Annotated in this window: 55 protein-coding genes (1 of these 55 running past the window's edge); 48 read left to right on the plus strand and 7 right to left on the minus strand. The window is 63.5% G+C overall.

Translation table 11 applies throughout. The features are described from left to right. Positions 1-155 precede the first annotated feature (155 nt). From lafA (BN1121_RS05545) to BN1121_RS05595, 11 genes are all read left to right on the plus strand, one after another. Positions 156-1,010 (plus strand): lateral flagellin LafA, encoded by an 855-nt coding sequence (gene lafA, locus BN1121_RS05545; RefSeq protein WP_005355808.1) that lies wholly within the window; start codon positions 156-158, stop codon positions 1,008-1,010. A gap of 179 nt (positions 1,011-1,189) precedes the next feature. After that, complete coding sequence (lafA, locus tag BN1121_RS05550) at positions 1,190-2,065, plus strand: lateral flagellin LafA (protein WP_005355807.1); 876 nt, start codon at positions 1,190-1,192, stop codon at positions 2,063-2,065. Positions 2,066-2,165: 100 nt separating this feature from the next. Next, complete coding sequence (gene lafB, locus BN1121_RS05555) at positions 2,166-3,452, plus strand: lateral flagellar capping protein LafB (protein WP_005355805.1); 1,287 nt, start codon at positions 2,166-2,168, stop codon at positions 3,450-3,452. A gap of 10 nt (positions 3,453-3,462) precedes the next feature. Then, positions 3,463-3,855, plus strand: coding sequence for a lateral flagellar export chaperone LafC (gene lafC, locus BN1121_RS05560; RefSeq protein ID WP_005355803.1), 393 nt, complete (start codon positions 3,463-3,465; stop codon positions 3,853-3,855). Between the two features lie 59 nt (positions 3,856-3,914). After that, on the plus strand, positions 3,915-4,226 hold the full coding sequence (locus tag BN1121_RS05565) for a hypothetical protein (protein WP_005355801.1): 312 nt from the start codon (positions 3,915-3,917) through the stop codon (positions 4,224-4,226). Next, positions 4,223-5,317, plus strand: coding sequence for a flagellar hook-length control protein FliK (locus BN1121_RS20250; RefSeq protein WP_005355800.1), 1,095 nt, complete (start codon positions 4,223-4,225; stop codon positions 5,315-5,317). The genes BN1121_RS05565 and BN1121_RS20250 overlap by 4 nt, the downstream gene beginning before the upstream one ends. Before the next feature lie 42 nt (positions 5,318-5,359). After that, the gene (locus BN1121_RS05575; RefSeq protein WP_005355798.1) at positions 5,360-5,821 is read left to right on the plus strand and encodes a flagellar basal body-associated FliL family protein; all 462 of its coding nucleotides are present in this window, start codon (positions 5,360-5,362) and stop codon (positions 5,819-5,821) included. Positions 5,822-5,830: 9 nt separating this feature from the next. Beyond that, complete coding sequence (lafS, locus tag BN1121_RS05580; RefSeq protein WP_005355795.1) at positions 5,831-6,535, plus strand: lateral flagellar system RNA polymerase sigma factor LafS; 705 nt, start codon at positions 5,831-5,833, stop codon at positions 6,533-6,535. Between the two features lie 35 nt (positions 6,536-6,570). Further along, complete coding sequence (lafT, locus tag BN1121_RS05585) at positions 6,571-7,428, plus strand: lateral flagellar motor stator protein LafT (RefSeq protein WP_005355791.1); 858 nt, start codon at positions 6,571-6,573, stop codon at positions 7,426-7,428. Further along, positions 7,428-8,363 (plus strand): lateral flagellar motor protein LafU, encoded by a 936-nt coding sequence (lafU, locus tag BN1121_RS05590; protein WP_043597422.1) that lies wholly within the window; start codon positions 7,428-7,430, stop codon positions 8,361-8,363. The genes lafT and lafU overlap by 1 nt, the downstream gene beginning before the upstream one ends. A 5-nt stretch (positions 8,364-8,368) precedes the next feature. Beyond that, positions 8,369-8,794: a hypothetical protein gene (locus BN1121_RS05595; RefSeq protein ID WP_005352967.1), complete on the plus strand. Its 426-nt coding sequence runs from the start codon at positions 8,369-8,371 to the stop codon at positions 8,792-8,794. On the opposite strand, the gene BN1121_RS05600 is transcribed toward BN1121_RS05595, so the two are convergent. Next, positions 8,745-9,725, minus strand: a complete 981-nt coding sequence (locus BN1121_RS05600; RefSeq protein WP_005352953.1) for a lytic transglycosylase domain-containing protein — start codon at positions 9,723-9,725, stop codon at positions 8,745-8,747. The genes BN1121_RS05595 and BN1121_RS05600 overlap by 50 nt on opposite strands. 107 nt (positions 9,726-9,832) lie before the next feature. Between BN1121_RS05600 and BN1121_RS05605 the strand changes: the two genes are divergently transcribed. Both BN1121_RS05605 and BN1121_RS05610 read left to right on the plus strand, forming a co-directional pair. Further along, positions 9,833-10,126 (plus strand): hypothetical protein, encoded by a 294-nt coding sequence (locus BN1121_RS05605; RefSeq protein ID WP_005352951.1) that lies wholly within the window; start codon positions 9,833-9,835, stop codon positions 10,124-10,126. 249 nt (positions 10,127-10,375) lie between these two features. Further along, on the plus strand, positions 10,376-12,316 hold the full coding sequence (locus tag BN1121_RS05610; RefSeq protein WP_005352949.1) for an EAL domain-containing protein: 1,941 nt from the start codon (positions 10,376-10,378) through the stop codon (positions 12,314-12,316). On the opposite strand, the gene BN1121_RS05615 is transcribed toward BN1121_RS05610, so the two are convergent. Further along, entirely contained in the window at positions 12,272-13,231 is a 960-nt protein-coding gene (locus BN1121_RS05615) for a 1-aminocyclopropane-1-carboxylate deaminase/D-cysteine desulfhydrase (protein WP_082038228.1), read from the minus strand. The genes BN1121_RS05610 and BN1121_RS05615 overlap by 45 nt on opposite strands. Before the next feature lie 80 nt (positions 13,232-13,311). Between BN1121_RS05615 and BN1121_RS05620 the strand changes: the two genes are divergently transcribed. The 28 genes from BN1121_RS05620 (at position 13,312) to BN1121_RS19910 (ending at position 42,979) form a co-directional block, all read left to right on the plus strand. Then, a complete protein-coding gene (locus tag BN1121_RS05620; protein WP_005352948.1) occupies positions 13,312-14,172 on the plus strand; it encodes a hypothetical protein in 861 nt (286 codons plus the stop codon). Beyond that, complete coding sequence (locus BN1121_RS05625; RefSeq protein WP_005352946.1) at positions 14,169-14,762, plus strand: hypothetical protein; 594 nt, start codon at positions 14,169-14,171, stop codon at positions 14,760-14,762. Before BN1121_RS05620 ends, BN1121_RS05625 begins: the two co-directional genes overlap by 4 nt. Further along, positions 14,759-15,415: a hypothetical protein gene (locus BN1121_RS05630; RefSeq protein ID WP_005352944.1), complete on the plus strand. Its 657-nt coding sequence runs from the start codon at positions 14,759-14,761 to the stop codon at positions 15,413-15,415. Before BN1121_RS05625 ends, BN1121_RS05630 begins: the two co-directional genes overlap by 4 nt. After that, positions 15,408-15,716: a SctD/MshK family protein gene (locus BN1121_RS05635; RefSeq protein ID WP_005352942.1), complete on the plus strand. Its 309-nt coding sequence runs from the start codon at positions 15,408-15,410 to the stop codon at positions 15,714-15,716. Before BN1121_RS05630 ends, BN1121_RS05635 begins: the two co-directional genes overlap by 8 nt. A gap of 32 nt (positions 15,717-15,748) precedes the next feature. Further along, complete coding sequence (gene mshL / locus BN1121_RS05640) at positions 15,749-17,401, plus strand: pilus (MSHA type) biogenesis protein MshL (RefSeq protein ID WP_005352940.1); 1,653 nt, start codon at positions 15,749-15,751, stop codon at positions 17,399-17,401. 3 nt (positions 17,402-17,404) lie between these two features. Continuing rightward, positions 17,405-18,295 (plus strand): ExeA family protein, encoded by an 891-nt coding sequence (locus BN1121_RS05645; RefSeq protein WP_005352939.1) that lies wholly within the window; start codon positions 17,405-17,407, stop codon positions 18,293-18,295. Then, positions 18,292-19,413, plus strand: a complete 1,122-nt coding sequence (locus BN1121_RS05650) for a tetratricopeptide repeat protein (protein ID WP_005352931.1) — start codon at positions 18,292-18,294, stop codon at positions 19,411-19,413. The genes BN1121_RS05645 and BN1121_RS05650 overlap by 4 nt, the downstream gene beginning before the upstream one ends. Before the next feature lie 13 nt (positions 19,414-19,426). Further along, positions 19,427-21,136 (plus strand): MSHA fimbrial ATPase MshE, encoded by a 1,710-nt coding sequence (gene mshE, locus BN1121_RS05655; RefSeq protein WP_005352928.1) that lies wholly within the window; start codon positions 19,427-19,429, stop codon positions 21,134-21,136. 3 nt (positions 21,137-21,139) lie between these two features. After that, positions 21,140-22,360 carry a type II secretion system F family protein gene (locus BN1121_RS05660; protein WP_005352925.1) on the plus strand — a complete coding sequence of 407 codons (1,221 nt, stop codon included), beginning with the start codon at positions 21,140-21,142 and terminating at the stop codon, positions 22,358-22,360. An 8-nt stretch (positions 22,361-22,368) separates the two neighbouring features. Further along, on the plus strand, positions 22,369-22,836 hold the full coding sequence (locus BN1121_RS19695) for a hypothetical protein (RefSeq protein ID WP_005352908.1): 468 nt from the start codon (positions 22,369-22,371) through the stop codon (positions 22,834-22,836). A gap of 62 nt (positions 22,837-22,898) precedes the next feature. After that, on the plus strand, positions 22,899-23,528 hold the full coding sequence (locus tag BN1121_RS05670; protein ID WP_005352900.1) for a type II secretion system protein: 630 nt from the start codon (positions 22,899-22,901) through the stop codon (positions 23,526-23,528). Between the two features lie 12 nt (positions 23,529-23,540). Further along, a complete protein-coding gene (locus BN1121_RS05675; protein ID WP_005352899.1) occupies positions 23,541-24,008 on the plus strand; it encodes a prepilin-type N-terminal cleavage/methylation domain-containing protein in 468 nt (155 codons plus the stop codon). A gap of 133 nt (positions 24,009-24,141) precedes the next feature. Next, a complete protein-coding gene (locus BN1121_RS05680) occupies positions 24,142-24,651 on the plus strand; it encodes a prepilin-type N-terminal cleavage/methylation domain-containing protein (protein ID WP_005352898.1) in 510 nt (169 codons plus the stop codon). After that, a complete protein-coding gene (locus tag BN1121_RS05685) occupies positions 24,638-25,210 on the plus strand; it encodes a prepilin-type N-terminal cleavage/methylation domain-containing protein (RefSeq protein WP_005352897.1) in 573 nt (190 codons plus the stop codon). Before BN1121_RS05680 ends, BN1121_RS05685 begins: the two co-directional genes overlap by 14 nt. Beyond that, entirely contained in the window at positions 25,210-25,986 is a 777-nt protein-coding gene (locus tag BN1121_RS05690) for a type II secretion system protein (protein ID WP_005352896.1), read from the plus strand. The genes BN1121_RS05685 and BN1121_RS05690 overlap by 1 nt, the downstream gene beginning before the upstream one ends. Further along, entirely contained in the window at positions 25,976-26,407 is a 432-nt protein-coding gene (locus BN1121_RS05695; RefSeq protein WP_005352895.1) for a hypothetical protein, read from the plus strand. Before BN1121_RS05690 ends, BN1121_RS05695 begins: the two co-directional genes overlap by 11 nt. Before the next feature lie 2 nt (positions 26,408-26,409). Further along, a complete protein-coding gene (locus BN1121_RS05700) occupies positions 26,410-30,063 on the plus strand; it encodes a DUF6701 domain-containing protein (RefSeq protein ID WP_005352894.1) in 3,654 nt (1,217 codons plus the stop codon). A gap of 202 nt (positions 30,064-30,265) precedes the next feature. Then, positions 30,266-31,306, plus strand: coding sequence for a rod shape-determining protein (locus BN1121_RS05705; RefSeq protein ID WP_005352893.1), 1,041 nt, complete (start codon positions 30,266-30,268; stop codon positions 31,304-31,306). Between the two features lie 125 nt (positions 31,307-31,431). After that, positions 31,432-32,316, plus strand: coding sequence for a rod shape-determining protein MreC (gene mreC, locus BN1121_RS05710; RefSeq protein WP_005352892.1), 885 nt, complete (start codon positions 31,432-31,434; stop codon positions 32,314-32,316). Beyond that, entirely contained in the window at positions 32,316-32,801 is a 486-nt protein-coding gene (gene mreD / locus BN1121_RS05715) for a rod shape-determining protein MreD (RefSeq protein ID WP_005352891.1), read from the plus strand. The genes mreC and mreD overlap by 1 nt, the downstream gene beginning before the upstream one ends. Before the next feature lie 2 nt (positions 32,802-32,803). Further along, the gene (locus tag BN1121_RS05720) at positions 32,804-33,382 is read left to right on the plus strand and encodes a Maf family protein (RefSeq protein WP_005352888.1); all 579 of its coding nucleotides are present in this window, start codon (positions 32,804-32,806) and stop codon (positions 33,380-33,382) included. A 77-nt stretch (positions 33,383-33,459) separates the two neighbouring features. Continuing rightward, entirely contained in the window at positions 33,460-34,929 is a 1,470-nt protein-coding gene (gene rng / locus BN1121_RS05725; RefSeq protein ID WP_005352885.1) for a ribonuclease G, read from the plus strand. After that, positions 34,930-38,754, plus strand: a complete 3,825-nt coding sequence (locus BN1121_RS05730; RefSeq protein ID WP_005352882.1) for a YhdP family protein — start codon at positions 34,930-34,932, stop codon at positions 38,752-38,754. 91 nt (positions 38,755-38,845) lie between these two features. Further along, positions 38,846-39,436, plus strand: coding sequence for a nucleotidyltransferase domain-containing protein (locus BN1121_RS05735; RefSeq protein WP_005352880.1), 591 nt, complete (start codon positions 38,846-38,848; stop codon positions 39,434-39,436). A gap of 3 nt (positions 39,437-39,439) precedes the next feature. Beyond that, the gene (locus BN1121_RS05740) at positions 39,440-40,291 is read left to right on the plus strand and encodes a carbon-nitrogen hydrolase family protein (protein WP_005352876.1); all 852 of its coding nucleotides are present in this window, start codon (positions 39,440-39,442) and stop codon (positions 40,289-40,291) included. After that, on the plus strand, positions 40,278-41,726 hold the full coding sequence (tldD, locus tag BN1121_RS05745) for a metalloprotease TldD (RefSeq protein WP_005352873.1): 1,449 nt from the start codon (positions 40,278-40,280) through the stop codon (positions 41,724-41,726). Before BN1121_RS05740 ends, tldD begins: the two co-directional genes overlap by 14 nt. Positions 41,727-41,912: 186 nt before the next feature. Next, positions 41,913-42,341: a hypothetical protein gene (locus BN1121_RS05750; RefSeq protein WP_005352870.1), complete on the plus strand. Its 429-nt coding sequence runs from the start codon at positions 41,913-41,915 to the stop codon at positions 42,339-42,341. Positions 42,342-42,802: 461 nt separating this feature from the next. Further along, on the plus strand, positions 42,803-42,979 hold the full coding sequence (locus tag BN1121_RS19910; RefSeq protein ID WP_005352867.1) for a hypothetical protein: 177 nt from the start codon (positions 42,803-42,805) through the stop codon (positions 42,977-42,979). A gap of 46 nt (positions 42,980-43,025) precedes the next feature. Here BN1121_RS19910 and fos read toward each other — a convergent pair whose 3' ends face one another. Continuing rightward, positions 43,026-43,424: a fosfomycin resistance glutathione transferase gene (fos, locus tag BN1121_RS05755; protein ID WP_005352863.1), complete on the minus strand. Its 399-nt coding sequence runs from the start codon at positions 43,422-43,424 to the stop codon at positions 43,026-43,028. 10 nt (positions 43,425-43,434) lie between these two features. After that, on the minus strand, positions 43,435-43,602 hold the full coding sequence (locus BN1121_RS19700) for a hypothetical protein (RefSeq protein WP_162531375.1): 168 nt from the start codon (positions 43,600-43,602) through the stop codon (positions 43,435-43,437). Positions 43,603-43,658: 56 nt separating this feature from the next. Here BN1121_RS19700 and BN1121_RS05760 point away from each other — a divergent pair, with 56 nt between their 5' ends. The 4 genes from BN1121_RS05760 to gshA are packed head-to-tail and all read left to right on the plus strand — an operon-like array spanning position 43,659 to position 49,535. After that, on the plus strand, positions 43,659-44,612 hold the full coding sequence (locus BN1121_RS05760; RefSeq protein WP_005352859.1) for an NADP-dependent oxidoreductase: 954 nt from the start codon (positions 43,659-43,661) through the stop codon (positions 44,610-44,612). Then, positions 44,605-45,054 (plus strand): YqaA family protein, encoded by a 450-nt coding sequence (locus tag BN1121_RS05765; protein ID WP_005352857.1) that lies wholly within the window; start codon positions 44,605-44,607, stop codon positions 45,052-45,054. Before BN1121_RS05760 ends, BN1121_RS05765 begins: the two co-directional genes overlap by 8 nt. A gap of 41 nt (positions 45,055-45,095) precedes the next feature. Beyond that, entirely contained in the window at positions 45,096-47,885 is a 2,790-nt protein-coding gene (locus tag BN1121_RS05770; protein WP_005352855.1) for a M16 family metallopeptidase, read from the plus strand. 57 nt (positions 47,886-47,942) lie between these two features. Further along, positions 47,943-49,535 (plus strand): glutamate--cysteine ligase, encoded by a 1,593-nt coding sequence (gshA, locus tag BN1121_RS05775; protein ID WP_005352853.1) that lies wholly within the window; start codon positions 47,943-47,945, stop codon positions 49,533-49,535. A gap of 59 nt (positions 49,536-49,594) precedes the next feature. Here gshA and BN1121_RS05780 read toward each other — a convergent pair whose 3' ends face one another. Continuing rightward, entirely contained in the window at positions 49,595-51,385 is a 1,791-nt protein-coding gene (locus BN1121_RS05780) for an AMP-dependent synthetase/ligase (RefSeq protein ID WP_005352851.1), read from the minus strand. A 192-nt stretch (positions 51,386-51,577) separates the two neighbouring features. Here BN1121_RS05780 and BN1121_RS05785 point away from each other — a divergent pair, with 192 nt between their 5' ends. Beyond that, complete coding sequence (locus tag BN1121_RS05785; RefSeq protein WP_005352850.1) at positions 51,578-52,156, plus strand: hypothetical protein; 579 nt, start codon at positions 51,578-51,580, stop codon at positions 52,154-52,156. A 3-nt stretch (positions 52,157-52,159) separates the two neighbouring features. Here the strand turns inward: BN1121_RS05785 and rimI are convergent, their stop codons facing one another. Both rimI and BN1121_RS05795 read right to left on the minus strand, forming a co-directional pair. Then, on the minus strand, positions 52,160-52,609 hold the full coding sequence (rimI, locus tag BN1121_RS05790) for a ribosomal protein S18-alanine N-acetyltransferase (RefSeq protein WP_005352849.1): 450 nt from the start codon (positions 52,607-52,609) through the stop codon (positions 52,160-52,162). Further along, the gene (locus BN1121_RS05795) at positions 52,602-52,988 is read right to left on the minus strand and encodes a DNA polymerase III subunit psi (protein ID WP_005352845.1); all 387 of its coding nucleotides are present in this window, start codon (positions 52,986-52,988) and stop codon (positions 52,602-52,604) included. Before BN1121_RS05795 ends, rimI begins: the two co-directional genes overlap by 8 nt. A gap of 122 nt (positions 52,989-53,110) precedes the next feature. Between BN1121_RS05795 and BN1121_RS05800 the strand changes: the two genes are divergently transcribed. Continuing rightward, the gene (locus tag BN1121_RS05800; RefSeq protein ID WP_005352842.1) at positions 53,111-54,685 is read left to right on the plus strand and encodes an ATPase RavA domain-containing protein; all 1,575 of its coding nucleotides are present in this window, start codon (positions 53,111-53,113) and stop codon (positions 54,683-54,685) included. A 3-nt stretch (positions 54,686-54,688) separates the two neighbouring features. Continuing rightward, positions 54,689-55,501, plus strand: partial view of an ATPase RavA stimulator ViaA gene (gene viaA / locus BN1121_RS05805; RefSeq protein ID WP_043157519.1) — the 5' portion only. It continues 636 nt past the right edge of the window; only the first 813 of its 1,449 coding nucleotides appear in the window; the start codon lies at positions 54,689-54,691; its stop codon lies beyond the right edge, outside the window.

Below are 55,501 nucleotides of genomic sequence, written 5' to 3' on the forward strand. Positions count from 1 at the left end.
CATATGCCCCCCGCTCTATTTTTACAGCAATGAAGAACTCGCCTTAGTACGCAAAAAAGTGGGTGGCCATTTAATATTGCCGCCAATTCGGTCGTTTACCTCTTCTGAAGAGACCCTGCCGGCAAGTAGCCGGCGCCAGCAATGAGGAGCCGATAATGGGCCTGTCCATTCATACCAACTATGCATCTCTGGTTACCCAAAACCAGCTGAATTCCACCAACAAGCTGCTGAGCACCGCCATGCAGCGCCTGGGTACCGGCATGCGCATCAACTCCGCCGCCGATGACGCCGCCGGCCTGCAGATGGCCACCCGCCTGGAAGCTCAGTCTAACGGCCAGAAGGTCGGCATGCGTAACGCCCAGGATGCCATCTCCATGATGCAGACCGCCGAAGGTGCCATGGACGAGATGACCAACATCGTTCAGCGTATGAAGGATCTGGCCACCCAGTCCGCCAACGGCACTGCAACTGCTGACGATCGCACTGCGATGGATGCCGAGTTCGGCGAACTTAAAAAAGAGCTGGGTAACATAGTCGACAACACCAAGTTTGGTGGTAAGGCCCTGCTCAAGGGTGGTGCATTCGAGGGGAGCATCGACTTCCAGATCGGTGGCACCTCGAACGAGAAGCTGAGCGTCGATCTGTCGGCCAACCTCAAGAAGGTGACTGGCACCACAGGTGGCAGTGGTCTCGACCACGCCGATGTTAAAGCCGGGATCAAGACCGATGCAGAGGCCGTGAAGGCCATGACGGCATTGGAAACTGTACTGGGTGATATCGGCACTGTACGCTCCGGTTTCGGTGCCAACATCAACCGTCTGGAACACACGGTGAACAACCTTTCCAACATGAAAGAGAATACCGATATGGCCAAGGGCCGTATCATGGATGCCGACTTCGCCGCAGAAAGCACCAGCATGACCAAGAACCAGATGCTGATGCAGGCGGGCATGTCTGTGCTCTCCAACTCCAACCAGATGACCGGTATGGTCACCTCCCTGCTGCGTTAATTGCAGATTAATAGGTGCGGGGGGCATATGCCCCCCGCTCTGTTTTTTCTCCTCGGTGAATTCATCTTCGAACTTAGAAAAAGCGGGCGGTCATTTAATATTGCGGCTCGTTCGGTCGTTTATCTCCTCTGAAGAGATCTTGCTGGCATCTTGCCTATACCCGTCATGAGGAACCGATAATGGGTCTGTCCATTCATACCAACTATGCGTCTCTGGTTACCCAAAACCAGCTGAACTCCACCAACAAGTTGCTGAACACCGCCATGCAGCGTCTGGGCACCGGCATGCGCATCAACTCCGCCGCCGATGACGCGGCCGGTCTGCAGATGGCCACCCGTTTGCAAGCCCAGTCCAACGGCCAGAAGGTCGGCATGCGCAACGCCCAGGATGCTATCTCCATGATGCAGACTGCCGAAGGTGCCATGGACGAGATGACCAACATCGTTCAACGCATGAAGGATCTGGCGACTCAGGGGGCCAATGGCACCGCCACCTCTACTGACCGAGCCGCCATGGGTTCCGAAATGAAGTCCCTCTCTGCCGAGCTGGACAACATCGTAAAAAACACCACCTTTGGTGGCGCCAAGCTGCTGAGCGATGAGGCTGCCGACAAGGGGAAATTCCAGTCTGGCATCGATTTCCAGATTGGGGGATCTTCCGCCGAGAAGCTGACCGTTAACATCGGCACCGATCTCGCCGCCGTCACCACAGCGGTGAAGACGGCTAAGGATACCGATCTTAAAGACTTCGATCAGGGAGCGAATGCAACCCAGACGGCTATGCAGGGGCAGATGACGAAGATGGAAACCATGTTGGGCGATATCGGCAAGGTTCGCTCCGCACTGGGTGCCAACATCAACCGCCTGGATCATACGGTGAACAACCTCTCCAACATGAAGGAGAACACCGACATGGCCAAGGGGCGCATCATGGATGCCGACTTCGCCGCAGAAAGCACCAGCATGACCAAGAACCAGATGCTGATGCAGGCGGGCATGTCTGTGCTCTCCAACTCCAATCAGATGACCGGTATGGTCACCTCCCTGCTGCGCTAACTCGTAACCGAAGAGCCTCCCTTGGGAGGCTCTGTGCGGATAGGAAAGCGGCGATGCGCCCCTTTCCTATCCGCAGTCACAACCCAAGAGGATTCTTATCATGATGGTTGATCCCGCCACCATGGCCACTCAGCTGGTGGCTGCCGAGCGTCTCAACATGGATAGGCTGCTGAAGAAGCAGCAGGAAAGTTTCAAGTCCCAGCTCTCTGCCATGAACGGCCTCAACACCAAGCTCAGCAGCTTTCAAACCCAGCTGAAGGAGCTGAACAAGGCCTCCACACTGCAGGCCCAAAAGGCGACCGTCTCTCAAGAGGGGATGATGACGGTCACCAGCAATGGGAAGGCGGCATCCGGGCAATATAACTTCTTCATCAATCAACTCGCCCAGACCCATCAGGTCGGGATCAAGTTGGCCAGTGAGAGCGACCCTCTACCTAGCAGCGGTGAGTTTTCTCTCACCGTGGATGGCAAGAGCATCAAGATTGATCTTGCCACTCTGGCCCCGGGCAGTACGGTGAAAGACTTGGTTAGCCAAATCAACAATGCAACCGGCAACGATAAGGTGCGAGCCAGCCTGGTACGCAACAACGGTGAAGTCAATCTGGTGCTGGCGAGCCGGGAGAGCGGCATCAAAAATGCCATCACGATTGATTTTAGTGGTGATCCTGCCTCGGCCTTGGGGCAGGCAACCTTGGCTCGCAAGGACATTACAGCGGCACAGGATGCGATCGTCACCATGGGCAGTGGTCCCGGGGCCATTGCAATCACATCGGCCAGTAACAAGCTGGAGAACGTGGTTGAGGGGCTCACCATCAATCTGACCAAGGCGCAGAAGGCCGGCGATGCAGCGCTGCAAATCACCGTCAGCCAGGATACGGAGACGGTGACGGGGGCTCTCAAGAAGTTTGTCGAGAGCTACAACGGCCTGGTCGATGAACTGGGAAAGTTAACGGCGAGTGACCCCAAGAATCCGGGGGCACTCTCTGGGGATAGCTCGACCCGTGCGCTCAAGAGCAAACTGGCAAATTCGGTGCGAGACCTGCCCGATGGCATGAGCCTTGCTTCGTTAGGGATCAAGACAGATAGAAACGGCAAGCTGAGTTTTAGCGAGAGCGATTTTAACAAGGCCCTCGAGAAGGATCCCGAACTGCTCAGCAAGGCACTGATGGGTGACTCAGGGCTGCTCAAGAAAATGATCAGTGCCGTGGACCCTTTCACCGCCCGCGATGGTGTCTTCAAGCGCAACAAGGACAGTATCGAGAAGAGCCAGCGTCGGGTCGAGCAGCGGATGGAAGCGCTCGATCGCAAAATGGATGCGGCTTACAAACGCTATTTGAATCAATTCTCCCTGATGAGTCAGATGCAGCAGACGATGCAGGGCATTTAAGAGAACCATCATGTTTGATCACGACGACGGTTACAGCGCCTATCAGCAGGCGGCGACCGAGGCCAAGGCGGCCAGTGCCGATCCCCATCAGCTGGTGCTGATGCTGATCGACGGCCTGCTCGACGAGATGGCGCGCGCCGAAGGCCATATTCAGGTGCGCCAGTTCGACCGCAAGGGGCGCTCCATCACCAAGTGCCTCGATATTCTCGGCGGCCTCGACAGCGCCCTCGACATGGAGAAAGGCGGTGAGCTGGCGTTGAACCTGCATCGTCTCTATGACTACTGCGGTCAGCGCCTGTTTGAGATCAGCGTCAGCAATGACACCGACGGGTTTGCCGAGGTGCGCAAGATCATCACAGAGCTGCGCGAAGGGTGGGAAGCCATGGGGCGCCATGCCGCCTGAGTGCTTCCGTATGGGGAAGCCATGCTTCCCCTCGTTGCCCATAGCAAGAGGTTGAACCCATGCTGCCATCCCAGCAAGAGAGTGCTCGCCAGTTGCTGCTTGTGGCCTCTCGCCTGCTCGACCAGGCCAGAGCCGGTCAGTGGCAGGAGGTCACCCGCCTCGATGCCGCCCTGGCCAACGCCTGCGCTCAGCTGCGCCGTGCCCCTGCCCTGTGGCAGGCGCTGGCATCGACCCGCGAAGAAGTGCGCCGCTTGCACGCTGAGGCGCTGGTCTTGTGCCGTAGCGAGACAGCGCGCCTGCAGCTGGAGTGGCAGAGCTTGGGGGAGCAGCACGAGGGGATCCGTGCCTATGAAGAGGTGGCCAGTCGATGAATCCGATGCAGATTAACGGGTTAGGTGGTTTTCGCGGTGCCCGGGGAGAGGGGATTGCCGGTGGCCGGGACGCTCATTCCGAGCAGGAGGGCTTCTCCCTGACTCAGGACGAGGTGGAAGAGACGCTGCCAGGCGACCCGACACCTGAGCCCCTGTCGCAGTTTGTGCGCATGGCCGAGCCCGAGCTCTCCTTTATCGAGCCGCTTCCGCAGTTTGTGCGTATGGCACAGGAAGAGGGGCGGCCTCTTGCCGAGGCGCCGGTTCTCCAGTTGCCCGGCGATGCGCCAACGGCTCAGCCGCAGGGCGAGCCTGCCGCTCCCGCCGTGGACGAGGCTGCGAACACGCCTGAGCCTGGCTACGTGGCGGCCCCGCTGGCCTTTCGCGGCATGATGCCGGTTCGCTTGCCCCCGCTCTCGACGCCCGAGACGAAGGCGGCGCCCGCCGCACCGTCGAGCGCGCTACCTCAGGAGCAAGCGGCCCCTGCCCAGGGCGAGGCACCCGCGCGACTCACCCAGCAGGCGATCACCCAGCGCGAGCTGATGCCGCTTTTACGCCTCGCGGCCCACTCGGCCGCCGAGCCGGCCAAAGAGGGAGGGGCCGAGGTTCCTCCCGAGATCCCTTCCCTGAAAGGGGGGCCGGTTCCCGTCGCCTTACAGCGACCCAGTGAGCTGCAATGGGCGCCGCTGCGTCTTGCCGATCCTCAGGTGCAGTGGGGACAGCAGCTGGTGGCGGCCCTCAAGGACAAGGTGGAATTGCAGGTCGGTCAGCAGATCAAGCAGGCCCATATCCGCCTCGATCCCCCCGAGCTTGGGCGTCTCGAGCTACATGTCCGCATGGATGGCGATCGTGTGACCGTGCAGCTCAATGCTGCCAACCCGGCCGTACGCGATGCCTTGATTCAGTCGATGGAACGGCTGCGCAGCGCCCTGATGCCCCACCATGCGGGTGGCGTCGAGGTGAATGTGGGCCAGGGAGGGGCAGGCCAGCAGGAGCAGGCGCCGCGGGATCAGGTCCTGGCCGGCCGACGCGCCCTGATGGAGGAAGAGGTCGTGACCACCGACGCCGTCGGTTGGCTCGACACCCTGGTGTAAACCTCCCTGACAACACGAGTTCTAGCGAGAGAGTAATCAGAGATGATGCGTCGAATTGTTATCTGGGTGGCGGTGGTCATCATGGTCATCTGCCTCACACTGGTGCTGGGGTATGTGGGCTATCTCAAGCGCGACAAGATTGAGGTCTTGCTGGGGTTGGCCGAGGCTCAGCCCGAGCTCAGCGCGACCCCCTTGTTTAAACCCCTCGACAAGTTTGTCATCAGCCTCGAAGGGGGCGATGAGACCCACTACATGGTGCTCGAGGTGGCGCTGGTGACCCACAATCCGGATGTATTGCTCCAGCTTGACGAGCAAAAGCCGCTGCTGCGTAACGCCATGGTGCAGTACTTCAGTCATCGCAGCCACGACGAGGTACGCAAGGAGTTGCAGCAGATCAAGGTGTTGCAGGAGTCGCTGCTCAAGAAGCTGGAGCTGACTTTGGCGAGCTACGGCTACAAGACCTACCTCGATGAGTTGCTCATCACCAAGGTCGTAGTGCAGTAAGGCTGCCTCATGAACGCGCTCTGGACCGAGGAGAGAGAGTACCGCCCGACGGCGCAACAGGGGGAGGCCGAAGTGCTGCGCCGGTATCTGCCTCTGGTTAAGCGTGCCGCCAGTCACCTGCGCAGCCAGGTCTCGGCCACCTTCGATCGGGAGGACATGGAGCAGGTCGGCATGATGGGCCTGCTCGAGGCGTGGCGGCGCTATGGTGGCGAGCTGGACGAACAGTTCGAGAGCTTCGCCTTCAAGCGGATCCGCGGCGCCATGCTCGATGAGTTGCGTCGTCTCGACTGGCGGCCGCGTCAGCTGCGCCAGCAGGTGCACGCCTTTAACCAGCAGGTGCGCGAGTTACAGGCCCGTCTGGGCCATGTGCCGAGCGAGCCTGAGATTGCCCAGGCGCTGGGATGCAGCCTCGAAGAGGTGCGCGATCTGGCCTATGCGGGGCAGGCCGAGGCCCTGCAGAGTCTGGAGGAGTGGCTGGAGAACGGTGGCCGTGCCCCGTCGGTGGAGAGCGATGATACCGAGCTCGCCATGACGGTCAGCAAGGTGCTCACCACCCTGGAGAAGCGGGAGCAGCTGCTGCTCTCCCTCTACTATCAGCACGAACTGAACATGAAAGAGATAGCCCTGGTGCTCGGATTGACCGAGTCCCGGGTCTGCCAGTTGCACAAGCAGTGCGTACAGCAACTCAAGCAGCGACTGGCGGCGTCGTTTTAATCGGGGGAGTCTCCCCCTCAATCCGGAGTGGATAGATGCTTAAGCAGATTGGCATTGGGGTAATCCTCGTCTGTGTCCTGGGGGGCTTCATGATGGCGGGCGGCAAGGTGGTCGCCCTGTGGCAGCCGGCCGAGCTGATCATCATCATAGGTGCCGCCGTGGGCTCCATGATGCTGGGTAACGAGAAGTCGGTGCTGATCGAGATGAAGCACCAGCTCAAGCAGGTGTTCAAGCCCAATAAAGAGGAAAAAGAGCTCTATCGGGAGCTGCTGACCCTGATGCATCAACTGCTCGAGGAGACCCGCAACAAGGGGCTCAAGGCCCTCGACGAACACATCGAGAACCCCCAGCAGAGCTCGGTCTTCCTGATGTACCCCCAGATCTCCGAGGATCCCCAGCTGCTCGGTTTCATCATCGATAACCTGCGCCTGCTCGGCATGGGCAAGATCAGCCCGCACGAGCTCGACACCATGCTGGAGCAGGAGATCATGGCGATCGAAGAGGATCTCCTCAAGCCGGCCCACGCCCTGCACAAGACCGGTGAAGCCTGCCCCGGCTTCGGGATCCTGGCAGCCGTGATGGGCATCATCATCACCATGCAGCAGCTCGATGGCCCCCTGGCCAACATAGGTGTGCATGTGGCGGCCGCCCTGGTGGGCACCTTCATCGGCATCTTCCTCTGCTACTGCCTGCTCGAGCCCCTGAGCTCGGCCATGGAGGAGCAGGTGAAGCGCCGGGTCGCACTCATGATGTGCATCAAGTCGATCCTGCTCGCCCAGCTGCGTGGCAAGCTTCCCCTGCTGGCGGTGGATGCCGGTCGTAAGGTCCTCGAGCCCGAGGTTAAGCCGAGCTTCCTCGAGCTGGAAGAGTGGGTCACCAACAGGTCGATGTAATGCGCAACCACGAGCAGATCATCATCAAGCGCCAGCAGCGGCGCAATCATGGACCCAAGGCCGGCGGCGCCTGGAAGGTGGCCTTTGCCGACTTTACCCTGGCCATGATGGCGTTCTTCATGGTGCTCTGGATCCTGGCGGTCTCCAATCAGGAGGAGCGTACCGCGGTGGCCAGCCGGCTGCGGGATTACAGCATCATGGACAGCGAGGCCAACCCCTTCGACATCAGCAACAGCCCCTACCCGGTCGATCTGGGTGGCAACCCCTCGGTGGTGGACGAGACCTCTCCGCGCTTTAGCAAGGAGGGGCAACGCATGCCCAAGTATCGGGACAAGGCCGGTACCATCTTCAATCAAGAGGGGAAGGCGGGTTACCAGAGCCTGCTCAAGGGACGGGTCGAAGGGGAGAAGCAGATGCAGCAGCTGGCCGGCTTTATCGGCTCTCTGGCCAACCAGATGGAGGCGAGCCGCAACCTGGAAATCCAGGTGGTGCCCCAGGGGCTGCGGATCCTGATCCGTGACAACGATCAGCGCGAAATGTATGCCCGTGGCAGCGCCCGTATCACCCCCTTCTTCCATCATCTGCTGATGGCCCTGGCCCCGGTGTTTGAACGGGTCGAGAACCGGGTGATGATCTCGGGCCACACGGATGCGACCCCCTTCGCCGGACAGAACTACACCAACTGGGAACTCTCCTCGGATCGCGCCATGATCGCCCGCCGGGTGCTGCAGGCCGGTGGCATGCCCACCGAGCGGGTGGCCCAGGTGGTCGGTATGGCTGACACCATGCCCGAAGATCCCAGCGATCCCAAGGGAAGCCGTAACCGCCGCATCGAACTGCTGATCCTGTCGCAGGGAGCTGAGGCGAACCTGGACCAGCTGTTTGGCAGCCATCTTAAGCAGGCGGCAGAGACCGCCCGTCGTCAGGAGCCCTGAAATTCATGGATGAAACACAAGATCCGCTGTACGACTCTCGTCGTCAGCAGCCGCGCTGGTATCTGCACGATGGCGAGACTCCCTTCGAGGAGCAATCCTGTGGCATCGCCGCTCGCCTGATGGTGAGCGGTCTGCTGTTCGATCGTCGCCTGTGTCGGGTCATCATCAAGGACATAGGCCCTGGCGGGGTGGGATTCCTGGCGCCACTGCGCTTCGAGTTACCCAAGAACCTGCGTCTGGTGCTGCCCGGCCTTCCCCCCCTCGACTGCCTGCTGATGCACCGTCGTCCGGTCGGCCCCTCGCTGTGCTTCATCGGGGGGGCCTGGGCCGAACCCGACGCCGTCGATCTGGCGCCCGTGCTCAGCCGTTGGCGTCAGCACTTCATTGCCACCAGTGGGGTCGCCTTTCCCGAAGACCTAGTGGATCTTTAAGCGCCTCTTGAGGCCACTCGCGCCGCTCCATGTCCAGCCCCCTGGCCGTGCCGAACTGCAAGGGATCAGCGAGTCCCTCGAGGGAGACCGGCAGGGTGACGGTCAGCCGCTTGCGTGTCGTGGTCACCAATGACGCCTCGCCATAGAGGACGGGGCAAGGGGGACGCATGGCCGGCTCCCAGCTGCGCCAGGCCGGATTAAGCGGGAGTAGTCCCTGCAGATCCTGGCGGTGGCGTTGGCTCCAGCCGGTCAGGGAGCAGACAGCCGGGTAGTCGACCCTGAGTTCGCCCCCCTCCTGCCAGGGGGGCAGGCGCAGGCCGTATCGCTCCGGCGCCGAGAGCAGGCGCCCGAGCGCTTGCAGGCGTGCCACATAGCGCCGGGTCTCGGCGGGCAGGGGCAACTGCTGCACCGAGCCGCCCGCCCCTGCCGTCAGGCTCGCCTTGAGCCGCCCCTCGCCCGCATTGTAGGCGGCCAGGGCCAGCAACCATTCTCCGTCGAAGGTATCTTTCAGCCAGGTGAGATAGTCCAGGGCGCCCCGAGTGGCGAGGGGGAGGGAATAGCGTCCGTCAAAGCTTGCCTCAACCGGGATGCCGAAGCGACGGGCCGTCTCGGGCATCAGCTGCCAGGGACCGGCCGCACCGGCGTGGGAGATCACATCCAGGCGGTAGCTGCTCTCCACCAGGGGGACCAGCAGCAGCCAGGAGGGCAAGTGACGACGATGGAGCTCCTCTTCGATGAGGCGCAGCATGGGGCGGGCGCGTCCCAGGGTTCGCTCCAGATGTGTCTTGCTGCCAAGCAGGTAGTTTACCTCCTCTTCGATGCGTTGCTGCTCGAGGGGGGAGGGGGTTGAGGGCAGGCTCCACAGGCGATCGTGCCAGGCCCGCAGCGGCAGGCAGACCAGCAGAGTGAACAGGAAAAAAGAGTACCTCATCAATAGCTTCGAATGGTACTATTCTTGAATAGTCTGACTTACTGATATTGCTACAGTTTTTCCCATTGTTTGTCGCTTTCATTGGGTTGAACAAGGAATGGGGCAGTATGACAAACCGCAAGCAAAAGACCAAGCAAGGGACCCCGGGTCTGCAGAAGTTTCTGCTCTACCTGATCCTGGCCAACTTCATCCTGGTCTGGCTCTATCATCGTAACATCCCATCCCTGCCCGTTTTTCGTAGCCTGCTGGTGACCAGCCTGCTGATCGGCTACAACCTGCTGCTGTGCAAGCTGGTGGTGCGCCGCGCCCGCCGTCACGGGGACAGCTATGTGGTCTATCCCGTTGTCATGGTGAGTATTTTCCTCTGTGCTTCGGTGCTCTATGTCTACCTTATCCGCTGACTTGCCGGTTGACGTGGGCACGAGTATGGGGCTTAGGCCGGCATCATGGCGTCTGCCTGGCGTGGACCGGGTGATAGCAAGCCCGGCATCGCCTTCTTACTCACATCATCGCCTCATGCTGTTACTGTTTGGCCTGCCGGGGCGCCCTTTTTCTCATGGCGCCCGCCTGGCTGGCAGACCTGACCGGTTGGCCGTGATAGCATCATGGTTCATGCGGGAATCGGGTTCTCGCTCAGGACGGATTCACGGATGAAGCTCACCACGCAACTCGTTTCATTCATTACCCTCTGCGTCATCACGGCCATGGCCATGGTGATGCTCGGTGGCGTCTTCAGCTTTCGTCAGCTGGGCATAGCGCTGCAAGAGAAGAAGGTCGAAGCCCTGGTTGAGGTGCTCGACCGTAACTTCGACCTTCAGGCCGAGTCGGCTCCGATGATCGAATGGATGCCGAGCCTGCTGCGCTCGGCCCATGTCATCTCACTGGACGTCTTTCGGGGTGAGCAGAAAGTCTATGGCTTTCAGAACCTGTTTGGCGTCGAGCCGGACGACCCGCTGGTGGATTACAGCCTCACCCTGCCGCGCCATCCCGAGTATGAGGCACGCCTGAAGCTGGAGCGTCCCTTCAAGGAGTTTGAATACTCCATGGAGGCGATGTTCGGCATCTCGTTCGGGGTCTTTATCGTGGTCTTCGGCCTCTGGTTCTCCATCCGCTGGCTGCGTGAACAGATGCGCGGCGCCGAGCTGCTGAATCACAGGGCCGAGCTGATCCTGGCCGGTACCCTCGGCAAGCTTAACCACAACCCGGCCGATGAGTGGCCGCCCAGTGCCAGCAAGGCCATCGATTACCTGTTGGCAGAGCTGGCCGATGCCCGCAAGGAGCGCAGCCGCTTCGACAGCTTCATCCGCAGTAACGCCTTCGTGGACAAGGTCACCGGGACCGGTAACCGTATCTTCTTCGACAACCGACTGGAGAGCGCCATTCGTGACTCTGCCGCCCTTAACGGCGGCATGCTGTTGATCGAGCTGGTCGGCCTGGATGAGCTGGAAGGCAACGAGAGCGTCATGAACGAGGTGCTGCAGGAGGCGAGCCTCTCGATCGGCGCCTTCGTGCGCAAGCATGCGGGCGCCCTGCAGGCTCGCTATGCGGCCCACCTGATTGCCGTCCTGCTGCCCAATCAGGGCGAGAGCGAGCTGGTGGATGCGGCCACCCAGCTGCACAAGAGCCTGCTGCGCCTGCACTGGCCTGAGGAGGTGGAAGGGGAGATCTATGTCGGTGCCGTCTGTTATCGCAGCACAGATACCATGGCCCAGGTGCAGGAAGAGGCCGAGCTGGCCCTCAAGAGCGCTCACCTGCAGGGGGGAAGTGGCTGGTTTTTGTTCGAGAAGCTTTCGCCCGATGAGGAGAACACCAACAAGGGGACTGTGCGTTGGCGCACTCTGTTGACCCGTCGCATCGAGGAGCGGGCGGTGCGCCTCTACAGCCAGCCCGTGTTGCAGGGACAGGGGCAGCTGGTGCTGCAACAGGAGCTGCTGGCCCGTCTCGATGACGAGCAGGGTAACGAGCTGACGGCCGGGGTCTTCATGCCCATGGCCGAGAAGTCGGGCATGTTGCTGCCGTTTGATCGTCTGATGACAGAACAGGTGCTCGAGCTGCTCCAGCGTCTGCCCCCCGAGGCGCCGCCGATCAGCCTCAATCTCTGCGCCCAGAGTCTGCTCAACCGGGAGTTCCAGCGCTGGCTGTTCTTCTCGCTGTTCCAGTTGCCGCGCAGTCGCAATGAGCAGCTTATCCTGGAGTGCTCCGAGGCCCAGATCACCCGCTACTTCGAGGCGCTCAAGAAGCCGCTGCGCTCCCTGCGCATGCTGGGGGTGCGGCTGACGGTGGATCATGCGGGGCAGGATGTGGTGAGCACCCAGTACATCAAGGAGTTCGACATCAACTTCCTCAAGCTCCACCCCAGCCTGGTGCGCGATATCCACCTGCGTCAGGTTAACCAGATGGCGGTACGCAGTCTCATCGGCGGTTGTGCCAACACCCATACGCGCGTCCTGGCGGTCGGGGTCGAAAGCGCCGAGGAGTGGCACTGCCTGCGCCATCTGGGGGTGCATGCGGGGCAGGGGCTCTGGTTCGCCGAGCCGGCCCCATGGTCAATCCAACCGACCCTGCTCCCTGAGGCCGGCCAACCCCTGTAGCCCGCCGGTATGGATGAAGACGAGGCGGCTACCGCGGGGTATGTGTCCGGCTGCCAGCTCCTGGCACAGTCCCCACATGGCCTTGCCACTGTAGACAGGCTCGAGTGGCAGGCCGGTTTCGGCCATGAAGGCCTGCACCCATTGCCAGAGCGCCGGACTCACCTTGGCGTAGCCACCGCCGTGATGCTCGGTCGCCACCTGCCAGCCGTCCTCCAGCCGGGCCGGCGGCCACAGCCGCGCTATCTCCTCGCGCAGAAAATCCCCCCCCTTCAAGACCGCCATGGCGAGCACCCGCTCCCCGTGGCGGCGCCCGCTCAGCAGGCCGGCCGTGGTGCCGCCACTGGCACAGGGCAGCACCCAGTAATCCGGTGAGAAGGGCACCTCGGCTACCAGCTCGGCGACCCCGGGCAGGGCCAGTGTGCTACTGCCCCCCTCGGGGATCAGCAGGGTGTCGGGGGCGGCCAGCGTGGCGAGCCACTCGGGGTTGTGACGGCGGCGATAGGTGTGGCGATCCACGAAGGTCAGGGACATGCCCCACTCCCGGCAGGGGCGCAGGGTGGCGTTATCGGCCGCCTCCGGCTCGCCGCGCACCAGTGCCCGGGTAGTAAAGCCAAAACGGGCGCCGGCGGCCGCGAGGGCGTGCAGATGGTTGGAGTAAGCACCGCCAAAGGAGAGCAGGGTAGTGAGTCCACGCTCACTGGCATACCGCAGATGGTACTTTAGCTTGCGCCACTTGTTGCCCGAGATGAGGGGGTCGAGCAGATCGTCGCGTTTGACCCACACCTCGACCCCGGCCTGCCGGAACAGGGGGTGCTCCAGCCGCTCGAGGGGCGAGGGCGGGATGGCAAAGAGGTGGGTATCCAGGGTTTCAAGGTTGCGACAGATGTCACCTTTGGCGCCGTAATTCGTTGACATGCCTATGTTTTACTTAAATATGACGACTCGTGTGTGGTACAGTTTAAGCCGTTTTGTCGACGAGATCGCAGAGTGGATTGATGCGCCGATGGTTCAAAGGTAGGTCGCAGTCCGACCCGGTCGGGCTGTTGTTGGGACGAGATCGACTCTGGCTGGCCTGTGCCGAGCCGGCTCCCCTGTTCGCGTCGCTCCCCTGTGCCGGTCCCCAGGAGTGGGCGTCAGCCATCCCCGCCCTCCTCGCTCGCCATGCCCCCGGACAGAGCAAGGTTCATCTGGTGCTCTCCAGTGAGTTCTACCAGCAGGTGCAGATCGACAAGCCCGCCGTCCCCGAGGAAGAGCTGGCCGGGGCCCTGCCCTGGGCCATCAAGGACTACGTCAGCGAGCCCGTGATGCAGCTCTCCCTCGACTATGTCGACCTGCCGACCCCGCCTGCGGGGCGCCCCCGCATCAATGTGATCGCCGTCCCCCGCAGCCGGGTGCAGCAGTGGGCCGATGCGGTCAATCAGGTCGCCCGACTCGAGACCATCACCACCGACGAGCTTGCCCTCAGCGCCCTGTTCGAGGCGGATGGGGCCGTGCGCTTTTTGCTCTGGCAACCCACAGGGCAGGAGTTGCAGCTGCTGGTGTTCCATCGTGGCGGGCTCTGCTTCTCCCGGGTGCTGCGCGGCTTCAAGGGGCTGGCCAGCGCTGGCCTCGAGCCCATGGAGCTCGACTCTCTGGCTCTCGAGCTGCAACGCTCCCTCGATTATCTGCAGGGGCAGCTCAAGCTACCCGAGTGCGCGACCCTGCAGCTGGCCCTGACCTCGCCGGGACTGGGTGCCCTGGTGGGGCATCTGGAGCAGAGCTTCGGCTTCGCCGTCTCGGCCATGGCCAATAAGGCGATTCTGAGTGGCATCGACTACCTGCCGGCCTATGCGGTGGCCAGGAGGGTCGGCTCATGAAAACCCGGATCAACCTCTATGGGCCCGAGTTTCGCCCCCGCCGCCAGTGGGCCAGCCTGGCGCAGATGATGCTGGCCTGGGGAGGCGCCCTGTTGTTGCTGTTGGGCATGGGGGCCTACCTGAGTTGGCAGCAGAGTGAGCTGGATGCCCGTCAACGGCAGCTGGATGCCGAGCTCAGTCGGCTCGGCGCCGAGTCGGCGCGGCTCGACGCCGAGTTGGCTCGGCACCAGCCAAGCGCGGCGCTCGCCAGCGAGCTGACCGGCCTGCGTGACCAGATCGGCGGTATGGAGCTGATGTTGCAGCAACTCGGGGCCCTGGCCCCGGAGCGGGGGCAGAGCCATGCCCTGCTCCTGCGCGAGCTCGCCGGCCTCTCGGCCCCCGGGCTCTCCCTGCAGCGGATCCGGGTCGAGGGCGAACACATCAGCCTGGGCGGTGAGACCCACGGCAGCGAGGAGGTCCCCGCCTGGGTGGCCCGCTTCGGTGAGACCCGCAGCCTCGCCGGCAAAGCCTTCCCCGAATTCCTGCTCAGCCGTGATCCCAAGGGGCGGCTCTTGTTCCAACTGGGGTCGCTCCCCAAGGAGACCCCATGAACGCCGCATCCTTGAGCCAGCAGTGGCAGCAACTGAGCGAACGGGTCGGGCGGCTCTCCCAGCGCGAGCGCTGGATGATGCTCGTCACCGGGCTGGTGCTCTTGCTGTTGCCCTTGGGCGAATACTGGATTGGCCCGGCACTGGAACGCCAGGCCCAGAGCCGCGACAGGATTGAGTCGTTGATGCGCGATGGCGAGATTGCCCGGCTCGGGATCGAGGGGCGCAAGGCGCGCCTGGGCCGAGATCCCAATGCGGAAGTGAGCCGCGATATCAATCAGAGCCGGGAGCGGCTCGCCGCCTTGCAAAAGAGCCTGCGCGAGCAGACGGTGGATCTGATCGCCGCCGAGGAGATGCCGGCGGCCCTGCAAGGCCTGCTGGCCCACGGCGATCGCCTGCGCCTGATATCCATGACCAGTCGCCCTCCTGAGCCCCTGCTTCCCCCCGAGCAGAAGGCCAATCTCTATCGCCATGAGATTGAGCTGGTGCTGGAGGGAGGCTACTTCGATGTTTATCGCTATCTTCAGGCGCTCGAGGGGCTGCCACGCCACTTCTACTGGCGCCAGTTTGACTACCGGGTCGAGGCGTGGCCCCAGGCCAGAGTGAGTCTGGCTATCTATACCCTGAGCGCCAGCAAGGAGTTTATCCGTGGCTAGTCTGTTTCTGGTGTTGGGGGCCGTCGCGGCGCTCGGCACCCCTCTCAAGGACCCCACCACCCCCCTGACCGGCGGCAGCAGTGGTGGCGCGACCCAGGTCGCGGCGACCGGGCTGCCCAGGCTGCAGAGCATAGTGATTGGCAATGGCCCGGCGCTGGCCGTGCTCGGGGGCAAGAGTTATCGCCAGGGTGACCAGGTCGCCGGGTGGCACATCAGCAGCATCACAGGAGACAGTGTGGTGCTGGAGCGGGGGCAGGAGAAGACCAGCCTGATCCTCTTCGGTGACAAGGTGATTCGCTAGGGAACCCCCCGGCGCTTTCGGATAGACGACCCATGAGATCATTTCAGTACACCCTTCTCTCTCTCGCGCTGGTTGCGGCCGGCTGTACCAGCTATCAGCATCCGCAACCCAATGAGGCCAAGGAGGCCCTGCGGGAGGCACAGCGCAAGCCGGCGCCACCGCTGACACTGCCCAGCGCGGTGCAGAGCGAGCTGCTGGCGCTGCCCGCCCCCAACCTGACGCCGCCGCCGGTGCCCGAGAAGCGCCTTCGCATCGCCGCTCAAGAGGTCGAGGCGGCCGATTTCTTCGGCTCTCTGTTCAAGGGATCCCGCTACAGCGTGGCGCTGCATCCCGGGGTCAGCGGTCTCATCACCCTGGAGCTCAAGGACGTGACCCTGAGCGAGGCGCTGACCACGGTCGCCGACATGTACGGCTTCGACATCCAGCGCCGGGGCTATGTCTACCACATCTACCCGGCCGGGCTGCGCACCGAAACCATACCGGTCAACTACCTGATGATGGCCCGCCGCGGCATGTCGCGCACCACAGTCTCCACCGGCGGGGTGACCAACACCAATAGCAACGACGGCAGCAGCGACTTTAACAACAGCAATAGCAGTAGCGGCAGCAACAACAGCAACAGCGATTCGGGCAGCCAGACCACGGGAAATGGCACCCGCATCGAGACCGACAACGAGGCTGACTACTGGCGCGATCTGCGCGAGGCCTTGCAGACCCTGATCGGTAACGGTGAGGGGCGGGCCGTGATCGTCAGCCCACAGGCTGGGCTGGTGACGATACGTGCCTATCCGGCCGAGCTCAAGGCGGTGAAGGGATTCCTCAACCAGTCTGAGGAGCACCTCAAGCGGCAGGTGATCCTGGAGGCGAGGATCCTCGAGGTGGGACTCAATGAGGGGTATGAGCAGGGCGTCGACTGGAATGGTCTCTCTGCCACCTGGGACGGTAACAAGGGGGTGGCGGGCGGCACCCTGGGCAGCGACAAGGTTGGTAATGAAAATGTCATTTTCAAAGCCATCGGTGGCGGCGCAGGCTTTGCGATCTCTGACGGTAACTTCAATGTGGCGGTCAATCTGCTCAAGACCCAGGGGGACGTCAACACCCTCTCGAGCCCCAGAGTGACGGCCACCAACAACCAGAAGGCGGTGATCAAGGTGGGTTCTGACGAGTACTTCGTCACCCGCGCCTCCACCACTGTGACCACGGCCACTGGCTCCGAGCCGGTCGTCAGCCCCAACGTGGAGCTGACCCCCTTCTTCTCGGGCATTGCCCTGGACGTGACCCCCCAGATCGACGAGCAGGGGCGGGTGCTGCTGCATATCCACCCCTCCGTCATCGACACCGAGGAGCAGAAGAAGAGCATCAGCATAGGCACGGCCACGCCACTGGAGCTCCCCCTCGCCAAGAGCTCGATCCGCGAGTCCGATACCGTGGTGCAGGCCAATAATGGCGACATCATCGTCATCGGCGGCCTGATGAAGACCGACAAGAAAGAGGTGGTGAGCAAGGTGCCGCTGCTGGGGGACATCCCCTGGGTGGGCGAGGCCTTCACCAACCGCAACGAGAAGACCCAGAAGGTGGAGCTGGTGATCATGCTCAAGCCCACTATAGTCGAGAGCAACACTTGGCAGCAGGAGCTGCAACGCTCCAGCGAGCTGCTCGACAAATGGTATCCGGCCGGACCCTAAGGCATGTACCTGGAGCACTTCGGCCTGAGTGAGGCCCCCTTCGGCCTCACCCCCAACACCGGCTTCTACTACGGGCTGCCTCCCCATGAGGAGGCGCTCGAGGTGCTGCGCTGGGCGCTGGACCAGGGAGAGGGCTTCATCAAGGTGACCGGCGAGGTGGGCACCGGCAAGACCCTGCTCTGCCGCAAGCTGCTCGGCGAGCTCGGCTCCGAGGCCCGACCGGTGCGCTGCGCCTGGTTGCCCAACCCGCACCTGACCCCGGACGAGCTGCGTGCGGCCCTGGCCCATGAGCTCGGCATGGCGCGTCAGGAGGGGTGGGAGCTGGATCTCACCGACCGGTTGCACCGGCACCTCATCGCCCTGCACCAGCAGGGATTTCGGGTGGTGGTGTTGATCGACGAGGCCCAGGCCCTGCCCGACGACACCCTGGAGGCGATCCGCCTGTTTGGCAACCTCGAGACCGAATCGAGCAAGCTGCTCCAGGTGGTGCTGTTTGGCCAGCCCGAACTCGACAACCGGCTGGGCAAGGCGCACCTGCGCCAGCTGCGCCAGCGCATCGGCTTCTCCTATGCCCTGCGCCCCCTGCGTCGTGACGAGGCGCGCGCCTATCTCGAGCATCGGCTACTGGTCTCCGGTTACCGCGGGGCGCCCCTCTTCAGTGCCGCCGCCCAGCGCCTGCTGTGGCGCTCTGCCCGTGGCATCCCCCGCCTGCTCAACATACTGGCTCACAAGAGCCTGATGTTGGCCTATGGCAAGGGGTTGCGTGAGGTGGGTCGCCCTCTGGTGCGTGAGGCGGTGCGCGACACCGCCGACGCCAGGGGTGGCCGTGGGCCGCTCTGGTGGGGGCTGGGGATCGGGCTGCTGGCCCTGCTGGTCTGGGGGGCGAGCCGATGAGCGTCATCAACCAGATGCTTAAAGATCTCGAAGGGCGTCACCAGAAAGAGGGGGAAGGCGCCCGCTATCAGCCTGCGGCTCGCACGCCGCTCTGGCTGCTCGCCCTGGTGACCCTCACCTGCCTGGCCGGCCTGCTGTTGGTGGGCTGGCGAGGCTGGCTCTATTGGCAGGCCGATGCCGCCCGCTCAGCCCCCGAGGTGGATAATCTGGTCGCCGTGGCAAGCTCCACTGGCATGGCCACGCCACCCGACGCAGCAACGCCCCCAGACAGGGCGGCGCCGGCGCCCCAAGCCGCCGAGCCGGTGAGCCCGACCCAAGAGCCGGATACCCGGGTTGTCCTGCCCGTGCCCGAGTCTCCCGCGCCGGCAGAGGCGGGCGACGAGCTGGTGGTTCCGCCCGGTGAAGACCCCGAGGCCTTCTATGCCAGGCTCGATGCCGCCTTGCAGCCGGAGCGGCAAGAAGAAGATGCGCTGGCCGCCCGCCCCGTCGAGGCGCCCAAGGCTCAGCCCAAAAATGAGCTCCGTATCGAGCGGGTCTCCCTCTCGCCGGGCGAGCTGGCAACTCTGGCCGACAAGAAGGCCAGCAGCGCCATGGCCAAGGGCGATCTGGCCGAGGCGGAGCGGCAATATGTGGCGCTGCTCGAGCAGCAGCCGCAGCAGGTGGCGCCGCGCAAGCAGCTGGCGGCCCTGCTCTATGGCCAGGGGCGCCTCGAGGAGGCCAACCGTCTGCTCGAAGAGGGGGTGCGCCTGCACCCGGTCGAACCCGATTTTCGCCTCTTGCTGGCCCGACTGGCACTGGCGACCGGGCAGCAACCCCAGGCCCTCAACTGGCTGGCCGGGGCGCGTCCGCCGCTGCCCGGCAACCTCGACTATTACGCAACCTGGGCCGGCGTGGCCCAGGAGCTGGGGCGCAGCGGCGAGGCTCGGGATCTCTATCTGCAACTGCTGCGCAGCAAGCCCGACGAGGGGCGCTGGTGGCTGGGGCTGGGGGTGGCCGAGGAGCGCCTGGGCAACGGGGAGCGTGCCCTCGATGCCTATCGCAGCGCCCAACTGCACGGCGGGCTCGGCGATGCCTCGAGCCAGTGGCTGGGGCAGCGCATCGCCGCCCTGACCCCATGATGAAGGAGTAACCATGGTACAACCCAGACTGAAGATGCGGCTCGGTGACCTGCTGGTGCAGGAGCAGATCGTCTCGGACGATCAGCTGCAACTGGCCCTGCAGCAGCAGCGCCAGACCGGCCGCAAGCTGGGGGCGACCCTGATCGAGCTCGGCTTCATCAGCGAGGTGCAGCTGCTGCAGTTTCTCGCCCGTCAGCTGGAGGTGCCCTTCTTCGATCTTAACACCCTCACCATAGACGCGGCGGCGGTGCAGCTGCTGCCCGAGGTGCAGGCCCGTCGCTACCGCGCCCTGGCGGTCAATCGCAGCGACGACGTGGTGACGGTCGCCATGTCGGATCCGGCTGATCTCAGCGCCCTCGATGCGGTTGCGGCCCTGCTGGCACCGCGTCAGATGGCCCTGGCGGTCGCTCGCGAGGGGCAACTGCTCGACTACTTCGACCGCCTCTATCGCCGTACCCGCGAGATCGAGAGCTTTGCCGAGCAGCTGCGCGAGGAGTATCAGGAGGCGGACTTCGAGCTGGGGGGCAGTGCACTCGAGGGGGCCGGAGAGGGAGAGGCCACGGTGGCCAAGCTGCTGCGCTCCCTGTTTGAGGACGCGGTGCAGATGGGGGCCTCCGACATCCATATCGAGCCGGACGAGAAGGTGCTGCGCATTCGCCAGCGGATCGACGGTGTGCTGCACGAGAACGTGCTCAACGAGGTGCGGATCGCCCAGGCGCTGGTGCTGCGTCTCAAGCTGGTCGCCGGGCTCGACATCTCGGAGAAGCGGTTGCCTCAGGATGGCCGCTTCAACATGAAGGTGCGCGGTCACGACGTCGATGTGCGGATCTCCACCATGCCGGTGCAGCACGGGGAGTCGGTGGTGATGCGTCTGCTGGATCAGTCCGGCGGCCTGCTCTCCCTCGACGATACCGGCATGCCGCCCGAGATCCTGGTGCGCTTTCGCCGCCAGCTCAAACGCCCCCATGGCATGATCCTGGTCACCGGCCCCACCGGGAGCGGCAAGACCACCACCCTCTACGGGGCGCTCTCCGAGATCAACCAGCCGAGCCACAAGATCATCACGGTAGAAGATCCGGTGGAGTATCGCATTCCCCGCATCAACCAGGTGCAGGTCAACCCCAAGATCGGCCTCACCTTCTCCGCCGTGCTGCGCTCTACCCTGCGTCAGGACCCGGACATACTGCTGGTGGGGGAGATGCGCGACAACGAGACAGTGGAGATAGGCCTGCGCGGCGCCATCACGGGCCACCTGGTGCTCACCACCCTGCACACCAACGACGCAGTCACCAGTGCCCTGCGCCTCATCGACATGGGGGCGCCGGGCTATCTGGTGGCCAGCGCCCTGCGCGCCGTGGTGGCCCAGCGTCTGGTGCGCCGTCTGTGTGAACACTGTCGTCAGCCGGCCGAGCCCGATCAGGCGCAAGCCACCTGGCTCGCCACCCTGAGCGGCGAGCGTCCAGGTGAGCACGCCTATCACGTCGGTCGCGGCTGCCAGAGCTGCAACTTCACCGGCTACCGGGGCCGGATCGGGGTCTATGAGCTGCTCGAGCTGGACCAGTCCATGATGGATGCCCTGCGTCGGGACGATGCCGAGGGCTTCGCCCGGGCCGCCCGCGAGCAGCCCCTCTACCGCCCCCTGGCCCGGGTAGCCCTCGACTATGCCCGCACCGGTGTCACCTCGCTCGACGAGGTGCTGCGGTTGGCCGAGGACCTGGGGTAAGCCATGGCCCACTACATCTATCGGGGACGAGACAATCAGGGCCGGGAGGCGCGTGGCGAGCTGGATGCGGCGAGCGAGATGGCGGCCGCCGAGGCCCTGATGCGCCGTGGCATACTGCCCACCGAGATCCGCCCCGGCAAGGCGAGGGCAGCGGCCATCGACTGGTCGCTGCTGCTCGAGCGAGGCGTGCGCCTCGAAGAGCTGGTCATCTTCACCCGCCAGATGTACGCCCTGACCCGGGCCGGCATCCCCATTCTGCGCGCCATGGCCGGACTGGCCGACACCACCCACAGCAAGCCGCTCAAGCGTGCGCTGGTGAACCTCGGCGAGGAGCTCGGCAACGGCAAGCCGCTCTCCACCGCCATGCAGGCCCATCCCAGGGTCTTTAGCTCCCTCTTTATCGCCATCATTCACGTGGGGGAGAACACGGGTCAGCTGGAGGAGGCCTTCCTGCAGCTGGCCAACTACTTCGAGCTGGAGCTGGAGACCCGCAAGCGGATCAAGACCGCCATGCGCTACCCCAGCTTCGTGCTGATCGCCATCGGCGTGGCCATGGTGGTCCTCAATATCTTCGTCATCCCGACCTTCGCCGGCATGTTTGCCAAGTTCGGGGTCGAGCTGCCGCTCGCCACCCGGATCCTGCTCGCCACCTCCCACTTCTTCGTCCATTACTGGTGGCTGCTGCTGGCGGCCCTGCTCGGCGGCGTGGCCGGGTGGCGCTGGTGGGTGAGCACCCCGGCGGGAAAATTGAAGTGGCACCGCTGGCAGCTGCGCCTGCCCATCGTCGGCGACATCATAGAGCGCTCCCTGCTGGCTCGCTTCGCCCGCAGCTTTGCCATGATGCTGCGCGCCGGGGTCCCCCTCAACGCGGCCCTCACCCTGGTGGCCGAGGCGGTGGACAACGCCTGGATGGCCCTGCGCATTCGCGAGATGCGCAGCGGCGTCGAACGCGGCGAGACCCTGCTGCGAACCTCGACCCAGAGTCACCTCTTCACTCCTCTGGTGTTGCAGATGGTGGCCGTGGGCGAGGAGACGGGCCAGGTTGATGACCTGATGCTCGAGGTGGCCGAGTATTACGAGCGAGAGGTGGACTATGACCTCAAGAGCCTGACGGCCCGTATCGAGCCGATCCTGATCGGCATCGTCGCCGTCATGGTGCTGATCCTGGCCCTGGGCATCTTCACCCCCATGTGGGACATGATGCGCGTGGTGCGCGGTCAGTAGGGGGCGATATGAGCCGTGAGCAGCAGGATCAGTGGCGCTGGCTGGGGGGCTTTCGCCTCGCGGTGAGTCTGACCCTGCTCTTCACCCTGATGGGGCTGCTGGCCAGCGCCTATCAGAGTCACCGGGGGGCCGCCCAGGTGGCGGCCCTGACCGAGCTGGTCGGCCAGTTTGGCGAGCGTAGCCAGCGGCTGCACGGCCTCTGGCTGATGGGCCAGCGCCCCCCGGTGCTGAGAGCCGAGGGGCGGTTGTGGTATTTCTCGGCAAACGGCTGGCCAAACGGGGTCGATGGCATGGCCCCGGATCCTTGCCCTGCGCTGTGGCAGGCCCTGATCGGGCGCCGCGATCTGGATGGTGAGCCTCTCTCGCTGAACCTGCGGGCGCAGGGGTGCGAGATCGGGCTCGGCGCGGTGCGCTGGTACTATGACTGGCGCACGGGTGCCGTGCGGCAGACAGAGGGTGATGAGGTTCAAAGGTAGCCAATTGATGCCTTTGATTTTCATGAATTCGTGGAATAATGAGTCGAGAGTGGGGAGGAGTTATGGGTAGACGGAGCGCGGGTTTTTCCCTGATAGAGCTGGTCATCGTCATCGTGATCCTGGGGATCCTGGCGGCCACGGCCCTGCCACGTTTTCTCGATGTGACCGAAGAGGCGAAGAAGGCGAGCGTGGAGGGGGTCTCGGGCGGCTTTGCCACCGGCGTGCTGCTGGTGCGCGCCCAGTGGGAGGCCGAGGGGCGCGACAAGCAGAACGAGCAGAATACCGTGGTCTACGACGGCACCCGCTTCTACCTCACCACCCCGACCGAGCAGCAGGTCAGTGACGGCGTGCTCTCCCCCGGTTACCCCATGGACACGGCCGGCAGCGGCACCATTGAGGTGGCCCCGGGTAGCCTGACCGCGGCGCGCTGCCTCAAGATCTGGAACGGTCTGCTGCAAAATCCGCCCAAGGCGAGCGATGCCTTCGCCGCGGTGCGCGGCAGTGGCAACGACCTCAAATATTATGCGACCGCCCAGAGCAACGGCGTTGACTCTGTCTGTCGCTACTACCTGGTCAACAGCCTCTCCAAGGGGAGTGACGGCCAGTATCAGGACCCTCAGGGACGCACCGATGCGTTTATGAGTTTTAGCTATCGTCCGGCCTCCGGCCAGGTGACGACCAATATCAACTAAGAGGATGATGTGATGAGAAAGCAGTCGGGTTTCACCCTGATCGAACTGGTCATAGTGATCATTATTCTGGGCATTCTGGCGGTGACCGCCGCGCCCAAGTTCCTGAATCTGCAGGAGGATGCAAGAACGGCAACCTTAAAGGCGGTTGAAGCATCCCTAAAGTCAGCAAGTTCAATGGTATATAGCAAAGCAGTGCTGAAGGGAAAGGAGACCTCCTCTGATGAAGTCGCGTTAGACATTGGGGGGGGGAAAACAGTAGCAACACTCTTTGGTTATCCCGTTGCGACCCAGGCTGCGCTGTCTGCTCTGCTGGATGTGGATAGTACCGCATGGGAATATAAAGTTCCTGAAACAGCAACCGACCCTGTATCCATAATGATCTATCCGAAAGGAAAGACCGCGCTAGATAATTGCTTTGTCACTTACACACAAGCAAAGACTGGTGTTGTTGCAAAGGTAGAAACCACGGATTGCAAATAAATAAAATGGGCAGGGCTATATGCTCTGCCCATTTTGTTTTGTCAGATTTAAATGTCGGTTTTGATATTAATTCTTGTGAGGGTTAGGGAGTAATTGATGCTTACTAATACTTGTATTTTCATGATGAAGATTCATGTCTAACGCTAATTCTGACATTAATGGCTTTACCCTGATCGAACTGGTGCTGGTAATCCTGTTGCTCGGGATTCTGGCCGCCTTTGCCGTGCCCAAGTGGCTGGGCAAAGGCGGCATGGAAACCCAAACCTTGCGCGATGAGCTGCTGACCCGGCTGCGGTTGGTGCAGACCTTCAACATGCACGAGCCCCCCGATCGCTGTACCCAGCTGGTGGCGGATGCCGCCGGATTTGCCCATCTGACGCAGGCCCTGGTCGGCGCCAACTGCCCGGCCCCCGGCGCCATCAGCGGCTGGAGCGACCATCAACGCACCCGTGGCCGCCTCGTTACTCCCTCCTCAGGCATGACGCTCTGGTTAAACAACGCCGGCAGCTTCGTCGTGCGCTTCGATCGTATGGGGCGGCCGCTCGGTGCCTGCCTGGGTGGCTGCGAGTTGCGGGTGAGCGATGGCCACGAAGCGGGGCGCCTGCGTATCGAATCCCAGGGGTATATCCATGAGATCCCCTAGCCGCGGCTTTACCCTGATCGAGCTTATCGTCGGTATTGTGCTGCTGGCGGTGGCCCTGACCGGCATCCTCGGGCTACTGGTCAACCAGGCGCCGCGCGCCGTAGACCCGGTGCAGCAGGTGCGTGCCGCCCAGCTGGCCCAGCGCCTGCTGGGTGAGATCATGGAGGCGTCGTTTGATCAGGCATCGGATCACAACGGCGGGCGTTTTCGCTGTGGTGAGACGCAGGCCGGCGTCTCTTATCCTCCCTGTACCAGCAGCGCCCACTATGGTCCGGATCCCGGGGAGAATGCCCCCTATCTCTATAACGATGTGGACGACTTCGACAGCGCGGGTCAATGGCTGGCGGCCAATACCCTGGTGCAACAGAGTGCCCTGGGGCCGCAGGATGAGTATCGCAACTTCGCGGTGCGCATCGCCGTGGTGGGGCGCGATCTGAGCGCCAGCGACCCCGACACCGCCTGCGCGGATCCCTGCTCGGTCGGCAAGCGCATCACGCTGACGGTGCGCCTGCCTGACGGGAGCAGTCTGGATTTTGCCGCTTACCGGGGGAACTACTGATGGCGCGCGGCTTCACCCTGATCGAACTGGTGATGGTGATCCTCTTGCTCGGCATCATGGCCACCTTCTCCAGCCAGTTTATCGGTACGGGCACCCTCATCTATCAGGATGCCAGTGCCCGTGAACAGCTGATGAGCGATGTTCGCTTCGCCCTCGAGCGTTTGAACCGCGAGGTGGGGCAGGCGGTGCCTGGCTCCTTGCAGATTGAGGATCTCGACGGCAATCGGACCGAGCAGGGGGCCTGCATACGGTTCTGGCCGATCCAGAGTGCCAGCCGTTACCTGCGCCTGAATCAGGGGCTGAGCGGGGGGACGTTCGCCATGACTCTGGTGACCCCCGATGGCGCCGCGCCGACCGACGCCAGCCTGGCCATCGTCTACCCCCTGACCGAGCAGGGGCTGGCACAAGGCTGCATCGGTGGCACCTGCACCAGTCAGGTGCTGACGGTCAGCCCAGTGGGCAGCGGCGCCCTGCAGGTCACCACGGCCCAGTCGTTTAGCACCGAATCGCCGGGGCGCCGGGTCTATTTTGCCAGTGAGCAGGTGCTGTTCTGCGTCCAGAGTGGCCGCATGCTGCGGGGGGCGGGGGCCTTGGGGCAATCCCTGGCGGCCAGCGCTCTGACCGAGCCCGTGGCCGGGCTTGTCGCCGAGGGACTCTTCTATCGCGACATCGCCTCGCCCCGCTACGGGGGCGAGGTTGGCTTGCGACTGACCCTGAGCCAGCGGGGGGAGAGCGTGACCCTGGAGCACAGGATGGGGGTGTGGAATGAACCCTAGACGCACGCACGGCAGCGCCCTGCTGATCGCTCTGTTCGTCATCGTCGTGATGGCCCTGCTGGCCGCCGCCATGGGCCGTTTTCTCACCGACAGTGGCGAGAAGCACACGCTTGAGGTGCGCGGCGTGCGGGCCCTGATGGCGGCCCAGAGTGCCCTGGAGGTGGGGCTCTACCGGCTCTATCCCCAGGGGCAGTGGCAACCGCTCGGGTGCCCCGGCGCCAACCTCACCTTTACCACGCCCGGCCTTGACGGCTGTCAGGCTGTACTCAGCTGCACGCCTGTCTCCAGCTCGGATGGGAGTATTTCCGTGGCCGGGGTGCGCCTGAGCGCGCAGGGAAGCTGCGGTGATAGGCAGCTCGATAGCGCCAACCCCGATTTTGCCGTGAGCCGCACCCTGACGGTGGAAACCTATGGAGAGTAACCATGCGCCTTGAGCGATTCCTGTTGATCCTCGCTCTGCTCCTGTCGCCATGCGCTTTTGGTGACGTGCTCCTGCCCGGCTACGGACATATCGGCGATAACGACTCGACGGCGCTGCGCCCCACCCAGGTGCTGTGGCCATCCGGCGGCCATTATCAGGCGCTGCGGCCCATCAACTTTCGACTGACTCATCCCGTGATGCTCAAGGAGATTCGGCTCGAAGGAAGCAGTGATCTGCAGGCCGGCATGAATGTGATTATCTGGGATCGCTATGGGAATACCCTGCTCGATCTGCAAGGTTATGATGGCAGCCGGGACAGGGTCACCGTAGCCAATGAATTATCGTTGCCTGCCGGGGAGTATCGCATCGCGGTGTGGGGGAGCTGTTTTTATAACAATGGCAATGCCTATCAGCGCTATGCCTATCCTTGCCACGATTGGGATGATTTTACCTTTAGTGCCATTCGCCTGGTGACCAATGGCACCAGCACCGCCTTTCATTTCAGCCAGCGCACCCATATCGGTGATAATCAAGACGCGAGCCGTTGGTATCCCCCGGCGGCGAGCGGCGCTTATGTGCGTTATACCTTCACCCTGAACAAGCGCTCACGCCTCGACTCTCTCTTGCTCTTTAATCTGCAGGATTGGGAGGCCACGGGGGGCAGCCGGATCTTTATCCGCACGGCAGACAGCGCCTACACCCCTCTGGTCTATTACTTCACCCGCAACGGCGACATCGAGTGGAAAATTAACTACGAGCTGGCCGCCGGCACCTATGAGCTCTGGGTCGAGAGCGTCGCCGCCTATGATCGCGATGACATCAGCTGGGACTCGATGCTCCTCACCTACACGCCGCTCAACGAGAGCGTCGCCCTGGATAACGTCTGCTCTATCTTCCCTTATCCGGCCCAGGGGCGGGCGAGTGCTCACAAGCTCGACCTGAGCGGTAATCCCGGCAATACCATGGGGCTGGTGTATGGCACCCAGGGCGGACGCCTTGGCTATGGACCCAATGGCCAGATCAAGGGCACCTCGGGGAGTAACTGCGACGGGGGCCTGTGCGTCGCCGTGGGTGATGTCGCCCCCTGGGGCGGCGCGCCCGTTTCTCGTTTCCCCCTCGCCACCGGCGCCGATGTGACGCTGGGGTTTGCCGAGACCCGGTATCTCACGGCGGCCGATGGCATGACGTTTGGCACTGTATCGACCTCATACCAATCCCTGCTGAACATCGAAAATTCGGGCATCACCATCAAGGCGATGAACCTGGGCAGTGGCCGTGGCGGGCGGCCCTATACCGTCAAGTTGGCGGCCGGGGATTACTGGATTGAAACCCTGACCATGAGCAATGACACCTCGATAGAGATCGATGGCCCGGTCAGGCTGTTTGTGAAGACGCTGGTTATGGGGTCGGCCAGCTATATCAACAGCCCGGGCCGCAATAGCGCGGGTGACGTCGGCAAGCTAATGGTCGTGCTCTACGACGGCGCAACCCTGACCGATGGCTCGACCCTCTCCGGGCTGGTCTATCAGGCGGACAGTGCCAGAGGAAGTGTCAGCCTGTCGTCGGCGTCCTATCTGATGGGGCGCATCAACGCCCAGTCGGTGCTGCTGGGTAAAGATTCGACGATCGATAGCCGGGCCTATCAATGTTCCACCGTCGTCGCGCCCGATCACTACGAGCTGATCTATTCGGCCCAGGCGCTCACTTGTGAGCAGGCCAGCGTGCAGCTGCGGGCCTGTAAAGACAGCAGCTGTAGCCAGCTGTTTGACGCGGGCGCCTCGGTCAGCCTCTCCCCTCAGGCGGGGTGGAGCAGCAACCCGGTGTCACTGGGGAGTAGCGGGCTGGCGAATCTCACCCTGGCCCGGCTCACGGTCGGGAGCGTGACCCTGGGCGCGTCGGCGAGTGCCCCAGCGGCGCCGCTGCGCTGCTATCGGGACGGGGTGCTCGATCCTGGCTGCACCCTCGACTTCGTTGACGCGGCCCTGCGCTTTAACGTGCCGACCTTCTATGCTGGCGAGAGCGCCAGCAGCGAGATCCGGGCCATCAAGTCGTCCGCTGCCGGGGCGACCCGGGTCTGCCTCCCCCTGCTGACCGGTACCCAGAGCCTGCGTTTTGACTACGGCAAGGTGGTCTCTGACCCCAGCCAGGCACAGCCGACGGTCAATGGAACGCCCCTGTCTGCGGCGGGTGCGGCGGCCAACGTGACCTTCGATGCCAATGGGGTTGGCCAGCTCACGGTGCAATATCCGGATGCCGGCGTCCTGCGCCTCGATGCGAGCGTGCAGAGAAGCGACAGTACCGGCACCCTCAACCTCAAGGGGAGTGACACCTTTGCCGTGCTGCCCAAGGCCATCGTGCTGCAAGGGGAGGGGCAGTCGCTCTGCAGCGGTAGCGATGATGCGAGCTATGCCGCCTGCCCCGTCTATCGCAGGGCGGGCGAGGGCTTTAACCTGCTCGCCCAGGCGATCAACAGCGCCAATGTGGCGACGCCGGGGTTTGCGACTCAGGGGCGGACTGTGGATTGGCAACTGTTGGCCCCGGCCGGTGGTGTGCGGGGGCTATTGTCGCCCGCCACTCTGTCCATGGCCGCCGGTAGCGGGCGTCTGGCCACCAGCTGGAGCGAGGTGGGGGTGATTCGTGCCGGCGTCACCGATTTTGTCCCCTACCCCAACTATCAGGACGAGTCTCCCCCGTTAACGGTGCCCCTGCGCTGGAGCGCCCCCATAGGGCGCTTCGTCCCGTGGGATTTTGCGGTTAGCGATAAGCGCATCCTGCCTGCCTGCTCTTCCTTCACTTATACGGGGCAGCCCTTTACCAGCGGGTTTACCGTCACCGCCCGTAACCTGAGTGCGGGAACCACGCTTAACTATCGTGGGCCCTTTGCCAAAGGGGCGAGCAAGCTGGTGGCCGAGAATGGGGATCTCGGCGGGGGGCTGACCAGCCGTATTGACCAAGAGCCGGTGCTGACGTGGGGTCAGGGCATTGCCCAGGTCAGACCGGATAGCCCCAACTCCCGCTTGGCTCGTAGCCAGGCCCTTGAGGAATCCCTGATGCAACTGGCTGTCGGCTTGCGGATCGCCGACGGCGAGACCCCGGTGGTGACCCGGGTTGCCGCGCCGGATATGCGTGCCGACGAGGCGGGTGATTGTGCGCCGAGTGGGCGCTGTGATGCCGTCAGGCTGGGTATCCAGGTGCTGCGTCACGGTCGGCTCGCGGTCAGTACCGAGCAGGGGAGCGCCGGTACACCGCTCGCCTTGCGCCAGCAAGTGGAGTCGTATCAGGATGGACGTTGGCGACCCAACGTCGATGACAGCTGCACCGAGCTCGATCTGAGCGGCTATGAGTTCACCGCCGACGGGCAGGCCTATGATGCCGGTAGCGGCATGCTCTCATTCCCGCCGGCAGGGGCAATCCGCCTCGGCCTGGGCAGCCAGGCCCCCGGCAGCGCCAGGGCTCGCGTCGCGGCAGGGGAAACCCGATTACAGCTTGGCGCCCCTGGTACCCCCCTCACCGTACCCTATCGCGTGGATCTCTCCCGCCAGCCCGGGGCTCCGCTCTGGTTGTTAGACGATCCTCGCAGCCTCCAGGGGATCGCCATCTTCGGTAGTGCGCGCGGGAGCGATCGCATCATCTACCGGCGTGAGCGGTTTAATTAATTTGACCGGAGCGGGAGGGCGGCGTTTTTTCCGTCACCTCCCGCCACGCCGGCAGGAGGCGGGCGGCTCAAGGTAAGTGATGGCTCGCATAAATTGTCGTGTCGTGCCCATCCTAAGGGGTTGTTCGCTTGCAGGGCGTGATGGGCATTGGTAAAGTTAGCCGGTTTTCTGCTCTTCCAAATTCTTAGGATTTCCCGTAGCCATGTTCAAAAAGCTCAGAGGCGTCTTCTCCAACGATCTGTCGATCGATCTGGGAACAGCCAACACCCTGATTTATGTGAAGGATCAGGGTATCGTCCTCAACGAACCGTCCGTTGTCGCCATTCGCCAAGAGCGCGGGAACGCCAAGTCGGTGGCCGCCGTTGGCCACGCGGCCAAGCAGATGTTGGGCCGTACCCCGGGCAACATCTCCGCCATCCGTCCCATGAAGGACGGGGTGATCGCCGATTTCTACGTGACCGAGAAGATGCTGCAGCACTTCATCAAGCAGGTTCACGACAACAACTTCTTCCGCCCCAGCCCGCGCGTGCTGGTCTGCATCCCCTGCGGTTCTACCCAGGTGGAGCGCCGTGCCATTCGCGAATCGGCGCTGGGCGCCGGTGCCCGGGAAGTTCACCTGATCGAGGAGCCCATGGCGGCGGCCATCGGTGCCGGCCTGCCGGTCTCCGAGGCGACCGGCTCCATGGTGGTGGACATCGGTGGCGGTACGACCGAGGTGGCCATCATCTCCCTCAACGGTGTGGTCTATGCCCAGTCCGTGCGTATCGGTGGTGACAAGTTCGACGAAGCCATCATCAATTATGTGCGCCGTAACTACGGCAGCCTGATCGGTGAGTCCACCGCCGAGCGCATCAAGCACGAGATCGGCTCCGCCTATCCGGGCGAAGAGGTGCGTGAGCTCGAGGTGCGCGGTCGTAACCTGGCCGAGGGTGTGCCCCGCAGCTTCACCCTCAACTCCAACGAGATCCTGGAAGCTCTGCAAGAGCCGCTGTCAGGCATCGTCTCCGCCGTCATGGTGGCCCTGGAGCAGTCCCCGCCCGAGCTGGCTTCCGACATCTCCGAGCGCGGCATGGTGCTGACCGGTGGTGGCGCCCTGTTGCGTGATCTGGATCGCCTGCTGATGGAAGAGACCGGTATCCCAGTGGTGGTTGCCGAGGATCCGCTTACCTGTGTCGCCCGCGGTGGTGGCAAGGCGCTGGAGCTCATCGACATGCACGGCGGCGACCTGTTCCAGTACGAGTAACAGAAGATGAGCCGGCAAACGCCGGCTCTTTTTTGCAGCCAGCGGCGATCTTGTCGATCGCCGCTGGCTGCGATTGGATGCCGCTCCAAGATGCGGCTTGACCCGACAGGGTGACACCACGATTTATGAAACCGATATTTGGCCGAGGCCCTTCGCTTCAACTGCGGCTCTTTCTCGCCGTGGTTATCTCCATCGCAGCCATTGTGGCGGACTCCCGCTTCAATGCCTTCGAGCACGTCCGTGTCTACCTCGGCTCTCTGGTCAGTCCGCTGCAGTACCTTGCCAATGCCCCCGGCATCCTGCTCGACTCCATGTCCGATCAGGTGCAGACCCGTACCGATCTCATCGAACAGACCAAGCAGCAGGAGCAACAGCTGTTTACCCTGCGCGCTCGCCTGCTGCAGATGGATCATCTTGAGCATGAAAACCAGCGCCTGCGCGAGCTGCTCGGCTCTCCGGTGCAGAAGGAGTCGCGCAAGATGGTCGCCGAGCTCATCTCGGTCGACTCCGATCCCTTCAGCCACCAGATCCTGATCAACAAGGGGGCGCTCGACGGCGTCTACAACGGCCAGCCGGTGATCAACGATCTCGGTGTGATAGGTCAGGTGCTGCACGTGGGTTCGACCACCAGTCGGGTGCTGCTCATCACCGACTCCAGCCACGGCTTGCCGGTACGGGTGCTGCGTAACGACCTGCGCGCGATCGCCAACGGCAGCGGTGAGCTCGACAGGCTGGAGCTGCGTAACCTGCCGCGCAACACCGATATCCAGGTCGGCGATCTGCTGGTCACCTCGGGCCTTGGCGGCCGCTTCCCGGAAGGCTACCCGGTGGCGACCGTGACCCGGGCCGACTATGTGGAGGGCAAGCCGTTCGCCCAGGTGGAGGCCAAGCCCCTGGTGCCGCTCGATCGCCTGCGTTACATGTTGCTGCTGTGGACCGACAAGCGTCCCGAGCTCCACGATGATGAGCAAGCCAGTGCCCCGGCCCCCGCAGCGGAGAAAAAGTCCTGATGTTGCAACCTGCAAGCGGCCGGCTCTGGATCTGGTTGTCGATCCTGCTGGCCCTGAGCCTCTCTATTCTGCCCCTGCCGATCCAGCTGGTGCCCTTCAGGCCCGACTGGCTCGCCATGGTGCTGGTCTACTGGGCCCTGGCGCTGCCCCACAGAGTCAATGTGGGCAGTGCCTGGGTCGCCGGCCTGCTGCTCGATGTGTTGCTCGGCAGTACCCTGGGGGTGCGTGCCATGGCCATGGCCATCATGGTCTATCTGGCGGCGTTCCAGTTTCAGAAGATCCGTAACTTCTCGGTGTGGCAACAGGCCCTCATCATGGGTGGCCTCACCCTGGTGGGCAAGGTCACCGTCTTCTGGGCCGAGCACCTGTTTAGCCGGGCCAATCTGAATGTGGGCTACTTCTGGTCTACCCTATCCACCATGTTTCTCTGGCCCTGGGTCTTTCTGGTCTTGCGCCAATTGAGAAGACACTTCAATATCAAGTAGTTATGAAGAGCACTATTCAACTTTATCTGGCCTCCGGCTCGCCCCGTCGCCGCGAGCTGCTGACCCAGCTGGGCTACCGCTTCGAGGTATTGCGCTGCGAGGTCGAGGAGCGCCGTCAGGAGGGCGAGAAGCCCCAGGACTATGTCTGCCGGCTGGCGCGCGACAAGGCGCAGGCCGGGTTGGCCGTGGCCCCCGAGGCGCATCCCGTGCTCGGTGCCGACACCATAGTCGTGCTCGGCGAGCGGGTGCTGGAGAAGCCTTCCGACCTGATCGATGCCAAGGAGATGCTCGAGGCCCTCTCCGGGCGCGTGCATCAGGTGATGACGGCGGTTGCCCTCGCCTCGGCCGACCGTTGTGACGTGCGACTGGTGACCACCAACGTGGCCTTTCGCAAGCTCGACGAGTCCGAGATCGAGGCCTATTGGGAGACCGGTGAACCCTGTGACAAGGCGGGTGCCTATGGGATTCAGGGGATTGCCGGCAAGTTTGTCAGCCGTATCGAGGGGAGCTATAGCGCCGTGGTCGGCCTGCCCCTGCTCGAGACGGATCTGCTTATCAAGAGTGCCCTGGAACAGCGCTGAGCCACGCCTTCTTCTGGTTTTTCCAGCTTCGGACGCGCTGTTTCATCAGAATCTTATAAAAATCAGGAAGCAGTCATATGTCCGTAGAGCTGTTGATTAACGTAACCCCCTCCGAGACCCGGGTCGCCCTGGTCGAGAATGGCCAGTTGCAGGAAGTGCATGTGGAGCGCCAGGCCCGGCGCGGCATCGTCGGAAACATCTACAAGGGCAAGATCAGTCGGGTGTTGCCCGGCATGCAGGCCGCCTTTGTCGACATCGGCATGGACAAGGCCGCCTTCCTGCACGCCTCCGACATCGTGCCCCACACCGAGTGCGTGGCCATCAAGGAGAAGGAGCAGTTCCAGGCCGGTAACATCGCCGAGCTGGTGCGTCAGGGGCAGGACATCATGGTGCAGGTGGTCAAGGATCCCCTCGGCACCAAGGGCGCCCGCCTCACCACCGACATCACCCTCCCTTCCCGTTATCTTGTCTTCATGCCCGGCAGCGCCCACGTGGGGGTCTCCCAGCGTATCGAGTCCGAGGCGGAGCGCGAGCGCCTCAAGCGGGTGGTGAGTTCCTATGTGGACGAACTGGGCGGCTTCATCATCCGCACCGCCGCCGAAGGGGTGGGGGAGCAGGAGCTGGAGCAGGACGCCGCCTTCTTGAAGCGCCTGTGGCGCAAGATCCTCGAGCGCAAGCAGAAGTATCCGCCGTGCCGGGTCATCTACGAAGACCCCAGCCTGGCGTTCCGGGTGGTGCGTGACTTCGTCGGCGCCGAGCTCGACAAGATCCGCGTCGATTCGCGCCAGAGCTTCGAGTCCCTCAAGCGCTTCTGCGAGGAGTATGTCCCCGAGCTGGCGGACAAGCTGGAGTACTATGCCGGCGAGTCCCCCATCTTCGATCTCTACGACGTGGAGAACGAGATCCAGCGCGCCCTGGAGCGCAAGGTGGAGCTGAAATCCGGCGGCTACCTCATCATCGACCAGACCGAGGCGATGACCACGGTGGACATCAACACCGGTGCCTTCGTCGGCCATCGCAACCTGGAAGAGACCATCTTCAACACCAACGTCGAGGCGACGGCGGCCATCGCCCGTCAGCTGCGTCTGCGTAACCTCGGCGGCATCATCATCATCGACTTCATCGATATGCAGTCGGAAGACCATCGCCGCCGGGTGCTGCACAGCCTGGAGCTGGCGCTCGCCAAGGACAGGGCCAAGACCAACGTCAACGGCTTCTCCCAGCTCGGCCTGGTGGAGATGACCCGCAAGCGCACCCGCGAGAGCCTGGAGCACGTGCTCTGCTCCGAGTGCCCCGAGTGCCATGGGCGCGGTCGGGTCAAGACGGTCGAATCGGTCTGCTACGAGATCCTGCGCGAGATCATCCGGGTTAACCGCGCCTACGATGCGGATCAGTTCACCGTTTACGCCGCCCCGGCCGTGGCCGAGTTCCTGCGCGGTGAGGAGTCCCACAGCCTGGCCGAGCTGGAGGTCTTCATCGGCAAGCAGGTGCGGGTGGTGAGCGAGCCGCTCTATAGCCAGGAGCAGTTTGACGTGGTGATGATGTAAATGCTCCACCGCTGGTTGAGTCGGGCCTGGCTGGCCTTGGGGATCCTGTTCGTGCTGCTGGCCATCGGGATCAGCGCCGTCCGTCTGGGTGGTCCCCTGCTCAACCAGCACAAGGAGTCGCTCGTCACCGGGTTGCTCGGGCCCGGGGCCCGGGTCGAGAGCCTGGGGTTAACCTGGGTCGGGCGAGGGCCCGCCCTCTCGTTGCAGGGGCTTAGCCTCGCTTCCCCCGATGGCCGCATCGAATTCACCCTGGCGCAGGCCTCGATCAAGCTGGATCTCTGGCGCTCTCTGCGCAGCGCCTCCCCCCATTTTCGCGAGCTGCGGCTGCACCGGCTCGATCTCGCCATCGATCTGACCCGCCCTCGCCAGGATCCCCAGGAAGAGGTGCGGCAGCTCGATGCGCTGCTCGAGGTGGTGCTGGGCAGCTTTCGTCGTTTCTCCCTGTTCGACAGCCGAGTGCGTCTCAAGACACCGTTGGGAGAGCTCACCACCCTCAGCGTCGCCGAGCTGGGTTGGCAGAACCGGGGCAATCGCCATCAAGGGGTCGGCAAGGCCTATCTGGTGGATGGGCTCGGCGAGAGCACGCTGGATCTCATCATCGATCTCAAGGGGCGTTCCCATCGTCTCGACGATCTCTCGGGGCGCCTCTATCTAGGGGCTCATCGCCTCAATATCACCCCCCTGTTGGCACGGGTCCACGCCGGAGAGCCGCGCCTCGAAGGGCAGCTCGATCTGCAGTTGTGGAGCGAGTTCAAGGGGCGCGAGTGGGGCGAGAGCCTGCTTAAATTTGGCAACAACTATCTGATCTGGCAAGAGAAAGGTCAGATGCACCGGCTTGGGCTGAGCGGTGGTCAGATCCAGCTGCGGCGGGATGACCACGAGTGGCAGCTGGCCAGCTACGACGTACAGCTCAAACTCGACGAGCGGCCCTGGCTGCGCAGCCAGTTGCAGCTGGAGCGGCGCGGCGATCGCATCACCGGCATTATTCCCAAGATAGAATTCGGCAAGCTGGCCCTGCTCGGCCAAATTGTCTCTGGCCTCTATCCCGAGGCAACCGGCGCGCTGGCAACCATGAAGCCCAGCGGCGAGCTCCACGATCTGACCCTGCTGGCCGATGCCGATTGGCAACATCCGAGCCTCAGCGGCACCCTGCAAGGGCTGGGGCTGCAGCAATGGCAGTGGGTGCCGGGCTTTAGCGCGCTGGATGGGCGTTTCTGGCTGACGCCCGAGCAGGGGGCCCTAACCCTGAGTCTGGGTAAGGACAGGATCGATACCGGGGGCCATTTCAAGCGCCCCATCGCCGTCGATCGCTTCAGTGGTCGGCTCGACTGGTGGCGAGAGCAGGGCAACTGGGTGCTCTATGGCCAGGACATCACGCTCTCCAACCCGGATCTCAGCCTGGCCACCCGTTTTCGTCTCGATCTGGAGGCGCGCCCCTTCCTGGCCCTGACCGGCGCTGTGGATGTAAAAAATGCCGCTCATGCGGATCGCTACTACCCCCTGCACGCCATGGACAAGGGGTTGGTCGACTACCTGAGTGCCTCCCTGCAGGGAGGGCAGGCCAAGGGAGCCAGCCTGCTCTGGTACGGTGCCCTGCAAGACTTCCCCTATGCCGGCGGTGAGGGGATCTTCCAGGCCGCCGTTCCCCTCGAGAAGGCCACCTTCCAGTTCGACCCCGGTTGGCAACCGCTCACCGACCTGCGCCTCGATCTGCTGTTCCAGAACGCCTCTCTCGACATGCAGAGCGAGAGTGCCCGCCTCGGCAAGGCCAGGGCCGAGCGCATTCATGCCCTGATCCCGGATCTCGCCCCCGACGCCCACCTCTATATCGCCGCCAAGGTGGCGGGGGATGGGCGGGAGGTGAGCCGCTATCTCATCGACTCCCCCCTCAAGAATTCGGTGGGCCAGGCCCTCGAGCAGGTGCAGGTGAGTGGTCCCCTGCGAGGGGATCTGCGACTCGATATCCCCCTCAACGGCGCCGAGGTGAAGGTGGCGGGGCAGGCGGACTTTGAGGGCGGCAAGGTGCGTCTGGCGGCGCTCGATCTCCCCCTGGAGGCGGTCAAGGGTACCCTCGATTTCGACAACGACAAGACGGGTTTCAAGGGACTGACGGCCCGCCTCTACGGTAACCCTGTCACCCTCGACTACAGCGGTGCCGTGCGTCCGGCCGGATACCGGGTCGACGTGGGGATCAAGGGGGAGTGGGATCAGCGGCGCTCGACCCTGAGGGCGCCGGGCATGGAGGTGCTCAAGGGCCAGAGCCGTTGGGGCGGTCAGGTGGGGGTCGATCTCAATGAGTCGCAGCCGCTGCAATTTAGCGTCGATCTCGCCTCGGATCTGCGCGGGATGGCGCTGGATCTGCCGGCCCCGCTGACCAAGGAGGCGGCGGCTCGCCTGCCCATGCGTATCACGGCGCGAGGACAGAATGGCAAGGCCGACATTCATGGGGTGCTGGGGAGCGAACACAACCTAGCGGCCCGCCTCGACTATGGCCAGAGCCCGGCGCGCCTGACCCGGCTGCGGGCCAATCTGGGTCAACCGGGTACCCGGGTGATCCGCGATGCCCCCATGGTGCTGACCATCAATCAGGAGCGGGTCGATGTCGGGGCCTGGCTGTCTCGTCTCTCGGGCTGGTTGCCGGCTCGGGGTGAGGGGGGGCCGACGCTGGAAGGACCGGCCTTCTGGCCCTCACCCTGGTGGGTGGACGGGCGTGTCAATCAGGCCAAGATAGGGTCGGCCACCCTCAAGGCGGTGCAATTTACCGTGGGGGCGGTGGCCGGGGCCACCGAGGTGATGATCGACAGTCCCCAGGTGCTCGGGGTGGTGCGGGTGCCCACGCGCCGGAGCCAGCCGGTCGAGGCCCAGTTTGGCCGCCTGCACTGGTCGGGCTCGAGTGATGACTTCCGTGGCAAGCCCGATCCGGTGCAGGAACAGGCTCTGCTCGGGCAGATCCCCTGGATGACCTTCACCTGTGCCGATTGCCGCTTCGGTGAGCTGCCCCTCGGTCAGGTGAGTGGGGAGCTTAAACCCGCCCCCGACCGGGTCACTCTGGATCGCTTCAAGATGGAGCTGGCGGGGTCGACCCTGAGCGGCAAGGGGGGCTGGTATCGCGACGGGGAGCGGATGCAGACTCGCCTCGAGGGAAGGCTCAAGAGCGCCAACAGCGAGCTGCTGCTGCATCGCTTTGGCTATGTCTCTCCCCTTGGCGATACCCCGGCCGACATCGGGTTCAGCACGGGCTGGCAGGATGTTCCCTGGCGCCCGCAGCTGGCGACCCTGGCGGGGGACGCCAGGGTGCATCTGGATGGTGGCACGATCCGCGAGGTCAACGATCGCGGGGCGCGCCTGCTCTCCTTCCTCAGCTTCGACTCCCTGGTGCGCAAGCTGAAACTCGATTTTCGCGACGTCTTCGACAAGGGTTTCTATTTCGAGTCCATCACTGCCACACTCAAGGCCCGACAGGGGGTGATCGAGAACCGGGATCTCTACATGAAGGGCGCCGCCGGCAACCTGCGTGGCGAGGGGGTGGCCGATCTGGTGAAGTGGGATCTCGACTACCAACTGAGTTTCTCACCCAATCTGGGGGGCACCCTGCCGGTGGTGGCGGCCTTCTCGGTGACGCCGGTGACCGGACTCTATGTCTTCGCCCTCTCCAAACTGCTTGAGCCCGTGGTGGATGTGGTGACCCGCATCGACTTCAGGGTGGAAGGGCCGCTCGATAATCCACATCTGAGCGAGGCGGGCCGCAACAAGGCGCGCATCAAGCTCAATGCCGATCAGCGCAAAGAGGCCGAAGCGGCGGCAACGCCCCCCATTCGCCCCTGAGTGAGATGGACAAGCAGATCGGCGTGCAGGGAAACCCCTGTGCCTGCCTTCTCGGGAGGGGGGAGTACACAATGGATAAGGAAAATCTGTCATGGACGACATGCGCTGGCAAACCATGCCACCACGGCAACACGCTTTGCTTCAGACCTTGGCCCATCAGGGAGAGGCACATCCCGACATAGAGGCGGCGGTCGTGGTCGGGTCATTGGCCAAGGGGACAGCAGACCGGGTCTCGGATGTCGATGTCTTGCTCCTGGCCACCCCCGGATTTCATCGGCAGGCCGAGCCGCTGGTGCGTGCCATCGTGGGGGATCGAGAGATCTTTCACTGCTGGCAAGGGGAGCACGATGAGGACGCCTCCTACTGGCGCTATATCTTCTGCGACATGACCAGCATCGAAATCCATATCCTCGACAGGGGCGTCACTTTCCCTCTGGCAAGACCCTATCTCACGCTCTTCGATAAGGCCGCTTGTGTACCCGCACTGGAGGTCAGCGGACCGACCCCCAGCCATTGGGATTTTCCCGCTTATATGGCGCAAGGGGGTGGACTGGTGTGGGAGCTGTTTGATTGTCTCAAATGGGCAGAGCGTGGCCAGCGGGCTCTGGTCAGGCACCATCTTCGCAAGTTATTGGCCGAAATGGACAAGGATCCCCATCTCTCATCACCTCCGGAGGCATGAGCCATGTGGCTATGTGCATTACAGCTGGTATCGGGTCGCCATTGGCCCGACAACCGTGCCCAAATTACCGAACTGCTGGCCGAGCTGCCGGCCGAGCGCCCACTGCTGGCCCTGCTGCCGGAGAATTTCGCCCTGTTTGGGGAGCGGCAAGGTTACCTTGATGGCGCCGAATCGCTCGGGGAGGGGCCGATCCAGGCCCAGCTGTCCGAGTGGGCCCGCGAGCACAACATCTGGCTGGTGGCCGGCGCCATGCCGACCCGCATCGAGGGGGAGGCGCGCATCCACACCAGCTCGTTGGTGTTTGACCCGCAAGGGGCCTGCCGGGGCGTCTATCACAAGTTGCACCTGTTCGATGTGGACGTGGCCGACAGCCAGGGGCGCTACCGGGAGTCGGAGAGCTTCAGCCCGGGCGAGACGCCGGTCACCGTGCCCTCGCCACTCGGGACGCTGGGGCTCTCCATCTGTTATGATCTGCGCTTTCCCGAGCTATATCGCACCCTGGTGGCTGCCGGGGCTCGTATCCTGCTGGTGCCGGCCGCCTTCACCCGCTTTACCGGGGCCGCTCACTGGGAGACCCTGCTTAGGGCTCGCGCCATCGAGAACCAATGTTGGGTGGTGGCGGCCAATCAGGGGGGCGATCATGAAACCGGCCGTGAGACCTTCGGCCACAGCATGATCGTCGACCCTTGGGGCACAGTGGTCGCCTGTAAGGGAGAGGGGCCCGGCGTGGTGAGCGCCCGCTTCGACCCGGAGCAGGCCACCTTGCTGGGTGAGCGCATGCCGGTGCTGCGCCATGCCCGCCTGATGAACATGAACGCCGAACACGGCGATGGAGAACAGATTGAGTCTACTTGAGCAGGTCAGCGCCTCGCTGCTGACCCCCCACGACCTCGACCCGAACCGGCTCGAGGGGCTGCTCGGCAGCCTGATGAGCCACAGGATCGATTTTGGCGATCTCTATTTCCAACGCAGCTGGCACGAGTCCTGGATGCTGGAAGACGGCATCGTCAAGGACGGCAGTTACAACATCGATCAGGGGGTCGGGGTGCGCGCCGTCAGCGGGGAGAAGACCGGGTTCGCCTACTCGGACGAGCTGAGCCTCACCGCCCTGGAGCAATCTGTGGTGGCCGCCCGTGGCATCGCCGAGAGCGGTGGTCACGGTCGGGTACAGGCCTGGCAACGCAGCCAGGCCGGACTCCTCTACCCGGCGATGGACCCGCTCGAGAGCCTTTCCAAGCAGCAGAAGATAGCCCTGCTCGAGCAGATGGATCGCTTCGCCCGCAGTCTGGATCCCGCCATCAGCCAGGTGATGGCCTCCATCAGCGGGGTCTACGAAGAGGTGCTGGTGGCCGGCAGCGACGGCACCCTGGCCGCCGACATTCGCCCCCTGGTGCGTCTGTCGGTCACCGTCATCGCCGAGCGCGGCGGTCGCCGTGAGCGCGGCAGTGGCGGCGGCGGCGGTCGCTTCGGCTATGACTGGTTCCTCGAGCTCGAGGGGGACGAGAGTCGCGCCTTCGGCTATGTGCGCGAGGCGGTGCGCCAAGCCCTGGTCAACCTGGAGGCCATCGACGCCCCGGCCGGCACCATGCCGGTGGTGCTCGGCGCCGGCTGGCCTGGTGTGCTGCTGCACGAGGCAGTCGGCCACGGTCTGGAGGGGGACTTCAACCGCAAGGGCTCCTCGGCCTATGCGGGCCGCATCGGCGAGCGGGTGGCCTCTAGCCTGTGCACCATAGTCGACGACGGCACCCTGAGCGGGCGGCGCGGCTCTGTCACTATCGATGACGAGGGGACGCCGGGTGGTTACAACGTGCTGATCGAGAACGGCATCCTCAAGGGCTACTTGCAGGACAAGCAGAATGCCCGCCTGATGGGGGTGCCCCTGACCGGCAACGGTCGGCGCGAGTCGTATGCCAGCCTGCCGATGCCGCGCATGACCAACACCTATATGCTGGCCGGCGAGTCGGATCCGCAGGAGATCATCGCCTCGGTCAAGCGCGGCATCTATGCCCCCAACTTCGGCGGCGGTCAGGTCGACATCACCTCGGGCAAATTTGTCTTCTCCGCCTCCGAGGCCTACCTCATCGAGGACGGCAAGATCACCGCCCCCATCAAGGGAGCGACCCTGATCGGCAACGGCCCCGAGGCGATGAGCCAGGTCTCCATGGTTGGCAACGACCTCAAACTCGATCGCGGTGTGGGTGTCTGCGGCAAGGAGGGGCAGAGCGTACCGGTCGGCGTCGGCCAGCCCACCCTCAAGCTCGACCAGCTCACAGTGGGTGGCACCCAATAGCATCAATCCCCGGCCTGGCCGGGGATTTTTTTATCCTCCCAAAATGCGGCCGTGCGCCGCGTCAAATACCGGCTGTCTTGATTTATATATAAATAAAACAATGAGATAGTTTTAGTTTTTTCTTGAAATTCCCGTATGAGGCCGATATCTTGTCCGCGCTTTTCAACATACGGGATAGTTAAAAAAATGAAAAAAGCAGTTCTGTTTGCCCTGCTGGGCCTGCCCCTGATGGCCAATGCCGGTTTGCTGGACTCCGTGACCAAGTCTGTCACCGACACCGTTACCACCAGCGTGACTGATGCCGCCGAGAGCGCCAAAAACAGCGCGATCGACGGTGCCTCCAACATGGCTCTGAAGACTGCCCTGGGTATCAAGGAAGGGGAATCCAACAAGCAGGCCATCGAAGCCAAGTTTGGCAAGCCGACCAAGAAGGCCAATGAAGCCGGTCTGGATGTCTGGACCTACGACATGAATGCCATCAAGACTGCCCAGCCGACCATCGAGCAGATCGCCAAGGACGCATTCAAAGACACCGATCTGGCCAAGAAAGCCGTTGTCATCAAGTTTGAAGGCGAAACCGTCAAGAAACTGGATATCGCCGATCTGAGCGCCTGATAACTCATTTCGCCTGACGAGCTTGTCGATAAGCGCCGTAGTGAGACATCAGCCGGTCTAACCGACTGAAGAGCGCTTATCATGCAGTTCGTGGCACGAAATAAAAAGGGAGGCTCAGGCCTCCCTTGTTTTATGCTGTTTCCTGATAACACCCCTTCCTTCGCATTAACTGTTTGGTCTCGTGAGAGACCTGTTATTTCCTCCAAATAAAAAGAGAAGAGCGTCATTGGCATCGACGCTTATTCGGTATTTTCTTGCCAGAAAGCTAATTCAATCCCGATTCAGGTCTTAATATTTTTCCGCCTCGTTGTCATTATTTCCCTTAATTATCAATTAGCTTGAATATGGTAGACCTAGATTGTGGGTGGCCATATAGCCCGATAGGGTGTAGAGTGGTCAGGCTAAATCTTGACCTGATGAGGCATGGCGGGAGCATCAAGCACACTGACAGGGAGGAATATATGGAACAGTATCAATCCTGGCTGGGAGAATATCTGTTGAGCCGGCGTGACGGGGATCATGCCATGGCGGCAGACTTGGCGCGGGATATTGAAGCGTTCTGGGCCGAGCAGGGCAATAAAGAAGAAAGAGACAAGTGGCGCGGTCGTTATCGCCAGCATTTGGCGCAGGCGGTCTGAAACGGAAGCGATAGCGGGGCCTGTGGCCCCGTTCCTTTTTTGGGGCTCACAGCCACTCCAATCCCTGGTAGGGGGATAGCCTCAGGGCGGCGAGTCGGCTGGCCAGATCGCCGGCGTGGATCTCCAGGCGGTGGCCATCCGGATCGAGCAGGTAAAGAGAGTCGCCCTCGCTGCGATTCTGTTTCCACTCCACGACACCGGCGGCGCGCAATCGGTCGCAAAAGGTGGCGAAGTGTTCGGGGTCGATGGCGAGGGCTACATGGGTGTAATCCTGGGCCGGGGCAGGCGTGTCGCGCGAGAGGCAGAGCCACAGCGCTCCCAGACTTAGGTAGGCTCCGCCGCTCCAGCGTACATGGGCGTGAAAGCCAAGCAGATCGCGATAGAAGGCGAGACTGCGCTCGAGATCGCCGGTAGCCAGGGTCAGGTGGTTGAGGCCGGTTAGCATGTTCCAATTCCTAATGGGTGAGCCAGATCATCAGGCTGAAGAAGGTGGCCATGGCGCTGCCTATGCCAATGATCCAGTAAAACCCCTTGAGCCCCTGTTTGAAGGGGATGCGAAACCAGAGCAGGAAGAGATACCAGCCGAGCGCCAGCAGTAGGGGAATAAGAAACATTCGAGCCATCACGTCCTCACTGTTATGCTGTGGCCTCTTCGTTGCATACCTAATGGACTGTAACAATGAATCAGCTGCAAATCACCGCCTTCGGCGATCCTTCCGTGCTCAAGCTGGCCTGCGTGCCCGAAACCGTCCCCGGCGAGGGGCAGGTGCGGGTACGGGTGCACTATGCCGGCGTCAATCCCATCGATGCCAAGACCCGGGCCGGACTCGGCTGGGCGGCGGCCCAGAACAAGGAGAAACTCCCTTGGACGCCTGGCTATGACGTGGCCGGCGTGGTCGAGGCGCTGGGGCCCGGCGTCAGCGCACTGGCCGTGGGGGATAGGGTGTGCGGCATGGTGGGCTTTCCCCTCGCAGGTGGCGGCTATGGCGAGTCTGTGGTGGCGCAGGTGGATGAGTTGGCCCGCCTGACCACACTGCCGCTGGATCAGGGGGCCGGTCTGCCTCTGGCCGGGCTCACCGCCTGGCAAGGGCTCTTCGAGCACGGTGAGCTGCAAAAGGGGCAGCGGGTGTTGATTCTGGCCGCCGCCGGTGGTGTGGGCCATCTGGCGCTGCAGTGGGCGCGCGCCTGGGGCGCCGAGGTGGTGGCCCTGGCCAGCCCGGATAACCATGGCTTCGTGTTGGGGCTGGGGGCGCGTGCCGCCTTCGATTATCACGACCCCGACTGGCCCGCCCGGGTGGGCGAGGTCGATCTGGTGCTGGATCTGGTGGGGGGCGAGAGCGGCCAGCGGGCGCTCGCCTGTGTCAAGGCCGGTGGCCGGTTGGTCACTGTCCCCACCATCACGGCCGAGGCGATCAAGGCGGCCGGGAGCGAAGGTGGCGTCGAGGTGCGCGGCATGCTGGTCCACCCGGACAGCAAACAGCTTGCCCAGATGGTGATGCTGCTCGAGATGGGTGAGGCCCATCTCCAGCTCGCCCATATCTTCCCTCTGGCCGAAGGGGCCCTGGCCCATCAGGCCATCGAAGGCGGTCACACCCGCGGCAAGTTGCTGCTGCGCATGGATGGCCATGCCTGATCTGGCGCTTTGGCTGGGTGCCCATGGCCTGACGGCGCTGTTTGTCAGCGCCTTCGTCTCGGCCACCCTGCTGCCCGGTGGCTCAGAGGTGTTGCTGGGCGCCATGGTGGCCCAGCAGCAGTGGAGCCTCTCCAGCCTGCTCGGGTGGGCGACCCTGGGTAATACTCTGGGCTCCATGACCACCTTTGCCCTCGGTTGGTGGGCCCGGCGTCACAAGGCTCCCGAGGATTTCACTGGCCGTGGGGAACAAACGGCCCTTTCGTGGCTCCAACTACATGGCCACTGGGCCCTGCTACTGGCCTGGGCCCCGATCGTCGGGGATGGCCTCTGCCTGCTGGCCGGCTGGCTCAGGATGGCGCCCCTGCGCGCCTGCATTCTGATTGGCCTGGGCAAGCTTGCCCGTTATGGTACGGTCGCCCTGCTGGCCGGCCAGTTCATCTGACTCAACGCGAGGTATTCGTGAAGCACCCACTCTCTCTTCTTATGCTCGCCCTGTTCTCTTCCTCTGTGCTGGCGGCCCCGACTCTGGTGGCCGAGCAGGGTAAAGAGCCCGGCAAACTCGCCATTCCCTATCAGATGTATCGCCTCGACAACGGCCTGACCGTGATCCTGGCGCCGGACAAGTCTGACCCTCTGGTCCATCTCGACGTCACCTACCACGTGGGCTCGGCCCGCGAGGTGGTGGGCAAGTCCGGTTTTGCCCACTTCTTCGAGCACATGATGTTCCAGGGCTCCAAGCACGTGGGCGATCAGGAGCATATGCGCCTCATCAACGAGGCCGGTGGCACCATGAACGGGACCACCAATCGGGATCGCACCAACTACTACGAGACGGTGCCGGCCAATCAGCTGGAGAAGGTGCTCTGGCTCGAGGCCGATCGCATGGGCTTCCTGCTCGATGCGGTGAGCCAGAAGAAGTTCGAAATTCAGCGTTCTACCGTCAAGAACGAGCGGGCCCAGCGCATCGACAACCAGCCTTACGGCCTGGTGGGGGAGCGCGTAGGCGAGGCACTCTATCCGCGCACCCACCCCTACTCCTGGCAGCCCATCGGCTATGTGGAGGATCTCGATCGGGTCGGTGTGGATGACTTGAAGCAGTTCTTCCTGCGCTGGTATGGCCCCAACAACGCAACCCTGACCCTGGGCGGCGACTTCGAGCCCAAGCAGGCCCTGGCCTGGATTGAGCAGTACTTCGGCCCGATCCCGCGTGGGCCCGAGGTGGCCGAGCCGACCCCCGAGCCCGTGACCCTGCCAGAGACCCGCTATGTGACCCTCGAAGACAAGGTGCACCTGCCGCTGCTCTATATCAGCTACCCCACGGTGGCGCTCGGCGATCCTCAGGAGTCGGCCCTCGACATGTTTGCCGACGTGCTGGGGGGCTCGGCGAGCTCCATGCTCTATCAATCCCTGGTCAACACCGGCAAGGCGGTCGATGTGGGGGCCTCTCACTACTGCGAAGAGCTCGCCTGTACCCTCACCGTTTATGCCTATCCCAATCCGGCGGTGGACGGCAGCCTCAAGACCCTCAAGGCCGAGGTAGACAAGGTGATCGGCCAGTTTGCCCAGCGCGGCGTGCAGCAAGATGATCTCGAAAAGGCGATCAACAAGTACCGGGCCTCGACCATCTGGGGCCTAAGCAGCGTCGAGGGCAAGGTGAGCCAGCTCGCCATGGGCCAGGTCTTCATGCAAGACCCCAACTACCTCTTCAAGAGTCTGGATGCCATCGGCAAGGTTCAGCCTGAGCAGGTCAAGGCCGCCTATGACAAGTTCATCGCCGGCAAGCCGGCGGTGGTGTTGAGCGTGGTGCCCAAGGGCAAGCTGGATTGGCAGGCGGCCAAGCCCAACTTCACGCCGGCCGAGCGTACGCTGCCTGACTACAGCAAGCACGAGCAGGCGCTGCCGGTGCGCACCGTCAAAGACGACTTCGATCGCAGCGTGCAGCCCAAGGCTGGTGCGGCGGTCAGCGTCACAGTGCCGACCACTTGGCACGGCAAGCTCGACAAGGGGATCGAGATCATCGGCACCAGGAGTGACGAGATCCCGGCCGTCTCCATCACCATCGCCCTGCCCGGCGGGATCCGTGCCGAGGGCAAGGATCGGCTTGGCATCGCCAACCTGACTGCCGCCATGCTGGGGCAGGGGAGCGAGCGCCTGACCGAGGCCCAGCTCAGCGACGAGCTGCAAAAGCTTGGCTCCGGCATCAGCTTCTCGAGCGCCCAGTACAATAACCTCATCACCATCAGCAGCCTGACCGACAAGCTGCCTCAGACCCTGGCGCTGGTGCAGGAGCTCCTGTTCCAACCCGGATTGCGTACGGCGGACTTCGAGCGCACCAAGAACCAGATCCTGCAAGGGATGCAGCAGAGTCGGCAGCAGCCGGCCTGGATCGCCGAACAGGTGGGGCGTGAGCTGGTCTATGGCAAGCAGACCCGTCTCGGCCAGCCGACCGACGGTACCCTCAAGGATGTCGAGAAGCTGACCCTGGCCGACGTGAAGGCCTTCTGGCAGCGCTACTACAACCCGGCCAATGCCCGCATCGTGGTGGCCGGCGACGTGGACCAGGCGACCATAGAGCAGGGGCTCTCCTTCCTCACCCGTTGGCAGGGCAAGGTTCCCGAGCTGGGTAACCTCAAGCCGACCGAGCCTCAGGCCAAGCCCGGCATCTATCTGGTCGACAAGCCGGGGGCTCCCCAGTCGGTGATCCGCATCGGTCGCCGGGCGCTGCCCTACGATGCCACCGGCGAATACTTCGAAGCCGGTCTGATGAACTTCAACCTGGGCGGTAACTTCAACAGCCGCATCAACCTCAAGCTGCGCGAGGAGAAAGGCTACACCTACGGCGCCAGCTCCGGCTTCATGGCCAACCGCGACGCCGGCGTGTTTGCCGTCGGTGCCGACGTGCGGGCCGACGCCACCGTCGACGCCATCCGTCAGGTGCTGCTGGAGCTCGACAAGTACCGCAAGGAGGGGCCGAGCGCGAAAGAGATGGAGTACCTGCGCAGCGCCGTGACTCAGCAGGATGCCCTCTCCTACGAGACCCTGGATCAGAAGGCGGGTTTCCTGCTGCAGATGATCATGTATCAGTTGGGGCCTGACTTCGTGGCCCGCCAGGGGGAGATCATCAAGACCATCAAGCCGCAGGCCCTCAAGGCGCTGGCCGAACGCTGGTTGGACCCTGCCCAGATGGTGATAGTGGTGGTCGGCGATCGCAAGGCGCTTGAAAAACCGCTGCAGGAGCTACATCTTCCCATTTATCCGCTGCCCGCCCCCTGAGGCAGCTACAACAACCACCGGCTCCCCCCTCGGGGGAGCCCGGAGTGAGCCGTGATTATGACAACACAGACCCTCACCCTCGACGAGCTGCTGGCCGCCCTGGGAACACCGGAACGCCTGCCCGCTCTCAAGGGGATGCGTCGTGGCATCGAGCGCGAGACCCTGCGCATCACCCCGACCGGCGAACTGTCGCAGCAGGATCACCCGCGAGCCCTGGGATCGGCCCTGACCCATGCCAACATCACCACGGACTATGCCGAGCCGCTGCTGGAGTTCATCACTCCGGCGACTGACTCCATCGATACCCTGCTCGAGCAGCTCGGTGATATCCATCGCACCGCGGTGCGCCACATGGATGACGAGCGCCTCTGGCCCCTCTCCATGCCCTGCTTCGTCGGTGGCGAGGAGAGTATTCGCCTGGCGGAGTACGGCAGCTCCAACACGGGGCGAATGAAACACCTCTACCGGCGCGGTCTCAAGCTGCGCTACGGCAGCCTGATGCAGGTGATCGCCGGGGTGCACTTTAACTTCTCCATGCCCGAGAGCTTCTGGTGCGAGTGGCAGGCTCTCGCCTGCAAGGAGTGTTGCAGCCAGCGCTTCATCTCGGAAAAGTACATGGGGCTTATTCGCAACGTCTATCGCTTCGGCTGGCTGGTGCCCTATCTGTTTGGCGCCTCCCCGGCCATCTGCGGCTCCTTCCTCAAGGGGCGCGAGACCAAGCTGCCGTTCGAGACCCTGGGCGAGGGGACCCTCTATCTCCCCTACGCCACCTCGCTTCGCCTGTCGGATCTCGGCTATACCAACAGCGCCCAGGCCGGTCTCAACATCAGCCACGACAGCCTGCCGGCCTACGTGGCCTCGTTGCGCCGCGCCATCCAGACCCATGCCCCCGAGTTTTCCAGGCTGGGGGTCAAGGTGGGCGGCGAGTACCGCCAGCTCAACGACAACGTGTTGCAGCTGGAAAACGAGCTGTACGCCCCGATCCGGCCCAAGAACACCCCGCGCGGCGGTGAGAAGCCCTCCGACGCCCTGGCGCGGCGCGGTATCGATTACATCGAGCTGCGTACCGTGGATGTCAACCCGTTCAGCCCCATCGGTATCGAGGCCGATCAGATCCGCTTCTTCGATCTCTTCCTGGTGTGGTGCCTGCTGCGTCCGTCCCCGGTGCTGAGCGACGAAGAGATGGCCCGTAACCGCCGCAACCAGACCAAGGTGGTGCTGGAGGGGCGTCGCCCCGGCCTGATGCTGGAGACCGGCGCCGGTGAGCAGAGTCTGAAGGAGTGGGGTCTGTCCCTGTTTGACGAGCTGGCCAAGGTAGCCGCCCTGCTCGACGCCAGCTGTGGGCGCCGCAACCGCTACGCCGCGACCCTAGAGGCACTGCGCCCGCGCCTCGAGGATCCCGAGCTGACCCTGTCGGCTCGACTGCTGCGCGAGCTCAAGACGCAGAACAAGGATAACGCCTGCTTCGGTCGCGAGCTGGCCGCTCGCTACCGCGATGAGCTGCTGGCCAGCCCGCTCGAGTACTGGGACGAGGAGTATTTCGCCGGCGAGGCGCGCGACTCCCTGCTAAAGCAGCGGGAGATTGAGCGCAGCGACAGCCTGAGCTTCGATGACTTCCTGGCCGACTATTTCGGCACGGCCATGGCCTGATCCCGGGCAACAAAAAAGCCGCTCGATTGAGCGGCTTTTTTTATCCTCGCGCCCTGGTATCAGGCGCGGCTATACATCGCCTCGATCTCGCTGCGGAACTTGGCCTCGATGATCTTGCGGCGCAGCTTCATGGTGGGGGTCAGCTCTCCCAGTTCCATGGAGAAGGCGCGCGGCAGCAGGGTGAATCTCTTCACCTGCTCGAACTTGGCCAGCTCTTGTTGCAGCTCCGCAATACGGGCTTCAAAGAACTCCACCACCTTGGAGTTACGCAGCAGCTCGGTCTTGCACTGGTATTGCAGGTTGATGGAGCGGGCGTATTCCTCCAGCGACTCGAAGCAGGGCACGATGAGCGCCGAGACGAAGTGGCGGGCGTCGGCCACGATGGCGACTTGCTCGATGAAGCGATCCTTGCCGAGGGTACCCTCGACCAGCTGGGGGGCCACATATTTGCCGTTAGAGGTCTTCATCAGCTCCTTGAGGCGCTCGGTGAAGTAGATGTTGCCCCGGGCGTCGATGTCACCGGCGTCGCCGGTGCGCAGGAAGCCATCCTCGGTCATCACCTCGGCCGTCGCCTCCGGCTTCTTGTAGTAGCCGCGCATCACGGTCGGGGAGCGTACCAGCAGCTCGTTGTTTTCGCCCAGCTTCACCTCGATACCCGGCAGCAGTGTACCGATAGAGCCCAGTTTGAAGTGGCTCTCCTCGTAGCAGCAGACGGTGGCCGTGGTCTCGGTCATGCCGTAGCCGTACTTGAGATTGAGCCCCATGGCCTGGAAGAAGAGGTTGACGTCATCGGCGAGGCGGGCACCGGCCACCGGCAGGAAGCGGGTACGGCCACCGAAGCGGGCGCGCAGCTTGCGAAACACCAGACGCTCGGCGAGCCAGAGCTGGCCGTAGAGCAGGGGGGAGACCCGCTGATCCTGCTGGCGACGCTCCACCACTCGGGTGCCGACCCGGGTGGCCCAGGCGAACAGGGCGCGGCGCAGGGGCGGCGCCTCGGCCACCTTGGCCTGGATCATGGCATAGGCCTTCTCGTAGAGACGCGGCACCGAGCACATGACGGTGGGTTTGACCTCGCCCAGCACCGACATCACCTGCTGGGGGTCGCGGATATAGACGTTCTCGGCGCCGCAATAGAGCACATAGTAGCTCCAGGCCCGCTCGAAGACGTGGCTGAGGGGCAGCATGCACAGGGAGACATCCTCCTCGCCGAGATCGAGGCGGCCGTCGTGCATCTGGAAACAGGCGGCGATGTTGGCAAAGTCCAGCATCACTCCCTTGGGTTCGCCCGTGGTGCCCGAGGTGTAGATGAGGGTGAGCAGATCATCCATGGCGTAGCGGCTCTCGCGCTCACGCAGGGTCTGCTCGCTCGGGTGGTGGTTACCGCTGCTGAGGAAGGTCTGGAAGTGGCAGGCTTGCGGGCAGTCGCGCAGATCGATGGTGCCATCGAGGGCGACCACCTGGCGAATGTCACCGCTCTCGAGCAGTTGCAGCGCCTGGTCGAACTGGGGCTGCTCTCCCACGAAGAGGATCTTGATGTCGGCGTCGCGCACTATGTAGCGCGCCTGCTCCAGGGTGCTGGTGGGGTAGATGGGGACGCTCACACCGCGGGCGGCGAGGATACCGAGATCGGCCTGGGTCCACTCCGGCATGTTGCGGGCATAGATGCCCACCATCTCTCTCTCCTGATGGCCGGCACGGATCAGCGCCTGGGCACAGTAGTCCATGGCCTGGCCCAGGGTACGCCAGCCGATGGCACGCCACTGACCATCCTGACGGGTCCGCAGGACCGCCTTGTTGCCCAGCCGGGCAATGCGCTCGCGAATCACTCGAACCAAATGAAGCTGCTGCATCAAACAGATTTCCTCAGTAACAGTTGTACGCCCTCAGGCGCCGTAATCAGCGGGCTAGAGTGTAAACACTAAAAAAATAGCTTACAAGTGTTCGCTGTTTTCGGTGATCACATTTTGCGCATCTCATCAGGGCTTGGGATGAGCCCCAAAGAGTGATTAAATAGGAACGGAATCAATAAGCTGGAGTCGGGTATGGCGAGCAAGGGAGTGCTGATTGGCCTGGTTGGGGGGGGGCTGTTGCTGGCAGGCGCCGGCACGGCAGGCCTCTGGTGGTGGCTGGGGCAGTCGAGCCCGGCACCGACCAAGCAGGCGCCAGCCAAGCCCGGCATCAGGGGCTGGCAGGAGGGATTTGCCGGTTTCTTGCTGGCGCGCTCAGAATCTGAGCAAAGCGGCGTGCCTCTGCTCTATCTGGTCGAACGCAACCCGGGTCACTGCTTTCACTGCAAGCAGTTGCATCAGGCCCTGTTCGACAATCCGGAGATGAAGGCGGCCATCGCCCCCTTCATCAAGGTCTCTCTCAACCCGGATGTGGATAACAACAGCAAGCAGGCGATCACTCAGTTGCCCGAGATCACCTCCTATCCGGCCATGTTTATGCAGCTCTCCCCCCGCGGCCCTTTGCTGCCCCTCAAGGTGGTGGTGCAAGCCGGCCAGATCTGGGTGCCGCGAGAGGATTATATGAAGGGGAACTTCATGCCCCTCTCGCCGGCCAGCCTGACCATGGCCATCGACAACACCCGCAAGCTGTTGGCCGCGACCCCCGTTCAGTAAGGGTCAGCCCATGTGGAACAGGCGCGACATCAGGATGGCGTCTTCGCGATCCTGGCCGGCACCGTAGTAATCCTCGCGCCGGCAATATTCGGCGAAGCCCTCGCTCTCGTAGAGGGCGATGGCCGGCATGTTGCCGGCGCGCACCTCGAGGAACCAGGCCTCTGCCCCTCTGGCCTTGCTGCGGGTCAGATACTCTTGCAGCAGGGCGCGTCCCAGCCCCTTTCCCTGCCACTTGGGATGCACGCAGATGTTCATCAGTGAGCTGTCGCCGGCCACCAGATCCGAGATGTAGAAGCCGGCGGGTTCTCCCTCGACCAGCATCAGGCCGTTGAGGTAGCGGGGGCCAAAGCAGGAGAGCAGGTTAGCCTCGCTCCAGGGCCAGCGGTGGGCGGCCTGTTCGATGGGGTAGACGAGGTCGGCATCGGCCTCGGTCAGGGGGCGAAACTCAGTCATGGTGTGTGCGGATCTGTTGCCACAGGGCGCGTTTCTCGGCCGCCGTGGGATTGAGGGGGCAGATCAGGGCGCCTGGCCTTGCGGGATCGGGCTGGGTCAGCCAGAGCCAGCGCGGCTGCCCGGCCGGCAGCGGGCCCGGTGGCAGCAGGGCCACCTCGCTGGGGCTGATCTCGAGCACGGCGCAGAGATCTTCCAGCAAGGACTGGGCGGGCAGCCGTGCGGCGACAAGCCAGAGTCCCTGCGCGTCCGGCCCGGCCGCGTCGACAGGGCTCGACTCCCCGGCCGGTGAAGCGGGAAGCGGATGGCGTAGCTGCCAGGTGGGGATCCCCATCCGACTTAGCAGGGCGGCACGAAGATCTGCGGGGGCACGATCGGGCATAGAGAGCGGTCGCTTTGATCTGGGTTAGCAATGAAAGGCGTGAGCAGAGTACACTCGAACCTCTTTTGCTGCACCCTTTTGCTGCGCCATGTGAATGGCACATTTCTGGAACGGAGCCTCTCATGCAGCCACAAGGCAATCTGGGCGAGCGGATCGCCCACCTAATTTCAGCCCTCGGAGAAGGGCTCTACGAGCGCCAGGATGTGCTGCGTCTCTGTTTGCTGGCGGCCCTTTCGGGAGAGAGCGTCTTTCTGCTCGGGCCACCCGGCATTGCCAAGAGCCTCATCGCCCGTCGTCTCAAGCAGGCGTTTGCCAACGCCCGTCACTTCGAATACCTGATGACCCGTTTCTCCACGCCGGAGGAGGTGTTCGGCCCCCTATCCATTCAGGCGCTCAAGGAAGAAGGGAAGTACCACAGGTTGACCGCCGGCTATCTGCCCGAGGCCGAGGTGGTCTTTCTCGACGAGATCTGGAAGGCGGGGCCAGCCATCCTCAACACCCTGCTCACCGCCATCAACGAACATCAGTTTCGTAACGGTGACACCCTGCACACCATCCCGCTGCGCCTGCTGGTGACGGCTTCCAACGAGTTGCCCGCGCCGGACAGTGGCCTCGAGGCCCTCTATGATCGGATGCTGATCCGCCTGTGGCTGGATCGGGTGCAGGAGAAGCCCAACTTCCGGGCCCTGCTGGGGAGTGAAGGGCGCGCCGAGGTGAAGATGCCGGCGGCCCTGCCTGTGTGTGGTGAGGAGTACCAGGCCTGGCAGGGGGGCATCGAGCAGGTGCGGTTGCCCGACCCCGTGTTCGAGCTCATCTATCAGCTGCGCCATGCCATCGAGAGCCGGCTGGCCAACTGCTACGTGTCGGATCGCCGCTGGAAGAAGGCGGTGCGTCTGGCCAAGGCCAGCGCCTTCTTCAACGGGCGCGATGCGGTGGGCCCCCTCGATCTGCTGCTGCTCAAAGATTGCCTGTGGCATGACGAGAGCTCCCGTCAGGGGCTCCATGACATCATGAGCGAGATGGCGACCCTGCACTGCTTCGAGCAGCTGGCCCTGAGCCAGCGCCTGCAGAGCCTGCAAGAGCAGCTCCAGCAGTGGGAGCGGGAGGTCGCCGAGCGCCTGGCACCCACCGCCCGGCGCACCCGCAACTGGCTTGGTCGCGAGACCGGCTGGGCCCTGCACTTTGGCGATCACCGGGGGCCCAAGGAGAAGGTGGCGCTGCGCCTGCTCTGGCCCGCGCCCCTGGAGGCGGATCATCCGGATCAACTGAGCGACGAGCTGGAGTTCGACCGTGTGGTGCTCGACTACTGGCGCGAGGGAGCCGAGTCGGTGGCGGGGCGCTGCTTGCGCCACAAGTGGGAGCGACAACTGGAGCTCTGCCTCGACGAGGAGCGCCATCTGCAGGTGCTCGATTCCCAGCGCAACCCGGTCGCATTGCTGCAACCCACCCTGATGCCCGAGGTGGTCAGTGCCCCGTGGCGCGAGCGGCTGGCGGCCATCACGGCCGGGCAGCGCACCCTGCTGCAGGATATTCGGCGCCAGCGGCTCATCTTTGAGCAGCAACAATCCCATCTATTCTTGGGGGAGGAGTGGCTGGATCGGATCGAGAGCAGCTTCTACGTGTTGGTGCGCGATGCCGAGGCGGTCATGACTCGACTCGAGACCTGGAAGGACAGAGTCACAGATCTGGTGGGTTGATTCATGCTGGAAATCGGAGCCATGGAGCTCGGCATCATGATGGCGGAAGGGGAGCTGGTCACCGAGATGGTGCTGGCGCTGGCGGGCTCGAGCAAGCTGGTCGACTTCATGCGCAAGGCCCCCAAAGAGGCGTCCCGGTTGCGGCGCCGCCTCTTCAACTGGGGCGATCGGGTGCGCTCCGATCTCCGGCGCAAGCCCGTACCCGCCGCCATGGAACGAGAGTACCTCGCCTATCAGGCCTGCCGCTCCCTCTCCAGCCAGCAGCTGTTGGCGCGCAGCCAGACGATCCTGGACGCGCTGGAGCCCGGCAGCCCCTTCTCGCTGGAGGCGCCCACCCTGTTCTCCCAGCTGCGGGAATCCCCGACCGAGGCGCGTCGGCGCCTCCTGATGGAGCGTTGGCGCACCAGCCTGGTGGCGGCCTTGCTCCGTTTTCAACAGGAGCTGGCCGAGGCGGAGCGGGAGAAGCAGCAACAGGAGCTGGAGTCCCAGCTGCTCGCCAATCGCGAGCTGGTCGATGCCCTGGATCCGGAACAGGTCTCGGCCGGCGGCCTCTGGGATCTGGCCCAGGGCAAGTGGCACCCCCGTAGCCTCACCCTGGTGCGCCAATACGCCGCCATGCTGGAGAAAGAGCCCCTGCTTCGGGAGATAGCAGAGCTGCTCGGTCGCAGCGACAGGGACAAGGATCGCGATCCCCAGCCCAGGCCCCCCGAGCCCACAATCGAGCTGGAGCCGGTCATCAGCGATGAGGTGCCCGACGATCTGGTGGGGATCCACCCGGCCGGGGATCTGCTACGCATGTTACCGAGTGAGTCGGTC

Origin of the sequence: Aeromonas diversa CDC 2478-85 (assembly GCF_000819805.1) — a bacterium.
In the GTDB taxonomy this organism is placed as follows: domain Bacteria; phylum Pseudomonadota; class Gammaproteobacteria; order Enterobacterales; family Aeromonadaceae; genus Aeromonas; species Aeromonas diversa.

Excerpts from the sequence above, each read along its gene's own strand:
- lafA (WP_005355808.1), top strand. The coding sequence starts at position 156 with ATGGGCCTGTCCATTCATACCAACTATGCATCTCTGGTTACCCAAAAC.
- mshL (WP_005352940.1), top strand. The coding sequence starts at position 15,749 with ATGAGATCATTTCAGTACACCCTTCTCTCTCTCGCGCTGGTTGCGGCC.
- lafT (WP_005355791.1), top strand. The coding sequence starts at position 6,571 with ATGCTTAAGCAGATTGGCATTGGGGTAATCCTCGTCTGTGTCCTGGGG.
- BN1121_RS05720 (WP_005352888.1), top strand. The coding sequence starts at position 32,804 with ATGAAGAGCACTATTCAACTTTATCTGGCCTCCGGCTCGCCCCGTCGC.
- BN1121_RS05740 (WP_005352876.1), top strand. The coding sequence starts at position 39,440 with ATGTGGCTATGTGCATTACAGCTGGTATCGGGTCGCCATTGGCCCGAC.
- BN1121_RS05685 (WP_005352897.1), top strand. The coding sequence starts at position 24,638 with ATGAGATCCCCTAGCCGCGGCTTTACCCTGATCGAGCTTATCGTCGGT.
- BN1121_RS05735 (WP_005352880.1), top strand. The coding sequence starts at position 38,846 with ATGGACGACATGCGCTGGCAAACCATGCCACCACGGCAACACGCTTTG.
- BN1121_RS05610 (WP_005352949.1), top strand. The coding sequence starts at position 10,376 with ATGAAGCTCACCACGCAACTCGTTTCATTCATTACCCTCTGCGTCATC.
- BN1121_RS05780 (WP_005352851.1), bottom strand. The coding sequence starts at position 51,385 with ATGCAGCAGCTTCATTTGGTTCGAGTGATTCGCGAGCGCATTGCCCGG.
- BN1121_RS05680 (WP_005352898.1), top strand. The coding sequence starts at position 24,142 with ATGTCTAACGCTAATTCTGACATTAATGGCTTTACCCTGATCGAACTG.
- BN1121_RS05695 (WP_005352895.1), top strand. The coding sequence starts at position 25,976 with ATGAACCCTAGACGCACGCACGGCAGCGCCCTGCTGATCGCTCTGTTC.
- BN1121_RS05760 (WP_005352859.1), top strand. The coding sequence starts at position 43,659 with ATGAATCAGCTGCAAATCACCGCCTTCGGCGATCCTTCCGTGCTCAAG.
- mreC (WP_005352892.1), top strand. The coding sequence starts at position 31,432 with ATGAAACCGATATTTGGCCGAGGCCCTTCGCTTCAACTGCGGCTCTTT.
- gshA (WP_005352853.1), top strand. The coding sequence starts at position 47,943 with ATGACAACACAGACCCTCACCCTCGACGAGCTGCTGGCCGCCCTGGGA.
- BN1121_RS05650 (WP_005352931.1), top strand. The coding sequence starts at position 18,292 with ATGAGCGTCATCAACCAGATGCTTAAAGATCTCGAAGGGCGTCACCAG.
- BN1121_RS05785 (WP_005352850.1), top strand. The coding sequence starts at position 51,578 with ATGGCGAGCAAGGGAGTGCTGATTGGCCTGGTTGGGGGGGGGCTGTTG.
- BN1121_RS05605 (WP_005352951.1), top strand. The coding sequence starts at position 9,833 with ATGACAAACCGCAAGCAAAAGACCAAGCAAGGGACCCCGGGTCTGCAG.
- BN1121_RS05730 (WP_005352882.1), top strand. The coding sequence starts at position 34,930 with ATGCTCCACCGCTGGTTGAGTCGGGCCTGGCTGGCCTTGGGGATCCTG.
- BN1121_RS05765 (WP_005352857.1), top strand. The coding sequence starts at position 44,605 with ATGCCTGATCTGGCGCTTTGGCTGGGTGCCCATGGCCTGACGGCGCTG.
- BN1121_RS05795 (WP_005352845.1), bottom strand. The coding sequence starts at position 52,988 with ATGCCCGATCGTGCCCCCGCAGATCTTCGTGCCGCCCTGCTAAGTCGG.
- BN1121_RS19910 (WP_005352867.1), top strand. The coding sequence starts at position 42,803 with ATGGAACAGTATCAATCCTGGCTGGGAGAATATCTGTTGAGCCGGCGT.
- lafA (WP_005355807.1), top strand. The coding sequence starts at position 1,190 with ATGGGTCTGTCCATTCATACCAACTATGCGTCTCTGGTTACCCAAAAC.
- BN1121_RS20250 (WP_005355800.1), top strand. The coding sequence starts at position 4,223 with ATGAATCCGATGCAGATTAACGGGTTAGGTGGTTTTCGCGGTGCCCGG.
- BN1121_RS05750 (WP_005352870.1), top strand. The coding sequence starts at position 41,913 with ATGAAAAAAGCAGTTCTGTTTGCCCTGCTGGGCCTGCCCCTGATGGCC.
- BN1121_RS05770 (WP_005352855.1), top strand. The coding sequence starts at position 45,096 with ATGCTCGCCCTGTTCTCTTCCTCTGTGCTGGCGGCCCCGACTCTGGTG.
- rimI (WP_005352849.1), bottom strand. The coding sequence starts at position 52,609 with ATGACTGAGTTTCGCCCCCTGACCGAGGCCGATGCCGACCTCGTCTAC.
- BN1121_RS05645 (WP_005352939.1), top strand. The coding sequence starts at position 17,405 with ATGTACCTGGAGCACTTCGGCCTGAGTGAGGCCCCCTTCGGCCTCACC.
- lafU (WP_043597422.1), top strand. The coding sequence starts at position 7,428 with ATGCGCAACCACGAGCAGATCATCATCAAGCGCCAGCAGCGGCGCAAT.
- BN1121_RS05670 (WP_005352900.1), top strand. The coding sequence starts at position 22,899 with ATGGGTAGACGGAGCGCGGGTTTTTCCCTGATAGAGCTGGTCATCGTC.
- BN1121_RS19695 (WP_005352908.1), top strand. The coding sequence starts at position 22,369 with ATGAGCCGTGAGCAGCAGGATCAGTGGCGCTGGCTGGGGGGCTTTCGC.
- mshE (WP_005352928.1), top strand. The coding sequence starts at position 19,427 with ATGGTACAACCCAGACTGAAGATGCGGCTCGGTGACCTGCTGGTGCAG.
- BN1121_RS19700 (WP_162531375.1), bottom strand. The coding sequence starts at position 43,602 with ATGGCTCGAATGTTTCTTATTCCCCTACTGCTGGCGCTCGGCTGGTAT.
- BN1121_RS05675 (WP_005352899.1), top strand. The coding sequence starts at position 23,541 with ATGAGAAAGCAGTCGGGTTTCACCCTGATCGAACTGGTCATAGTGATC.
- lafC (WP_005355803.1), top strand. The coding sequence starts at position 3,463 with ATGTTTGATCACGACGACGGTTACAGCGCCTATCAGCAGGCGGCGACC.
- rng (WP_005352885.1), top strand. The coding sequence starts at position 33,460 with ATGTCCGTAGAGCTGTTGATTAACGTAACCCCCTCCGAGACCCGGGTC.
- BN1121_RS05690 (WP_005352896.1), top strand. The coding sequence starts at position 25,210 with ATGGCGCGCGGCTTCACCCTGATCGAACTGGTGATGGTGATCCTCTTG.
- BN1121_RS05620 (WP_005352948.1), top strand. The coding sequence starts at position 13,312 with ATGCGCCGATGGTTCAAAGGTAGGTCGCAGTCCGACCCGGTCGGGCTG.
- BN1121_RS05565 (WP_005355801.1), top strand. The coding sequence starts at position 3,915 with ATGCTGCCATCCCAGCAAGAGAGTGCTCGCCAGTTGCTGCTTGTGGCC.
- BN1121_RS05700 (WP_005352894.1), top strand. The coding sequence starts at position 26,410 with ATGCGCCTTGAGCGATTCCTGTTGATCCTCGCTCTGCTCCTGTCGCCA.
- BN1121_RS05615 (WP_082038228.1), bottom strand. The coding sequence starts at position 13,231 with ATGTCAACGAATTACGGCGCCAAAGGTGACATCTGTCGCAACCTTGAA.
- BN1121_RS05705 (WP_005352893.1), top strand. The coding sequence starts at position 30,266 with ATGTTCAAAAAGCTCAGAGGCGTCTTCTCCAACGATCTGTCGATCGAT.
- BN1121_RS05600 (WP_005352953.1), bottom strand. The coding sequence starts at position 9,725 with ATGAGGTACTCTTTTTTCCTGTTCACTCTGCTGGTCTGCCTGCCGCTG.
- BN1121_RS05660 (WP_005352925.1), top strand. The coding sequence starts at position 21,140 with ATGGCCCACTACATCTATCGGGGACGAGACAATCAGGGCCGGGAGGCG.
- lafB (WP_005355805.1), top strand. The coding sequence starts at position 2,166 with ATGATGGTTGATCCCGCCACCATGGCCACTCAGCTGGTGGCTGCCGAG.
- BN1121_RS05625 (WP_005352946.1), top strand. The coding sequence starts at position 14,169 with ATGAAAACCCGGATCAACCTCTATGGGCCCGAGTTTCGCCCCCGCCGC.
- mreD (WP_005352891.1), top strand. The coding sequence starts at position 32,316 with ATGTTGCAACCTGCAAGCGGCCGGCTCTGGATCTGGTTGTCGATCCTG.
- BN1121_RS05595 (WP_005352967.1), top strand. The coding sequence starts at position 8,369 with ATGGATGAAACACAAGATCCGCTGTACGACTCTCGTCGTCAGCAGCCG.
- BN1121_RS05575 (WP_005355798.1), top strand. The coding sequence starts at position 5,360 with ATGATGCGTCGAATTGTTATCTGGGTGGCGGTGGTCATCATGGTCATC.
- BN1121_RS05630 (WP_005352944.1), top strand. The coding sequence starts at position 14,759 with ATGAACGCCGCATCCTTGAGCCAGCAGTGGCAGCAACTGAGCGAACGG.
- fos (WP_005352863.1), bottom strand. The coding sequence starts at position 43,424 with ATGCTAACCGGCCTCAACCACCTGACCCTGGCTACCGGCGATCTCGAG.
- lafS (WP_005355795.1), top strand. The coding sequence starts at position 5,831 with ATGAACGCGCTCTGGACCGAGGAGAGAGAGTACCGCCCGACGGCGCAA.
- BN1121_RS05800 (WP_005352842.1), top strand. The coding sequence starts at position 53,111 with ATGCAGCCACAAGGCAATCTGGGCGAGCGGATCGCCCACCTAATTTCA.